This is a genomic window from Corynebacterium sp. CCM 9204 (assembly GCF_041357695.1).
In the GTDB taxonomy this organism is placed as follows: domain Bacteria; phylum Actinomycetota; class Actinomycetes; order Mycobacteriales; family Mycobacteriaceae; genus Corynebacterium.
This window is the reverse complement of record NZ_JAUERX010000003.1, coordinates 57,672-115,342: the sequence shown is the minus strand read 5'-3', so window position 1 is coordinate 115,342 and position 57,671 is coordinate 57,672. Positions and strand designations below refer to the sequence as shown.

Annotated in this window: 52 protein-coding genes (1 of these 52 only partly in view); 19 read left to right on the top strand and 33 right to left on the bottom strand. The window is 62.9% G+C overall.

Going from position 1 to position 57,671, the window contains the following annotated elements; genetic code table 11:
• The 8 genes from QWU43_RS06965 to QWU43_RS06930 form a co-directional block, all read right to left on the bottom strand.
• On the bottom strand, positions 1-250 hold the 5' portion of the coding sequence (locus tag QWU43_RS06965; protein WP_370917630.1) for a heavy metal translocating P-type ATPase. Its footprint begins 2,342 nt before the window's first position; 250 of the gene's 2,592 nt are visible here — the first part of the coding sequence; it begins with the start codon at positions 248-250; its stop codon lies beyond the left edge, outside the window.
• Between the two features lie 190 nt (positions 251-440).
• Complete coding sequence (locus QWU43_RS06960; protein ID WP_370914610.1) at positions 441-998, bottom strand: hypothetical protein; 558 nt, start codon at positions 996-998, stop codon at positions 441-443.
• Between the two features lie 131 nt (positions 999-1,129).
• Positions 1,130-2,155 carry a porphobilinogen synthase gene (hemB, locus tag QWU43_RS06955; protein WP_370914611.1) on the bottom strand — a complete coding sequence of 342 codons (1,026 nt, stop codon included), beginning with the start codon at positions 2,153-2,155 and terminating at the stop codon, positions 1,130-1,132.
• 97 nt (positions 2,156-2,252) lie between these two features.
• On the bottom strand, positions 2,253-3,938 hold the full coding sequence (locus QWU43_RS06950) for a uroporphyrinogen-III synthase (RefSeq protein WP_370914612.1): 1,686 nt from the start codon (positions 3,936-3,938) through the stop codon (positions 2,253-2,255).
• 212 nt (positions 3,939-4,150) lie between these two features.
• On the bottom strand, positions 4,151-4,564 hold the full coding sequence (locus tag QWU43_RS06945; protein WP_370917466.1) for a hypothetical protein: 414 nt from the start codon (positions 4,562-4,564) through the stop codon (positions 4,151-4,153).
• A gap of 2 nt (positions 4,565-4,566) precedes the next feature.
• Positions 4,567-5,478 carry a hydroxymethylbilane synthase gene (gene hemC / locus QWU43_RS06940; protein ID WP_370917465.1) on the bottom strand — a complete coding sequence of 304 codons (912 nt, stop codon included), beginning with the start codon at positions 5,476-5,478 and terminating at the stop codon, positions 4,567-4,569.
• 132 nt (positions 5,479-5,610) lie between these two features.
• Positions 5,611-6,990: a glutamyl-tRNA reductase gene (locus tag QWU43_RS06935; protein WP_370917464.1), complete on the bottom strand. Its 1,380-nt coding sequence runs from the start codon at positions 6,988-6,990 to the stop codon at positions 5,611-5,613.
• Between the two features lie 136 nt (positions 6,991-7,126).
• Entirely contained in the window at positions 7,127-7,366 is a 240-nt protein-coding gene (locus QWU43_RS06930) for a glutaredoxin family protein (protein ID WP_370914616.1), read from the bottom strand.
• A gap of 124 nt (positions 7,367-7,490) precedes the next feature.
• Between QWU43_RS06930 and QWU43_RS06925 the strand changes: the two genes are divergently transcribed.
• Positions 7,491-8,537 carry an HAD-IB family hydrolase gene (locus QWU43_RS06925; RefSeq protein WP_370914617.1) on the top strand — a complete coding sequence of 349 codons (1,047 nt, stop codon included), beginning with the start codon at positions 7,491-7,493 and terminating at the stop codon, positions 8,535-8,537.
• Between the two features lie 10 nt (positions 8,538-8,547).
• On the opposite strand, the gene QWU43_RS06920 is transcribed toward QWU43_RS06925, so the two are convergent.
• From QWU43_RS06920 to QWU43_RS06880, 9 genes are all read right to left on the bottom strand, one after another.
• Positions 8,548-9,339, bottom strand: coding sequence for an ABC transporter ATP-binding protein (locus tag QWU43_RS06920; protein WP_370914618.1), 792 nt, complete (start codon positions 9,337-9,339; stop codon positions 8,548-8,550).
• On the bottom strand, positions 9,339-10,403 hold the full coding sequence (locus QWU43_RS06915; RefSeq protein ID WP_370914619.1) for a FecCD family ABC transporter permease: 1,065 nt from the start codon (positions 10,401-10,403) through the stop codon (positions 9,339-9,341). Before QWU43_RS06915 ends, QWU43_RS06920 begins: the two co-directional genes overlap by 1 nt.
• Complete coding sequence (locus tag QWU43_RS06910; RefSeq protein ID WP_370914620.1) at positions 10,400-11,368, bottom strand: FecCD family ABC transporter permease; 969 nt, start codon at positions 11,366-11,368, stop codon at positions 10,400-10,402. Before QWU43_RS06910 ends, QWU43_RS06915 begins: the two co-directional genes overlap by 4 nt.
• Positions 11,369-11,490: 122 nt before the next feature.
• Positions 11,491-12,546 carry a Fe2+-enterobactin ABC transporter substrate-binding protein gene (gene fepB, locus QWU43_RS06905; RefSeq protein ID WP_370917463.1) on the bottom strand — a complete coding sequence of 352 codons (1,056 nt, stop codon included), beginning with the start codon at positions 12,544-12,546 and terminating at the stop codon, positions 11,491-11,493.
• 207 nt (positions 12,547-12,753) lie between these two features.
• Entirely contained in the window at positions 12,754-12,855 is a 102-nt protein-coding gene (locus tag QWU43_RS06900) for a 30S ribosomal protein bS22 (RefSeq protein ID WP_003855542.1), read from the bottom strand.
• Positions 12,856-13,194: 339 nt separating this feature from the next.
• Positions 13,195-13,386, bottom strand: a complete 192-nt coding sequence (locus QWU43_RS06895) for a helix-turn-helix domain-containing protein (protein ID WP_198735018.1) — start codon at positions 13,384-13,386, stop codon at positions 13,195-13,197.
• Positions 13,387-13,630: 244 nt separating this feature from the next.
• Complete coding sequence (gene proC / locus QWU43_RS06890) at positions 13,631-14,479, bottom strand: pyrroline-5-carboxylate reductase (protein ID WP_370917462.1); 849 nt, start codon at positions 14,477-14,479, stop codon at positions 13,631-13,633.
• 73 nt (positions 14,480-14,552) lie between these two features.
• Entirely contained in the window at positions 14,553-15,572 is a 1,020-nt protein-coding gene (locus QWU43_RS06885; protein ID WP_370917461.1) for a hypothetical protein, read from the bottom strand.
• The gene (locus QWU43_RS06880) at positions 15,569-16,516 is read right to left on the bottom strand and encodes a hypothetical protein (RefSeq protein ID WP_370914624.1); all 948 of its coding nucleotides are present in this window, start codon (positions 16,514-16,516) and stop codon (positions 15,569-15,571) included. The genes QWU43_RS06885 and QWU43_RS06880 overlap by 4 nt, the downstream gene beginning before the upstream one ends.
• Before the next feature lie 33 nt (positions 16,517-16,549).
• Between QWU43_RS06880 and QWU43_RS06875 the strand changes: the two genes are divergently transcribed.
• The gene (locus tag QWU43_RS06875) at positions 16,550-17,542 is read left to right on the top strand and encodes a hypothetical protein (protein WP_370917460.1); all 993 of its coding nucleotides are present in this window, start codon (positions 16,550-16,552) and stop codon (positions 17,540-17,542) included.
• On the opposite strand, the gene QWU43_RS06870 is transcribed toward QWU43_RS06875, so the two are convergent.
• From QWU43_RS06870 to mshA, 4 genes are all read right to left on the bottom strand, one after another.
• Positions 17,524-18,210, bottom strand: a complete 687-nt coding sequence (locus QWU43_RS06870) for a winged helix-turn-helix domain-containing protein (protein ID WP_370914626.1) — start codon at positions 18,208-18,210, stop codon at positions 17,524-17,526. The two genes, QWU43_RS06875 and QWU43_RS06870, sit on opposite strands and share 19 nt — an antisense overlap.
• The gene (locus tag QWU43_RS06865; RefSeq protein ID WP_370914907.1) at positions 18,207-19,448 is read right to left on the bottom strand and encodes a sensor histidine kinase; all 1,242 of its coding nucleotides are present in this window, start codon (positions 19,446-19,448) and stop codon (positions 18,207-18,209) included. The genes QWU43_RS06870 and QWU43_RS06865 overlap by 4 nt, the downstream gene beginning before the upstream one ends.
• Positions 19,449-19,497: 49 nt before the next feature.
• Positions 19,498-20,244: a phosphoglyceromutase gene (locus tag QWU43_RS06860; protein WP_370914627.1), complete on the bottom strand. Its 747-nt coding sequence runs from the start codon at positions 20,242-20,244 to the stop codon at positions 19,498-19,500.
• Between the two features lie 85 nt (positions 20,245-20,329).
• Positions 20,330-21,607 (bottom strand): D-inositol-3-phosphate glycosyltransferase, encoded by a 1,278-nt coding sequence (gene mshA / locus QWU43_RS06855; RefSeq protein WP_370914628.1) that lies wholly within the window; start codon positions 21,605-21,607, stop codon positions 20,330-20,332.
• A 240-nt stretch (positions 21,608-21,847) separates the two neighbouring features.
• Between mshA and QWU43_RS06850 the strand changes: the two genes are divergently transcribed.
• Positions 21,848-23,599: a long-chain-fatty-acid--CoA ligase gene (locus tag QWU43_RS06850; protein WP_370914629.1), complete on the top strand. Its 1,752-nt coding sequence runs from the start codon at positions 21,848-21,850 to the stop codon at positions 23,597-23,599.
• A 94-nt stretch (positions 23,600-23,693) separates the two neighbouring features.
• Here the strand turns inward: QWU43_RS06850 and QWU43_RS06845 are convergent, their stop codons facing one another.
• Positions 23,694-24,854: a UDP-N-acetylmuramate dehydrogenase gene (locus QWU43_RS06845; protein ID WP_370914630.1), complete on the bottom strand. Its 1,161-nt coding sequence runs from the start codon at positions 24,852-24,854 to the stop codon at positions 23,694-23,696.
• Between the two features lie 23 nt (positions 24,855-24,877).
• Between QWU43_RS06845 and QWU43_RS06840 the strand changes: the two genes are divergently transcribed.
• The 3 genes from QWU43_RS06840 to QWU43_RS06830 all read left to right on the top strand — a co-directional run bounded on the left by QWU43_RS06840 (position 24,878) and on the right by QWU43_RS06830 (position 27,187).
• Positions 24,878-25,381, top strand: a complete 504-nt coding sequence (locus QWU43_RS06840) for a DUF2505 domain-containing protein (protein ID WP_370914631.1) — start codon at positions 24,878-24,880, stop codon at positions 25,379-25,381.
• A gap of 15 nt (positions 25,382-25,396) precedes the next feature.
• Positions 25,397-26,230, top strand: a complete 834-nt coding sequence (locus QWU43_RS06835) for a class I SAM-dependent methyltransferase (RefSeq protein ID WP_370914632.1) — start codon at positions 25,397-25,399, stop codon at positions 26,228-26,230.
• A gap of 147 nt (positions 26,231-26,377) precedes the next feature.
• Positions 26,378-27,187 carry a DUF2993 domain-containing protein gene (locus QWU43_RS06830; RefSeq protein ID WP_370914633.1) on the top strand — a complete coding sequence of 270 codons (810 nt, stop codon included), beginning with the start codon at positions 26,378-26,380 and terminating at the stop codon, positions 27,185-27,187.
• Between the two features lie 11 nt (positions 27,188-27,198).
• Here the strand turns inward: QWU43_RS06830 and deoC are convergent, their stop codons facing one another.
• The gene (gene deoC, locus QWU43_RS06825; RefSeq protein WP_370914634.1) at positions 27,199-27,888 is read right to left on the bottom strand and encodes a deoxyribose-phosphate aldolase; all 690 of its coding nucleotides are present in this window, start codon (positions 27,886-27,888) and stop codon (positions 27,199-27,201) included.
• 75 nt (positions 27,889-27,963) lie between these two features.
• Here deoC and purU point away from each other — a divergent pair, with 75 nt between their 5' ends.
• Positions 27,964-28,866 (top strand): formyltetrahydrofolate deformylase, encoded by a 903-nt coding sequence (gene purU / locus QWU43_RS06820; protein WP_370914635.1) that lies wholly within the window; start codon positions 27,964-27,966, stop codon positions 28,864-28,866.
• A 93-nt stretch (positions 28,867-28,959) separates the two neighbouring features.
• Here the strand turns inward: purU and QWU43_RS06815 are convergent, their stop codons facing one another.
• From QWU43_RS06815 to QWU43_RS06780, 8 genes are all read right to left on the bottom strand, one after another.
• Entirely contained in the window at positions 28,960-29,205 is a 246-nt protein-coding gene (locus tag QWU43_RS06815; RefSeq protein WP_370917629.1) for a DUF2516 family protein, read from the bottom strand.
• A 127-nt stretch (positions 29,206-29,332) separates the two neighbouring features.
• Complete coding sequence (locus QWU43_RS06810; protein WP_370917459.1) at positions 29,333-30,100, bottom strand: CGLAU_01105 family protein; 768 nt, start codon at positions 30,098-30,100, stop codon at positions 29,333-29,335.
• Positions 30,101-30,151: 51 nt separating this feature from the next.
• Positions 30,152-31,474 carry a DUF445 domain-containing protein gene (locus tag QWU43_RS06805; protein ID WP_370917458.1) on the bottom strand — a complete coding sequence of 441 codons (1,323 nt, stop codon included), beginning with the start codon at positions 31,472-31,474 and terminating at the stop codon, positions 30,152-30,154.
• 46 nt (positions 31,475-31,520) lie between these two features.
• Positions 31,521-31,655, bottom strand: a complete 135-nt coding sequence (locus QWU43_RS06800; protein ID WP_370914638.1) for a hypothetical protein — start codon at positions 31,653-31,655, stop codon at positions 31,521-31,523.
• A 93-nt stretch (positions 31,656-31,748) separates the two neighbouring features.
• Complete coding sequence (locus QWU43_RS06795; RefSeq protein WP_370914639.1) at positions 31,749-32,090, bottom strand: hypothetical protein; 342 nt, start codon at positions 32,088-32,090, stop codon at positions 31,749-31,751.
• A gap of 56 nt (positions 32,091-32,146) precedes the next feature.
• Entirely contained in the window at positions 32,147-32,896 is a 750-nt protein-coding gene (locus tag QWU43_RS06790; protein WP_370914640.1) for a succinate dehydrogenase/fumarate reductase iron-sulfur subunit, read from the bottom strand.
• On the bottom strand, positions 32,896-34,905 hold the full coding sequence (locus tag QWU43_RS06785; RefSeq protein WP_370914641.1) for a fumarate reductase/succinate dehydrogenase flavoprotein subunit: 2,010 nt from the start codon (positions 34,903-34,905) through the stop codon (positions 32,896-32,898). Before QWU43_RS06785 ends, QWU43_RS06790 begins: the two co-directional genes overlap by 1 nt.
• A gap of 21 nt (positions 34,906-34,926) precedes the next feature.
• Positions 34,927-35,682, bottom strand: coding sequence for a succinate dehydrogenase cytochrome b subunit (locus tag QWU43_RS06780; protein ID WP_370914642.1), 756 nt, complete (start codon positions 35,680-35,682; stop codon positions 34,927-34,929).
• A 673-nt stretch (positions 35,683-36,355) separates the two neighbouring features.
• Between QWU43_RS06780 and ramB the strand changes: the two genes are divergently transcribed.
• Positions 36,356-37,786 (top strand): acetate metabolism transcriptional regulator RamB, encoded by a 1,431-nt coding sequence (ramB, locus tag QWU43_RS06775; RefSeq protein ID WP_370917457.1) that lies wholly within the window; start codon positions 36,356-36,358, stop codon positions 37,784-37,786.
• 101 nt (positions 37,787-37,887) lie between these two features.
• Here the strand turns inward: ramB and lpdA are convergent, their stop codons facing one another.
• Positions 37,888-39,303, bottom strand: a complete 1,416-nt coding sequence (gene lpdA, locus QWU43_RS06770) for a dihydrolipoyl dehydrogenase (protein WP_370917456.1) — start codon at positions 39,301-39,303, stop codon at positions 37,888-37,890.
• A 906-nt stretch (positions 39,304-40,209) separates the two neighbouring features.
• On the opposite strand from lpdA, the gene QWU43_RS06765 reads away from it, so the two are divergent.
• From QWU43_RS06765 to QWU43_RS06720, 10 genes are all read left to right on the top strand, one after another.
• Positions 40,210-41,328: an alpha/beta hydrolase gene (locus tag QWU43_RS06765; protein ID WP_370914645.1), complete on the top strand. Its 1,119-nt coding sequence runs from the start codon at positions 40,210-40,212 to the stop codon at positions 41,326-41,328.
• Between the two features lie 105 nt (positions 41,329-41,433).
• Positions 41,434-42,735 carry an alpha/beta hydrolase gene (locus QWU43_RS06760; protein WP_370914646.1) on the top strand — a complete coding sequence of 434 codons (1,302 nt, stop codon included), beginning with the start codon at positions 41,434-41,436 and terminating at the stop codon, positions 42,733-42,735.
• 79 nt (positions 42,736-42,814) lie between these two features.
• Positions 42,815-44,932, top strand: a complete 2,118-nt coding sequence (locus QWU43_RS06755) for a prolyl oligopeptidase family protein (RefSeq protein WP_370917455.1) — start codon at positions 42,815-42,817, stop codon at positions 44,930-44,932.
• Positions 44,925-46,364, top strand: a complete 1,440-nt coding sequence (locus QWU43_RS06750) for a M1 family metallopeptidase (protein ID WP_370917454.1) — start codon at positions 44,925-44,927, stop codon at positions 46,362-46,364. The genes QWU43_RS06755 and QWU43_RS06750 overlap by 8 nt, the downstream gene beginning before the upstream one ends.
• Positions 46,364-47,587 (top strand): lipopolysaccharide biosynthesis protein, encoded by a 1,224-nt coding sequence (locus tag QWU43_RS06745; RefSeq protein WP_370917453.1) that lies wholly within the window; start codon positions 46,364-46,366, stop codon positions 47,585-47,587. The genes QWU43_RS06750 and QWU43_RS06745 overlap by 1 nt, the downstream gene beginning before the upstream one ends.
• Positions 47,588-47,591: 4 nt before the next feature.
• A complete protein-coding gene (locus QWU43_RS06740) occupies positions 47,592-48,416 on the top strand; it encodes a glycosyltransferase (protein WP_370914650.1) in 825 nt (274 codons plus the stop codon).
• A 184-nt stretch (positions 48,417-48,600) separates the two neighbouring features.
• Positions 48,601-49,266, top strand: coding sequence for a glycosyltransferase family 2 protein (locus QWU43_RS06735; RefSeq protein WP_232958759.1), 666 nt, complete (start codon positions 48,601-48,603; stop codon positions 49,264-49,266).
• Positions 49,266-49,628 (top strand): DUF2304 domain-containing protein, encoded by a 363-nt coding sequence (locus QWU43_RS06730; protein WP_370914909.1) that lies wholly within the window; start codon positions 49,266-49,268, stop codon positions 49,626-49,628. Before QWU43_RS06735 ends, QWU43_RS06730 begins: the two co-directional genes overlap by 1 nt.
• A 178-nt stretch (positions 49,629-49,806) precedes the next feature.
• Positions 49,807-50,724 (top strand): DsbA family protein, encoded by a 918-nt coding sequence (locus QWU43_RS06725; RefSeq protein WP_370917628.1) that lies wholly within the window; start codon positions 49,807-49,809, stop codon positions 50,722-50,724.
• A 2-nt stretch (positions 50,725-50,726) separates the two neighbouring features.
• Positions 50,727-51,542, top strand: a complete 816-nt coding sequence (locus tag QWU43_RS06720; protein ID WP_370917452.1) for a cytochrome c biogenesis CcdA family protein — start codon at positions 50,727-50,729, stop codon at positions 51,540-51,542.
• 26 nt (positions 51,543-51,568) lie between these two features.
• On the opposite strand, the gene QWU43_RS06715 is transcribed toward QWU43_RS06720, so the two are convergent.
• Positions 51,569-52,717 (bottom strand): MFS transporter, encoded by a 1,149-nt coding sequence (locus QWU43_RS06715; RefSeq protein WP_370917627.1) that lies wholly within the window; start codon positions 52,715-52,717, stop codon positions 51,569-51,571.
• Positions 52,718-52,992: 275 nt separating this feature from the next.
• Here QWU43_RS06715 and QWU43_RS06710 point away from each other — a divergent pair, with 275 nt between their 5' ends.
• Positions 52,993-55,407, top strand: coding sequence for a YncE family protein (locus QWU43_RS06710; protein WP_370917451.1), 2,415 nt, complete (start codon positions 52,993-52,995; stop codon positions 55,405-55,407).
• Positions 55,408-57,671 lie beyond the last annotated feature (2,264 nt).

The following is a 57,671-nucleotide window of genomic DNA, read 5'->3' as shown; positions in this document are numbered from 1 at the left end:
TCGACGTCGGATAGATCACACTCGCACGAACACCGTCGATATTGTTCAGGGCACGTTGGATCTCGGTGACGTGCACCGCAGACTTCACCCCCTCCAGCTCAAGGGCGAAAGACGTCCAACCACCACCTGAGCGGCGAGCCAGGCGCAGGTGGAGCGACTCCTCGTCAGTACGATTACCCAGACCCGCCTTGTCTGCGGCTTTCCTGGCCTCGGTGATCGCCGCCTCAACCTGGCGTTCCGCCGCTCTCAGGTCTTTCGGAGTGCTGTCGTGGGTACGTTTCTGGGAAATCGAACCACCGGTGTTCGCGGGGGCATCCTTTTTCGGGGTCACGGTATTTCCTGGTGCTGGTCGGAAGGTGAACATCCCGGTTCCCCGGGAAGCGGGTGTCCTCGATCTTCGAATCTACCCGGAACCGGGCACGGGACACGGAGTTTCCCGGTTACTTTCCTGAATCATCCGGGGACCGGCCACCCCGGTCCCCGGAATCCCGCTTCTCCCGCCACTCCAGCGCATCTCCCCGACGACTGAAGACGATGCCGAGGACACCCGCGACCGCCGTGAGGATCTGCAGACTACCGTCTACGAGGTAGAGTGCCGTCGGTACTGCGGTACCCGTCGGCGTCGCGGTGAACACCACGACGGCACGGATCACGAAGTAGACGCTGAAGAACACGAGCAGCGTCCGCAGCCACTTCCTGTCACTGTTCCTGGCGTAGGAGTAAACCGCGAAACCAAGAAACATCATCATCCCGATACCGAGCACCCCGGCCATGATGATAGCGACCGTGATCACCGCCTCGACGGGAACTCCGGCGGTCTGTCCGAAATCCACGTTGGCTTTCACCTCGGAGGGATCGATCAAACCAATCACCACGTTGAACACCTGGTGAATGATCTCGAAGAGCACCATCGCCCACCAGAGCTGAACGGCGAGTCTCACAGATTCCGGAATGGTGGTGGACGGTGTCTCCTGGGGCCGCCCGGTCTGCAGCGTCATACGGGTGTCCTGTCGTCGGGAACGTGGATCATGCGGATAAGTTCTTCATGCCCGTCCGGGCCATAACCTCCACGGTAGCGGCTGATGGAGGAGCCATCGGATCGGGGTGCGTGCCGCACCACTCCGGGATTCTATGCCTCATGCAGGCGACGGGCCGCGTCGACCGCGAAGTAGGTCAGGATCTGGTCCGCCCCCGCCCTCTTGATGGAGGTCAACGACTCCATCATCACCACGTCGGCATCGACCCAGCCGTTCGCGCCGGCAGCGGCGATCATCGCATACTCACCGGACACCTGATAGGCCGCGACCGGGACAGGAGAATTGTCCGCGACGGCACGCAGAACGTCGAGATAAGGCAGTGCAGGCTTCACCATGACGAAGTCGGCACCTTCTGCGACGTCGAGTTCTACCTCCAGGAGTGATTCCCGGAAGTTCGCGGGATCCTGCTGATAGGCTCGGCGGTCACCGTCGAGGGAAGAACCTACGGCCTCACGGAACGGGCCGAAGAAGGCGGACGCGTACTTCGCGGAGTACGCCATGATCGCCACGTCCCCGTGCCCCGCGTCATCGAGGGCTTCACGGATGGCCGCGACCTGGCCGTCCATCATCCCGGAGGGACTGACGATGTGCGCACCGGCCTCCGCCTGGGAGACGGCCATCTGCTGGTACAGCTCGACGGTGGCGTCATTGTCGACGATCATCCGCCCCGAGGGATCCTCGGTCAGAACACCGCAATGCCCATGATCGGTGAACTCGTCGAGACAGGTGTCCGCCATGACGAGAATCTCGTCGCCGAAACGTTCACGGACCGCCGCAACGCCGCGGTTCAGTACGCCGTGCGCACTCCACGCCGCGGAACCTGTGGCGTCCTTGTCACCGGGGAGCGGAACACCGAACAGGTCGATGCAGCGGATACCCGCAGCACGCGCCTGCTCCACCGCCGCGAGAAGAGAATCGGTGGTGTGCTGCACGACGCCAGGCATGGAACTGATCGGGTTGGGCTCGTCGATACCGTCCGCGATGAACATCGGCAGGATGAAATCCGCGGGCCGGAGCATGTTCTCGGAAACCAGCTCACGCATCGCCGGGGTGGTACGCAACCGGCGCGGTCGCCGAACAAGACTGCGGGAGCGCGCTGACGGGGAGAAAGCAGTCACTGGAAATAGACCTCTCGGAAGAATCGGGTGTCGGAAGAAGAACTCACTTAACGTCCTACTCCCCCGCCGACGGCCGTGCACGGCCCCGTGCGTGGAATCAGGACGTCGTCCGCCGCGCCCGACGCTTCTTGCGCGGCGGCGGGAGTTGCCCGGCTGCGCGCAGGGCAGCCACGTGCGCAGCGAGGGCATCAACGAGTTCAGCGACACCCGCGACCTCCGGCTGGACGTCGACCCTTAGCCCGAGTTCCGTCGCCGTCGCTGCAGCCATCGGACCGATACAGGCAATGATCGTCCGCTGATGCGGTTTACCTGCGATACCGACGAGATTACGCACAGTGGACGAGGAGGTGAAACAGACCGCATCGAACCCACCGGATTTGATCATCTCGCGGATCTCGGCGCTCGGAGGCGCCGCACGAACCGTGCGATACGCGACGATGTCATCAACCTCCCAGCCTAGGTCGACGAGTCCCTCAACGAGGGTTTCCGTCGCGATGTCCGCACGCGGCAGCAGCACCCGACCCACCGGGTCGAGATCAGAGTCGTAGTCGGGGAACACCTCAACCAGACCGGCCGCGTTCTGGTTGTTGACCCGCGGGGTGAGCTCCGGGGTGATCCCCAGGTCACGGATCGCAGCCGCCGTCTTGTGCCCGACCGCTGCGATTCGGATACCAGCGAAGGATCGGGCATCCAGGCCAAATTCAGTCATCTTCGACCACAGTGCCTTCACCGCATTCACCGAGGTGAGAATGATCCACTGGTAGCGCCCCTCAACGATGCCCTTGACGGCACGTTCCATCTGTGCGGGATTCCGTGGCGGCTCCACGGAGATCGTGGGTACTTCCTGCGGAATCGCCCCGTGTGTGGCGAGGCGGGTCGACATCGCGGCTGCCTGCTCCTTGGCACGCGGCACGAGAACACGCCACCCGTAGAGCGGTCGGTTCTCCCACCAGGAATACTTCGAGCGGTCATCCACGGAAGTACCGAGGGACACGACGAGCTGCCCTGGCAGTTCCGCATCCAACTTTCCCAGGGTGGATAGGGTCGTGTCGTGGGTACGCTGCAGCCGGGTTGTACCGTGCACCGTCACGGACACGGGTGTCTGCGCGGACATTCCACGTCCGAGAAGTTCGTCGGCGATCGTCGAAAGCTGCTCCCGGGTGGCCTGCAGCACGAGTGGCTGTGGAGCCGTCGCGAGCTGGCCCCAATCGACATCACCGCGGGTGATGTCCGTCTCAGTGTAGGTGGAACCCAGCGCAATTCCGGCGAAGGCCGGAACCGTGGAAGGAACGGACATCCCGGGCACAACCTGGAACTCCAGACCGGCTGCGGCAACCGCGTTAATCTCCGCCAGGACGGAATCACTGGTCAACGGGTTTCCCGCGACAAGCCGGATCACGTCGGAGCCGTCCGCAACTCCTTCCGCGAGAAGCTTCGCGATATCTTCCGGCCCGGCATCCGAGACCTCGGTGATCTCCGCTGCGGTCGGCGCGGGAGGCCGCGGCGGCTTACGGCGCGCACCGGCTTCTTTCGCTTCCGCACACTGGCGGGCGTACTCCTTCTCGGCGGCGTCGAGCTTCGCCTGCGGGACAGCCAATTCACTGGCAATGATCTCGAGAACACCACTGAGTATCCCTGAATCGGTCAACGCGATGGCTGTGTGACTGAGTACCTCACGGGCGCGGACGGTCAGCAGGTCGGGGTTTCCAGGACCAGCACCGACGAAGATGACGTTCCCCGTCGCGGGTTCCTGGGCCTCGGGGGCCGGTTGGGCCATGCTCATGTGTGTCTTTTCTTCAAGGCTTGGGTTCTCGGGCGCGGCCCGGTGGGACGCCGCACGTGACGGACAAAAATCTGGGTCCGGGTTCGGTGCCAGATGCCCCGGAGGGGCTACAGCACCCGGAGTACCCGGATCGGTCAGCCGACCGGGAGTGTTGAGCGCATACCAGGACAACGATAAAGCATCGGCGGCGGCGTTGAAAACCGGCGAGACTCTCAGGGGGAGCGCATACTACGGGGGGCACGGGCGGGAACCGAGTTCACGTCGAGTCTGGAGACCAGTTCCTCGGCATCCGCGACAACCACGACGATCCGCTGCACGGTCGGGTGATCCAGCAGAATCTCTATACCTGGTTCAGTACCGTGACAGACAGCGAAAGTCGAGGTGAATCCGGGGCTTCCCGGGGCTGCTGGCCCGGTGAGCGTTCCAGACCGGGTGACGCCGCTGATGGAGGTGCCCGACAATTGCGAACCGGCGTACCCCTCCACCGCGGCCGCAGCATTGTCCAGTGGACGTGCCGCGAGGATCGCGCGCCTGGGAACGGTGAGGTGACTGCGCCTGGCTGCGGCTTTCTCCCACCATTTCAAGTGCACGGTGAGCGCCGTATCGGTGAGTTCAAGGCGCACCATGGTCAGTGCTCCCGTTCTCCGGCGTCCGCCATGACGTCAGCGGCACCGCGGTCGAGGAGCTGTCGCGCCAGATCATCTCCGAGTTTGAGATGCTCAGCCACGTCCGCGACACCGGAGAGCACCAGCCTGGTCGACCCATCCAGGGCGAACACCCCGGCGGTGAGGGTGATACGGCCGTCCTCGATGGTGGCGTGACTGGCGACGGGAGCGGTACACCCCGCCTCCAGCTTCGAGAGGATGCGTCGTTCAGCCGCTGCACATGCCGACGCAGCCGGGTCGGAAAGCGTCTCGATGGTGGCGACCGCATCAGGGTCAGACTCCCGGCATTCCACCGCCAGTGCGCCCTGTGCAGGCGCCGGCAACAGGACATCCGGGGAAAAGACCTCGGTGGCCCGTTCACCCATTCCCGTGCGTTCCAGCCCCGCGTAGGCCAGAACCACAGCATCGAGACGCCCGTCAAAGACGTGCCCCATACGTGTGTCGATGTTTCCGCGAAGCGGCTGGATGTCCAGATCAGGGCGCAGGCCACGGAGTTGACTCACCCGCCGCGGAGCAGAGGTGCCTACGCGTGCCCCCTCGGGGAGCTCACTGAGTGTCAGACCGTCGCGAGCGATGAGTGCTTCCCGGGAATCCGCGCGAACGGGCACGATGAGCCGGAACCGGGGATCCGGAGCCGTGGGCAGATCCTTGAAGGAGTGCACCGCCAGATCACACTCTCCTGCCGCCATGGCGTCACGCAGCGCCTGGGTGAACACGCCGACCCCGATGCGTTCGACAGGAGCCTGCGAACGATCTCCCGGTGTGGAGATGATGGTCAGTTCGGCGTCAAAGCCCGCGGAGATGAGCGTATCGCGGATCGTTCCTGCCTGCGTGGTAGCCAACTGGGATCCACGGGTACCGATGCGGAAGGTCATGACTGCGGCTGCCTTTCTGCGGCGCGGGCCGGCGCCACCGGGTCGTGGGGCGTCTGCGGGGTAGAACGCCGTCGCTTCGAACTCTAGCGCCCTTCGACCGCCGGTGTAACGCCCGGGGTGTGGAGGAACCGGTCAGGCACCCGCGATGGTATCCGCGACGCTGGCGCGGATGGAAGTGATCGCGCTGATGTCCCCCACCGGCAGGTCTACCGCAGCGACCGCGACGGGACGCGCCGACTGCGGTGGGTTGAGGCCGAAGAGCTCCTGTAGCGCAGACTCGTAGGAGACGGTCCCGGAATGTGCTGCGAGTTCTTTCACTCGGACAGTCGGCTGGTGCAACAGTTTGTCCACGACGCGCCGAACGGTTCGGGCAACTTCCTCGCGGTCGGCGTCAGACATGGTAGGGGTCCGCTGCGCGAGGCGTTCCATCTCCGTCCCGACCAGATCAGAGGCATGTCGACGCAGGGCCGCGACCGCGGGGACGACATCACGAATCCGCTGCGCGGAAGAGTAGGATTCGAGTTCCTCCGACACGATCCGCATCGCCTGCGCATGACTGTCATCACCGCTGTCACGACGCGCCTCATACAACCGCCCGATGTTGACCAGACGAACACCGGGGAGCTCCGCGACCGCGTCATCAATGTCCCGGGGGAGGGAGAGGTCCACGAAAGTGAGCTCCCGCCCCACGGGCACGTCCCCCCGGGTGACCGTGAAAGTATCAGCTCCCGTGGCTGAGACGACGAGATCGACCTCAGACAAGGCTCTGGCACGCTCCCCGAAGTCTATCGCCCGGGCCGATACCCCCGCTTCGCGGGCGTGTTCGGAGAGCACATCGGCACGGCTCCGGGTTCGGTTCGCGAGGACGAGGCCGTCGACACCCAAACGCCCCAGATGGGTCGCCGCGAGTGACGCCATGACACCAGCACCGAGAACCATCGCGGTTGTTCCTTCGAGAGGTCGTTCGACACCCTCGAGCCCCATCTGCCGGATCGCCTCGGAGCAGGCGAAGGAAACCATGGACGCACCTGCGTCATCGATGTCTGTTTCGGTGTGCACACGTTTACCGGTGTGCAGCGCACACTGGGCCAGGGCGTGAAGGGTGGGGCCTGCGGTACCAAGTTCGCGGGCGTGCGAATAAGCGGTCCGCACCTGCCCGATAATCTGCTGTTCACCGACAACCATGGAGTCGAGCCCTGCCGTGACAACGAGCATGTGCTCGGCGGCGGCGTCAGCATAGCGGACGTAGAGGGAACGACGCAGAACCGCCATGTCCACCCCGGACATGGCGTGAAGCACCTCCACCACATCATTGACCCCGGTGTGGAAACTGTTGGTGACACAGTAGATCTCGACCCGGTTGCAGGTCGAGACGATCATCGCCTCCGAGAGCGACGCTCGCCGGATCAGGGCCCGTGACGCCTCCTCACGAACCGCGTCATTCATGCTGACCTTCTCGAGGACAGCCACAGGGGCCGACCGGTGCGACATGCCGACCACGAGGACGCTCATGCTGTAGACCTCACCGCTTTCACTGCTTCATCATCACTGGTGGATCAACCTGACTAAATTAGCCATCAATCAAAAGGTTGACCCCGCGGTACACCCCGCGCCATCTTCGCTCAAAAGTAACCTGCCGCCCGATTTCCTACAACAAAGCCTGCGCTAACTCGTCATCGTCCACTTCCCAGCAAGCGAACTCTTCACCGTCTATGAGCACGACAGGAACCCGGTCACCGTACTCCATCGCCAGTTCAGGGTCGGTATCGACATCCCGCAGGTAAAGCACCCCCCCTGCTGCCCCCACGACAGGCCTGATTTGTGTCGCCACACGCACACATGACCCGCATCCCTCACGGACCATCAGCTCCACAATATGCTCGCCCATTTCCGCCTCCATCCGAATCCCGGCACCGGCGCCCGATCTCGTCCCGCACCCGGCACGGTCGCCGGGTGCCCTACGATTGGAGACGTTACTGCACGCTCCACTGACGAAAAGGCACCTGACGCGCGTGAGCACTCCCATTCCAGATGACAGTATCCCGGGCAGCCCCGAGGACTTCCTCGCGAGCTGGTCCGCATCCCGAGGTAACCTCCGCAGGTTCCTGGAGGAGACCGCTTTACCCCCCATCGACGAGTCCACCCAGCGGGCCGCAGGTGAGGCCGCTGCAGCCGCAGCCATCGCGCAAATCTTTGATCTCGATCTGGAGGACTTCACCTCCGGCATCGCCTCGGTGTCCGGGGCCTTCGAAGCCGCCGGGTCCAAACACGTCAACACACCTGATCCCGCGATCCAGCAGGACATAGGTGCCGCCGCTTTTTTCGACGTCGACAACACCCTCATCCAGGGTGCTTCCATCCTCGTTTTCGCACTCGGTCTGGCCCGGAAGCGTTACTTCAGGGTCAGCGAGGTCCTACCCGTCATCTGGAAGCAGGTGAAATTCCGTGTCACCGGTTCCGAGAACGCCGAGGACGTGGCGGAAGGGCGGCAGCAGGCACTCGAGTTCATCAGGGGACGGGAGGTGTCGGAACTGGTGGAACTGTGCGAGGAGATCGTGGACACCCACATGTCCGAGAAGATCTGGCCCGGAACCCGGGAGCTCGCCGAAACCCACCTAGCGGCCGGGCACCAGGTGTGGCTGGTATCCGCCACCCCCGTGCAGTTGGCGCAGATCCTCGCCCGTCGTTACGGATTCACCGGCGCACTCGGTACCGTCGCTGAAGTGAAGGACGGAAAATTCACGGGCCGGCTCGTCGGCGACATCCTCCACGGCCCCGGTAAACGCCACGCCGTCGCGGCCTTGGCCGCCGTCGAGGGGCTGGACCTGGAGCGCTGCGCCGCATATTCGGACAGTATCAACGACGTCCCGATGCTGTCGATGGTGGGAACCGCCGTCGCCATCAACCCGGATTCAGATCTCCGCAAGGAAGCACGATCCCGGGGCTGGGAGATCCGTGACTACCGCAGTCTGCGCAAGGCGGTGCGCACATTCGGCCTTCCTGCTCTCTTCGGGGCAGGTTTTACCGTCGCCGGCTGGAAATGGGCCAAGCGCCGCTAGGAACCGACCGTCACACCAGCTCCGGAACAACCATCGGCCCACCAGTCACCGGGTCTGGAACGATACGTGCCTTGAGTCCGAACACGTCACGGAGCATCTCCGGACTCATCACCTCTCCCGGTGTCCCCCTCGCCGCGATCTTCCCTTCCCCCATCACCAACAGGTGGTCGGCGTAACGTACAGCGAGGTTCAGGTCATGCAGAACCATGACAATAGTCTTGCCCGCTTCGTCGCACAGGCTACGCACGAGAGAGAGCACATCGATACTGTGTGCGAGATCCAGGTAGGTGGTCGGCTCATCAAGCAGGAGCGTCGGGGTGTCCTGCGCCAGAGTCATCGCGATCCATACCCGCTGCCGCTGTCCACCGGAAAGCTGATCTAGGGTCCGCTCCGCGAGATCCCGGACGCCGGTGATCTCCAGTGCACGACCGACCTCCGCCTCATCCCGCGTGGACCACTGACTCCACCACGACTGGTGCGGATGCCTACCCCTCGCGACAAGCTGCGCCACCGTGAGCCCGTCGGGTGCCGTCGGAGCCTGCGGCAGCAGAGCCAGCAATCGTGCCCGTTCTCGACGTGGTACGCAGCCAAGATCCCGATCATCGAGCAAGACCGATCCACCGTATGGCAGGAGCGTCGAGAAACACGAGAGAAGTGTCGATTTACCGCAACCGTTCGGGCCGATCAAGGCGGTGATCCGCCCCGCTGGGATGTCGGTGTCGATGCCGTGCAGGATCTCCGTGTTCCCGTAGCCCGCGGTCAGCCCACGGACCCGGAGTCGGGGTTCGCTGGTGGTAGGCATCAGTGTCCTTTCCGGTTGAGGGAGATGATCATCCAGAGCAGTACCGGGGCACCGGCGAGGGCCGTCACAATCCCGACCGGGACTTCCCAGGGAAGCAATGCCCGGGCGGCGAGATCCGCGGCCGCGACCGTTACCGCTCCGGTCAACGCGGACAACAGGAGGGGCGGGGTCGGTGAGCCGGCTGCGATTCGGGCGATCTGGGGGGTCACAAAGGCGACGAAGCCGATCGGTCCCGCAGCACTGACCGCCACCGCCGCGAGCACCACCGCTGTCACCAACTGCGCCGCCTGCGCCACCGTGACATGGTGCCCTAGTGTGTGCGTCGTCGCCGGTCCCAGCGCAAGCGCCCCGAGAACGAAGGCGAGCCACCCCGCAGCGAGAACCGCGACCAGCAGAACCACCGTGGGTGCCCAAGCATGGGCGAAGTCACGGCCATTGAGTGAGCCAGTGAGCCAGAGCTGCGCGGCCGCCGCACGTTCTAGGGTGGTGCGTGCGATGATCCAGGTGTTCAGTGCGCCCAGAAACATCGACACGGCGACACCGATCAGCACGAGGCTCAACATGTTGTTCCGCTCACGACCTACCAGGAACCACACCAGAACAGCGGTACCGAGCGCCCCGATGACTGCAGTGAACGTCATTCCGATAGAACCGAGCAGCAGGCTTGTCCCGTGACCGAGGGCACCTCCGGTACCGGCAAAAGCGATGACACTCACAGCGGCGAAGCTCGCCCCGTGGGTCACTCCGAGAATGTCGGGACTGGCGAGCGGATTACGGGCCAGAGTCTGAGTGAGCGCCCCGGAAAAACCGAGACATGCGCCGACGAGCAGGGCGACAACCGCCCGCCCCAGGCGCAGATCCCAGACGATGGTGCGCTCGATCTCCGTTCCACGGCCAAGAAGGATCCGCCAGACCTCAGCAGGATCCAGAGGATAACTTCCCAGTCCGAGTCCCACGGTGAACACGGTTGTTCCGAGGACGAGGAGGAGCGCACCGATGAGAAGCGGACGTAACCGCCAGACGACGGATATCCGCCCGATGCGCACTGCTCTAATACCGGTCACAGCCCCACCACCGTCCGCCTCCGGACCAGGAGGATGAACACGGGCACTCCAACCAGCGCAAGGACGATTCCCATGGCCATCTCGTCGGGTCTGGCCATGACGCGGCCAGCCATGTCCGCCCAGAGCGTCAGTATGCCTCCCGCCATCGCCGAGCCCGGGATGATCTTCCGGTAATCAGGTCCAGCCAGGGTACGCATGATGTGTGGTGCGGCGAGACCGACGAAGGACAACGGACCCGCCGCCGCCGTCGCCGCGCCACCAAGGAGAGCCACAGTCGCGAGGCCCAGAATCCGGACCCGGGTGACCGGCAGACCGAGGCTCGCCGCCGTCGTCGTGCCCAGAGCGAGGAGGTTCAGTCCCGGCGCCTGACCGAGCGCAAGTATGAGTCCCACACAGATCACCGGAGCTGTGGCGGTGACCACGTCCATCCGGCGTCCGGCGAGTGATCCTGTCGCCCAGAGCCGCATCTGGTCCAACACCAAATCACTGGACAACACCATGAGATGCACATACGCCATGAGCAACGCACTGACAGCGACTCCCGCGAGAATGACGGTGACCGGGTTCGCGGCCGTCGGTCCACCGGAGGAAAGCAGGAAGATGAGGATCGTGACGGCCGCACATCCCGCCATCGCAGGATAAACGTAGCCGGAGGCGGTCGTCGCAACGCCTGCCCCGATCACGGTGACCACCGCAGCGGCGGCCCCTGCGTTGATGCCCAGGACACCCGGGTCCGCGAGAGGGTTCCTCGTGTGCCCCTGGATGACGGCCCCCGCTGCCCCGAGTGCTGCACCACACAATACCGCGAGGATCGTACGCGGCAGTCGGTATGTTCCGATCAGCACGGTGAGTTCATCGACGTCCCCCGGTAACACCGTTGCATCCAGGAGATAGTTCAGCGCATCCGGCACCCTGTGCAGTGCCTCGCCGATGGAGTTCACGCGTGAACCTACTGTGAGGCTCATCATCGTACTCCCTAGCAAAACGCCGATGAGCAGGAAGATCACCAGCACGAACCGCCCGCTACCGGGGTGATCCTGGTGAGCGGGCGGAACGTGGGTTGTCGTTGAGGAGTGCATACCGGAGATCAGGAGGCGAAGAGCTCCCGGATGTGCTCGACCATATCGGTGGCCGAGAAGTAGTCCAGCCGGAAGGTGTCAGCACCGAGAGCGTAGACCCGCTCATTCTGGACGGCAGCGGTATTTGCGAGCGCTGGATCCGCGAGAACCTTGGGAACGAGTTGTTCTGCAGCAGCGGCCAGCAAGACGGTCTCACCGTTCATGGCCACCGGGAGATTCTCACCGGAAACCTTCACGATGTCGCTGCGCTTTCCCTTGGACTCGTTGCCCTTGACCGAATCGGGGATCGGGGCAATCTCGAAGCCGAGGGACGCCAGAAGCCGGTTCTGCGCAGCTTCATCAGTAAATACGTTCGCGCCCTTGCCGTCCGGCAGGTAGACCATCGTATTGACGGGCTGCTCAGGCAGGGTGATGGCGTCGGCAACCTCCGAAACGAGGGCATCGAAGTCACTGAGAGCCTTGTCCGCTTCCTTCTCACGTCCGGTGATCTCGCCGAGCTGACGGGTGACGTCCTCCCAGGTTTTGTCACCGTAATCGATCACCACGGTGGGCACCACCGGGGAAAGCTGCTCCACGAGATCGACCGCTGAGTCACGGCCTGTGGCGGCCACGAGGATCAGGTCGGGCTTCTCCGCGAGAATCGCTTCGAGATCGGGTTCCTTGGTGTACAGCGGCTTCACACCACGCTCATCCGCGACATCAGCCCACTGCTTGAAGAACCCCTGACTATCGGAGAAGGGGGTGTCCGGCTGACCAGCTCCGGAGGCGACGACGGGTGCGTCGATCGCCAGGAGACTTCCGGTCAGGGTGACGGAGGTGGAGACAATGCGCTCGGGTTCGGCAGGGATCACGACCTCCCCGTTCACGGCATTGACGGTGCGGGGCCACGCTTCTTCCGTGGCACCCTGAGACATCGAGGTATCCGAAGTGGAATCCTCGGTTTTCCCGGATTCATCCACCGATGAATTGCAGGCGGCGAGCCCCAGAGCGAGTACCACTGTCGTGGCCCCGACTTGGAGGATCCGCCGAAGGCGATGGGGGCGGCGCAGGTGCGTCATTGTCATGTGTCCGGACTCCAGTCCACTCGGTTTCCCTCTCCGAGGAGGGCTTTGACATACGACCGCAACCTTACCCTCCTCTGGCTCATTGCGTTAGGCTGGGCAACCCTTTGAACACCTCCATGCAGTCGGAAGACCTCCGGAATAAAGACACAAAAAACAGGCCCCGACCCCCGATATCACGGGGATGGAGCCTGTCATCCTGGCCTGAGCCTACTTGCCGAGTTTCCTACGCTGAACGCGGGTGCGGCGGAGCATCTTGCGGTGCTTCTTCTTCGACATGCGCTTACGGCGCTTCTTGATCACAGAACCCATGGGGTTTCCTCGCTTTTGCTCGTAGATGTATGTACATACCCTGCCCACTGTCTTCGGCGTGCGGTCACGGGGACCGAGTGCACTTTCAGCCCACCGGACACCACCGAAACAATTGGAACGACCGTATCGACCGGGGACTCCGGCGATACCACCGCCATCATCGTCAGATCGTGATCGACCAGCTTCATAACGGCGGTCGCCGAAAACGTTCGCAGGCACGAATACCCCCATCATACCGGCGCCGCCGGTCAGCACAAAAAAATCCGGCCGCAGCAGCCCGGATAACCGAGACCACTGCGGCCGGAACACCCTCAGGATGAGAGCGGTGACAGCAACCCCTCAACCCACGTTGTAGTAGGAGGAATCGAGATAGTCGTTGACTGCCTTTTCATGGACGCGGAACGAACGCCCAACCCGGACCGCCGGCAGTTCACCGGAGTGGACCAGGCGATAAACCGTCATCTTGGAAACGCGCATGATCTCCGCGACCTCGGCAACGGTCAAAAAGGTTCCGTTTTCTTCATGTGCCATATTCTTTCAACCCTTCAGCCCGTGGCGCGCTGCGGGCTTCCCCTCCCGCAGATCGGTCACGCACGTGCCTCGATAAGCCTACCGTGAAACATGTGACTGTTGCGACATGAGTGGTCGGGGGCCCCATCCGTGTCCCACCTCGCACAGGGATAGACGCCGTCACTAACAGCAAGATCCCTCGGTATCGGTGCCAATAATTCTCACCGGTCCCCTCCAACCGGAGTCTCCACACAGCCCCGGAAAATCAGTCCTCGTCATCCACCCCGCCGGACTTACCAGCGCTCATCCGGCCAATTTCCGCAGATCGCTGGGCACATACCTGCGTCGCCCGGTAGAAGGCCGCACGAATACCGCTTTCCTCCAACGCCCGTACCGCGGCGATCGTCGTTCCACCGGGCGAACAGACGTTGGCACGCAGTTCCGACGGCCCGAGATCTCCCTCAAGCATCATGTGCGCTGCACCAGTCAACGTCGAAATCGCCAATTTGGACGCCAGCTCTCTGGAGAGTCCGAGGTTCACTCCACCGTCGATCATCGCTTCAGCGACGAGGAACAGGTAGGCGGGAGACGAGCCGGACATTGCCGTGACGGCATCCATCTGACATTCCTCGACCATGACGACGTCGCCGACAGTATCAAGCAGATCACAGACATGATTCAGTTGGTCTTCACCGACGAAACGGCCCCCTGCCACAGCACACATGCCTCGACCTACCAGCATCGGAGTATTCGGCATGACACGCACGACCGGGGTACCCGCGGACACGACATCCTCCAGGGATTTGAGTGACACCCCAGCAGCCAGTGAGATCACCGTGGTGTCCTCCGGATTGTTGTCGATCGCATCCGAAAGGTCAGAGAGCACTCCCACAGCATCCTTCGGCTTCACGCAGAGGAAAACAATGTCGACACCGTCAATGGCCTGTCGGTTGTCCGTAAAATCAATGACCCCGTAGGCATCACCGAGTTCCTTGCCGCGCTCCGGTCGCCGGTTCGACACATGCACGTCCTTGGCAGAAATTCCACCATTGACGAGGCCTGAGATCAGGGCCTCCCCGATCTTTCCTCCACCGATTACAGCAATCTTCGTCATGGCCTACACCATGCCATGAACACCCCGAGTTCGCAGAAGTCCCCGTTTTATCCGAACTACTCCTGAAACGAACTCATGCCGTGAGCAGCGGACCGAAGGTCACCGCCAGCCCCGCCAGCCCCGCGAGGAACATCGACAGTCCGTCCCTTTCTGTACGCAGGGCATGTACGACACCGATGATGCCGCCAGTGACCGCAACAGCGAGAACAGCCGTGATCGCGGTGTTGAAATGACTCCACAGTTTCTCGAATCCGAAGAAGAGAGCAACACCCACGACGAGACCGAGCAGAATCATCCCGATGACAACCGGAATCGATATCTTTTCGGACTCCCCGGCGCCGAGATCGTCATCGGCATCAGTGGACGGATCATCCTCGACGGCGCCCTCCGTGGCGGAGGTCTCTCCGGAACCTGGGATGACCTCCATCTCGGTCGTTGCCGTGGCCTCATCCACAGCGGGGGTACGGGCGCCCTCCACCGCCTCCGGTCCGGGAACCGGAATCACGGTGCCCGTGGACACCTCCGCAGCCGGTGCAGCGACACGCTCCTGCTGCACCTGGCGGGGAGTGACAGCAGGGAACTCTCCGGTTGTCAGACGAATCGGATCGTCGTCGGTGACGATCGAGAGAACGACGGTCTCCTCCGTACTGGGAACGGTGTTCTCGGTGACTACTGGGGCATCCCCCCGCTCAGGGACATTCGTGGGAGAGGTTTCCGCGGTCACCCGGGTATCGTCCGCATCCCCGATGGCTTCCCCGGAACCGGTGCTCTCACGGTCATCGACAACATCCACACCGTCGTCGTCGGCGGCGGTCTGGGCCGCCATTGCCGCAGAGGTTTCACCCGCCTCCCCGCTTCCCGGGCCAGTCTCCGCACCATGTTCCGTGGTGTCATCCAGCGGCACGCTCGAATGACGGCTCTCTGCAGGTTTGGATTCGACGGCGCGAATGGACCCCGTCAGTTCAGCGACGGAAACCCCACCCTCATCCAGGCTGCGACGGCGACGGCGGCGGGGGACAGAGCCCTCCCCCTGCCCTTCCTCGGCTGCGGCGCGCGCCATCAGCTCCGCCACGGTGAGTTTCTTCTCGCTCATGTGCGCGTCCTTTCATAGTCCATTCCCTGTTCCGTCCGGCGCAGGATCACTCCTTCACGGAGCGCCCAAGGGCAGATCTCCAGTTGCTCCAAGCCAAGCGCACGCATGGCCGCTTCCGCAACCAACGCCCCCGCCACGATCTGGTGGGAGCGGTCGGAACTGACGCCTTCCAGCTCCGCACGATCCGCAGCCGTCATCCGAGAGATGAAGGCGATGAGCTGGCGAAGACCCGGGGCCGTCAGCGTACGCTTCACCCGCGGACCCGCCGAGGACGGGGCGGCCCCAGTGAGCCGTGCAAGCGTCCGGAACGTCTTGGAGGTACCCACTGCGAGTTCCGCCGGTCCGCAACGCTTCATGATCTTCGCCGGTTCCACCAGCTCCGCGTCGATGTAGTCACGTAGAACGTTGATCTTCTTTCTACTCGGCGGATCAGTGTCGAACCATTGGTGGGTCAGCCGACCAGCCCCCAGATCAAGAGAGAACGCGGCATCCGGCGTTTCATCTGTCCCCGTGGACAGTTCCAGGGACCCACCCCCGATGTCGAGGTTGATGATCCGACCTGTCGACCAGCCGTACCAGCGGCGCACCGCGAGGAACGTCAGCTTCGCTTCATCCTCACCGGAGAGAACCTCCAGCCGGACTCCGGTCTCACGCTCGACGGTGTCGATCACATCCTGGCCGTTGGTGGCGGATCGGATCGCAGAAGTGGCAAAGGGAAGAATGTCCTCACAGTTGAGCTGCTTGGTCAGCTCTGAGGCCTCAGCAACCCCCTTCACCAGGCGTTTCACACCTTTCTCGTTGATCGCACCCGCGTCATCGAGATACTCGACGAGCCGCATGGTGGTCTTCCAGTCGCTCATTGCGGTGGGCCGTCCGCCCGCACGGGCATCGACCACCACAAGATGGACCGTGTTGCTTCCCACGTCCAATACACCTAATCGCACATTCCCAGGGTAGACGGTCTAGCGTAGGCAGGTGTGAATTGCCCGCAGACCGAACCCGTGTCGCGACCGGTGCAGTTGGGTTTTCCGGCCAGCTCACCGGCGGCAGCATCGATCCGTTCAGGCGCGGAACTACCACCGGACCATCCTCGAGAATGGTTCGAGTTCTCCGATCCCGGCGATCCCGAGCACGTCTTCTCAATCGACCTGACCTGGCTCGAGTCCTACTATCGGTGCCAGTTCGGCACCGGAGCATGCAAGGGCATAGACGCCACACAGTCCGATGTCGGATGTTGCGTGCACGGTGCCTTTCTCTGCGACGAGGAGGACCGGGAACAACTTGTCGACGCGGTATCCCGGATGCCCGCACACTTCTGGCAGCTCCGCCCCGCCAGCGCCGACGGATGGCTCGCGGAACGCGCGGCAGATCGGGAACCTGACACCCTCGAACCCTGGTTGGAATGGGATGAACTCGACGGAGAGGACGGCGAACCGGAGCCCGCTTTGAAGACGGTGGTCGTCAAAGGGGCCTGCATCTTCGCGAACCGCGCAGGCTGGGCCACCGGCGCGGGATGTGCCCTACACCAGTGGGCCACCGCCACTGGGGAAGATCTCACCGTCGTGAAACCCGAAGTGTGCTGGCAGCTTCCCCTACGACGCCTCGAGGACTGGGAAGACCGCGGCGACGGAACTGAGATCCTACGCACCACAATCACCGAGTACACGCGCCGCGGCTGGGGCGAGGGCGGCGAGGATTTCGACTGGTACTGCACCACGTCACCGGCCTGCCACACGTCCACGCAGCCTGTGTGGTTGAGCCACCGGCAGGAACTGGTCGCGCTAATGGGAGCAGACGCCTATGCGGTTCTCGCTGAGCACTGTGCGCAACGCCGGGCGGCCGCGGACTATCTCCATGATTCCGGCTTCGGAGCGGGCGCTTTACCAGGCATCCCACACCCGGCGACGGCGGCCGCTCACCAGGCCCCGGAACCGGGTGGGGGTGGTGCAGATCAGTCCTCGAACTTGTAACCGAGTCCCCGAACGGTGACCAGGTATCTCGGACGGGAGGGTTCTTCCTCGATCTTCGCACGCAACCGCTTCACATGGACGTCCAGAGTTTTAGTGTCACCCACGTAGTCCGCTCCCCAGACCCGATCGATGAGCTGACTGCGGGTGAGCACTCGTCCGGTGTTCCGCAGGAGATACTCGAGGAGATCGAACTCCTTGAGTGGCATCGCCACCTCTTCTCCGGCAACTGAGACGGTGTGCCGTTCCACATCCATCCGCACGCGACCGGCGGACAGAACCTGGGGGTCTCCAGCTTCATCCTCCACGTCACCGCCACGACGTAGAACCGCGCGGATACGGGCGATCAGTTCCCGGGACGAGTACGGTTTGGTCACGTAATCATCAGCGCCGAGTTCGAGGCCGACAACCTTATCTATCTCGGAATCGCGGGCGGTAACCATGATGACCGGAACGGACGAGGTGGCACGCAGTTGTCGACAGACGTCCGTACCGGACATCCCCGGCAGCATCAGGTCGAGCAACACGATATCGATGTCATTACGTCCGAACTCGATCAGAGCGGTCGGCCCATCAGGGGCGATGATCACTTCAAAGCCCTCCTTCTTCAGAAGGAAGGCCAATGGGTCGGCCAACGACTCCTCGTCCTCCACGAGCAGGATGCGGGTCATGTTGCACGGTCCTTTCTGCGGGCGCGTAGTGGCGCCGGTTTCTTCGTCAGTTCTATGGATTCAGCTAGGTCCACACCATCAGGAGGGTCGTCCTCCCCGGCACGGTGCACGGGAAGAATGAGTGTGAAGGTTGACCCGGTCCCCGGCCTGGACCACAGCGTGATGGATCCACCGTGGTTCGCTGCGACGTGTTTGACGATAGCGAGTCCCAGTCCGGTACCGCCGGTGGATCGCGACCTGGCTTTATCGACGCGGAAGAACCGTTCGAACACGCGTTTCTGATCTTCCGGAGCGATCCCGATCCCCCGATCCGTCACGCGGATGTACACCTCGGATCCATCGTCGGAGACCTTCTGAGACACCGAGACGGTGGTTTCGGAGGGAGAGTAGTTGATGGCGTTGCCGATCAAGTTGGATACCGCGGTGATGAGCAGGCTCGCGTCCCCGTCCACCTCAACACCGGTATCCGCTCCCCGGACCAGGGAGATACCCGCGTTTTCTGCGGACAGTTCGTTACGCGAGAGCGCCTCCGCGATGACGGAGTCCACGGAGACCGGTTCCATGCCTGGGAGTTTCTCGGCACCCTGGAGCTTCGACAGGGAGATCAGTTCATTGATCATGTCGGCGAGCCGGTGTGCCTCCTTGGTCAGTCTTCCCCCGAAATAGCTGACCGACTCCGGATCGTCCGCAGATTCGATGAGCGCCTCGGCGAGCAGCGCCATACCCCCCACCGGTGTCTTGAGCTCGTGGGAGACATTGGCCACGAAGTCCCGCCGAGCCGATTCCATCCGCAGATTCTCCGACTCGTCAGTGCCGTACACGATGACGAACCTGGAATCCACGCGAGTGAGCGGTTTGACGACAGCCTGAACCGCCATCACCCGGCTACCCGCGCGACGGGCCGGCCCCGCGAGGTCGATGACCCGCGACTCCCGGTCTTCGAAGACCTTGAGAGCACACTCCCAGACCTTCTCGTTCAGGGAGCGCTCGTGGACGATACCCATCTCATGCGCCCTGGAATTGGAGAGGACCACGTCCCCCCCACGCCCGACAACGGTTACCGCTGTCGGGGCACCCTGCACGGCGAGGTGCAGTACCTGGGAGACCGTGGTCACCTGATGCTCCGCCAATGTCGCGGCAGAGCGTTTCGTTCGGAGGCGCCGACGGAGGAATTCAACGGCCGGTACCGCCCACAGTGTGAGGATCACACCGCCGACGAACCCCGCCCACACAGACAGAGACACCTGCCGTCAACCTCCGGGTCGTCAGCTTCTGAACCTGATCCGGTTACTTACCACCCTGGGCGGCGACAGCCGCGGCACCGGCTGCTGCTGCCTCGGGATCAAGGTAGGTGCCGCCCGGGTTGAGGACAGCCCCGTTCTCGTCGAGTTCATAGACCAGTGGAATTCCGGTAGGAATGTTCAGACCCGCGATATCCTCATCGGAGATTCCATCGAGGTGCTTGACCAGGGCACGCAGCGAGTTGCCGTGCGCAGCGAGCAGTACGGTCTCACCGGCCAGCGCCCGGGGCAGGATCTCCTCGGTGAAGTACGGCACGAAACGGGCGACGACGTCCTTGAGGCACTCCGTGTCCGGCACCTTGTCCAGATCAGCGTAACGGGGATCGTGTGCCTGGGAGAACTCGGAATCGGCTTCCAGCGCAGGCGGCGGTGTGTCGTAGGAACGACGCCAGGCCATGAACTGTTCCTCGCCGTACTTGTCCTTCGTCTCGGCCTTGTTCAGGCCCTGCAGCGCACCGTAGTGACGCTCGTTGAGACGCCAGTCACGGACGACGGGGATCCAGTGTCGGTCTGCGGCGTCCAGAGCGAGATTCGCCGTGTTGATCGCTCGGCGCTGCAGAGAGGTGTAGACCACGTCCGGCAGGATGTCGTTCTCGCGCATCAGTTCACCACCGCGGCGGGCTTCGTCGCGACCCTGATCAGTCAGGTCGACGTCCACCCACCCGGTGAACTGGTTCGAGGCGTTCCACTGGCTCTGGCCGTGGCGGAGCAGAATTAGCTTTCCGGTACTCATGACCACCATTGTTCCACGCCCCGCCACATCGTGCCGGAACCGGCGGAAAAGCCCAGGCAGGATTCACCGGATGTTCACACTGACGTCACCGCGGATGACGGTCGGCCGCCGCCCGGCGCGAATAACAGCGTTCCGGTGTGTATCCGATGACTTCGCGGTACAGATCCGCGAGGTGTGCAGCCGTCCTCGGCCAACTGAATTCCGCGGCGTGGACAACCGCGGATTCCCCCATGGCGATCCGCAGCTCATCGTCATCGAGCACCCGGGCCAGTGCATCCGCCCAGTCCGCCGCCTCATGCGAGTCGACCAGTACTCCGGTCTTCCCCTCCGCCACCGCGATCGGGAGTCCACCGACCCGGGATGCCACGACCGGGGTTCCCGCGGCCTGTGCCTCGATCGCGACCAGTCCGAAGGACTCGTTGTAGCTCGGCACGGCGACGACATCCGCAGCCCGGTAAACGGTGACCAGCTCCTCCGGGGGACGGGGATCCAGGAAGCGGATGCGTCTTTCGACCCCCAGTTCCTCCGCCAGATCCCGGTACTGTTCCGGAGTCGCGGATCGACCGGATGGTCCACCGCAGATGATGACACGGAGATTGCGCTGCGGATCTCTCTCGGCTAGTTCCGCAACCGCCCGGATCAGCACCTGCGGTCCCTTGAACTCTTGAAGTCTGCCGACGAACGCCACGACCTTCGCGTGCAGTGGGATTCCGAGTTCCCGGCGGCATCGTTCGGTGGCGCGCTCGGTACCCGGAGTGAACAATTCTGTGTCGGCCCCCGGGGGGATGACGGTTATTGAATCGGGTTCCGCGTCATAGTGGCGTTCGAGGTTCAGGGCTTCCTCCCGCGTGTTGACGACGAGCTGATCGGCGTTGTCCACGATCTGTTGTTCACAGATCCGGCGGGCTTCCGATTCCGGAGAGTCCGCTGCGCTGAGGTGTTCGTTCTTCACCGCAGCCAGCGTGTGTGCCGTATGCACCAGTGGAACCTGCCAGATGTCCCGGAGCAACCACCCGACCTGGCCGGACATCCAGTAGTGGGAGTGGATCACGTCATAGGCCAATGCCCCGCACCGGGCGAACAACAGGATTCCCCCGGCGAAGGCTGTGAGCTGGGTGGGCAGCGCCTCCTTGTCCAGTCCCTCGTAAGGGCCGGCGACAATGTTAACCACCCTGAGATTCGGTTCAACCTCGACCACTTCCCCCTGGCTGGGGCGAGTCGCACGGGTGAACACGTCCACCGAGATTCCCATCCGCGCCAGTTGGCGGGCCGTGGAGGCAATATAAACGTTCATCCCCCCGGCGTCACCACTACCCGGCTGCTGCAGTGGTGATGTATGCATGGAGATCATCGCGACGCGCATGCGAGCCATCCTAATTCGACGATGCATGAGGTTCCCACGCGGTCGGAAGGTGAGTGATCACTCACCTTCCGACGCTATACTCGGGAAGTACTGACGTTCTCCGAACCGGATGAGAAAAACACCGGTAACGACCGTTGCGCGATTCATCGCGCCTGTTCACCGGCCACCATCCACGACATCGACACCGCTGCGGGCGTTACGTACGCCCATCTGTGAGCAATCCTCCTACGAAGGGACACCATGTCGGCACTTGAATCAAAAGCCTGGCTCGACCATTACGCGGACTGGACGCCGCACAGTCTCGAGTACGGCGATGCAACGCTGATCGACCACTACAACAACAACCTGGCGGTCAACGGTGATAAGAACGCCACCCGTTTCTTCGGCCGTACGCAGTCCTACAGTGAGCTCGACCGGCAGGTCCGCCGGGCGGCCGCTGGCCTCCGCGCCTTCGGTGTCCGGCGCGGTGACCGGGTCGCACTCCTGATGCCGAACTGTCCACAGCACATTGTCGCGTTTTATGCGGTCTTGAAACTCGGTGCCACCGTCGTCGAACACAATCCCCTCTACACCGCCCACGAACTGGAACACCCGTTCAACGACCACGGTGCCCGGGTCGCCATCTGCTGGGACAAGTCTGCGGGAACCCTGGAGAAGCTCCGCGGCCGCACACACCTGGAGACGATCATCAGCGTCAACATGACCGAGGCCATGCCCCGTGGCCAGCAGCTCCTCCTTAAGCTGCCTCTGCCGATGATCCACAAGATGCGGGACCGCTTGACTGCACAGGCACCGAACACGGTCCCGTGGGAGGCTCTCATCGGGCAGGCGATCGGCGGCGACGGCCGCACCCTGGAAGACCCGGAGATCACGAAGGACGACATCGCTCTGATCCTCTACACCTCCGGCACCACCGGTGCCCCCAAGGGCGCGCAACTGAGTCACGCGAACCTCGTCGCCAACATCATCCAGGGCAAACACTGGGTCCCCGGACTCGGTGAAAAGGATGAGGTGCTCCTCGCAGCATTGCCGATGTTCCACGCCTACGGCCTGACCATGAACGTCACGCTCGGAGTTTTCATCGGTGGCGAGATCATTTTGCTGCCCGCCCCGGACCTGAAGCTCATCATGAAGGCGATGCAGAAGAACACCCCCACCTGGCTGCCCGGCGTCCCGGCACTCTACGAGCGCATCGTGGAAGCGGCCGAGTCCGCTGGGGTGGACATCTCCGGCGTACGCAACAGCTTCTGCGGCGCTTCCACTCTGCCAGCCCGGACGGTCGAACGGTGGGAGCGCTACACCGGTGGACTCCTCGTGGAGGGCTACGGCCTCACCGAGACCTCACCGATCATCGTCGGAAACCCGATGACACCCGAACGCCGCCCCGGCTACGTCGGGGTGCCCTTCCCCGACACCGAAGTGCGGATCGCCGACCCGGATAACCTCGACGTCACGGTTCCGGACGGCCAGGAAGGCGAGGTTCTCGTCCGCGGACCCCAGGTTTTCCAGGGCTACCTCAATCAACCGGAAGCCACTGAGAAGTCCTTCCACGACGGCTGGTACCGCACCGGGGACGTCGGGGTCATGGAGCCCGACGGGTTCATCCGCCTGGTGGCACGCATCAAGGAGGTCATCATCACGGGTGGTTTCAACGTCTATCCCGGTGAGGTGGAGGAGGCGCTGATGGCGCACCCCGACGTCGCAGACGCCACCGTGGTGGGAATGCCCCGCTCAGACGGTTCGGAGTCGGTCGTGGCGGCGATCACCCTCGCAGAAGGCGCTGCCCTCGACCCCGAGGGATTGAAGGAGCACTGCCGTGAGCTGTTGACCAGGTACAAGGTTCCCCGGCGGTTCTACCACTTCGATGAGATGCCGCGGGACCAGATCGGCAAGATCCGCCGCCGGGAGGTCCGGGACCAGCTCGTCGAACGGTACGGCAGCACGGAAGAGAAGAAGGCGCTAAAGGAATCCAAGGAAAACCGGGGGGCGTAGCCTTTTCCCCCGACAGGAACGGCCCACCCGAATGGAAAATACCTCGAGCGGGCCGTTCCTGTATCTCCTGCCGTTCTCAGGGAAACGGAGACACTCATCCGTCGATGTCGACACCGACCCAAACCGGCTCCGGGTGCAGGGTGACGCCGAACGCCTCCCGAACCCCGGCTCGCACTTCACGGGCGAGTGCCACGAGATCTGCGGTCGTGGCCCCTCCCCGGTTCGTCAACGCGAGGGTGTGGCGGGTGGACAACCTGGCTTGCGCGTCCGGGCCTGGATATCCTTTGACGAACCCGGCGCGCTCGATGAGCCATGCCGCCGAAAGCTTCGACAGCCCTTCACCTGCGGGATAACAGGGCATCGCATCCGCGACGGCGGCACCGTGCAGGGCGGCCACGGCGACCCGCACGTCCGTGACGTCACTGTCGGCGATGACGGGATTGGTGAAGAACGACCCGGCGGACCAGGTGTCGTGGTCCGCCGGGTCGTGGACCATCCCTTTTCCGCGCCGCAGTTCGAGGACGGCATCCCGCACCAGGGCCGCCGGTCGACGTACACCGTCGGTGGCCCCGACATCGGCGGCGGTCACGCCCAATCGCCGGGCGAGTTCACCGAACCGGAGTGGTGCGCTCAATCCATCGGTGCGGAGGTTAAGCTCGATTGCGAGGAGGACACCCCTGTCCGTGTGTTTCAGGTTCGAGGTGCGGTAGCCGAGTTCGAGCGCTGCGGCTGGCACCCAGTCGACGGTACCTGTACTCCGGTCGAGCAGGAGTACCCGGGTGAGTACATCGGCGATCTCCGCTCCGTAGGCCCCGACATTCTGTACCGGCGTGGCACCGGCGCTCCCGGGGATGCCGGAGAGGCACTCGATCCCGCCTAGTCCCGCGTCGATGGAGGCGGCGACGACGTCGTCCCACACGGCTCCCGCTTCCGCACGCAGAACCCCCCGTTCTACGTCGATGTGAACATCCTTGCAGTCCACAACGACAGCAACCAACGGCAGATCACCATCTGCGACGACGAGGTTCGAGCCTCCTCCCACCACCAACACCGGAAGGTCGAGGGCGTCAGCGCGCATGACTGCAACGCTGAGCGCGGCCGTCGTCGCGCAGCGGACGGCTCCGACCGGGCGCCCTCCGAGGTGGAGGGTCGTGACGTCGGAGAACCGGAAATCGTGATCGAACCGGATGCTGTCAATATTCTGGAGAGCAACATGGAGTTCGTTGAATCTGTGGGCCAGCGATGAAGGAGACACCCCCTTAACGGTAGTCTTAACCCATGACCACGCGTAAAGAGAACACTGCAACCGTCAATTTTCCGCCGGCAGCGGTCCACGCTGCACTGACCAACCGCGAGTACTGGGAGTACAACGTCGCCAACCTCTCCTCTGAGGCCGGTGAGGTGCATTCCTTCGAGGAGGTCGACGGAGGCGTCGAGATCGTGCTCTACGAGGTCATGCCAACCGACCTCCTGCCCGAGGCGGTTCGCGCGATGATCAGCCAGGCGCTGAAGATCAAGCGCACCGTGAAGATCGGTCCGCTGAACGGAACCGAGGCCGAGGGCCGTTACGTGGCGGATGTCAAGGGCGCCCCCGTGGACTTCGCCGGCGACCTGAAGCTGACCGGTGATGACGCCACCGCCACGATGCACTACAACCACGAGATCAACGTCACGGTTCCGTTCATGGGTCCCGCCATCGAACCGAAGGTCGCGGACGCCGTCGCCGAGCTAACGGTCACCGAGGCCGAGCTGACGGAGAAGTGGATCTCCGAGAACAACTGACTCACAGCACCCTTCATGGCCGATCACGCGCATAATCTAGCAGCGGATTTCTCCGCCAGCCGTGGTCGGCCCATCGGTGTGTCCACCCGTGGCACCACTAACCGGAACCGGCTCCGTAGATGCGACCGGTGGATGGTGCATGAACCGCGTATCCGGCAAATCGTGCGGCGGGCAGAGTCCCCGTTGGCCCTCGACGTCGGATATGGTGCCTCTGACACCACGACGGTTGAGTGGGCACAGTGGCTGCGTACGCTCCGTCCGGACATCACCGTCACCGGGTTGGAGATCACCCCGGAGCGGGTCCTTCCCCCCAGGGACGGGGTCACTTTCGAGCTCGGCGGATTCGAACTCGCCGGGCACACTCCACACCTTGTCCGTGCCTTCAATGTACTTCGCCAATACGACGTCGAGCAGGTGCATCCAGCATGGGAAACCGTGATTTCACGGCTCGCACCGGGCGGTCTCTTCGTCGAGGGGACCTGTGATGAGCTGGGACGCCGGGGCAGTTGGGTGCTTCTCGACGCCCACGGCCCGGTCTCGCTCACCCTCGCCTGGGACCCCTTCGATGTGGAACGCCCCTCCGACGTCGCAGCCCGGCTCCCGAAGATCCTCATCCACCGGAATTTCCCGGGTGAGGCAATCCACGATCTTCTGACCGCAGCCGATCGTGCCTGGGAGTACGCGGCCGGTTGGGCCCCGCACGGGCCACGCGTCCGGTGGCGGGAGGCCCGCCGTATCCTTGCCGGATCGGGAATCCCCCTCACCCCCATCCGACGTCCGGTCAGGGATTGCCTCCTCACCGTGCCCTGGTCCGTCATTGCTCCTGAAGAAAATGTGGCGACCTTCTAGCAGTAGGAAAACCATGGCCCCTGATCCGGTGGCTTAACCGAGCTAACTGTACAGTCGCAGCAGGTTTCTCGACGGCATTCCTCCACGTCCGAGTAACATCACCAGCGGATGTGGCACCGGAGGACAAGATCAGGAACACTGGGAAAAATGAGTAGACCTGTGAGCAAAAAACGTGGTTCCATCTGGTGGAAGATTCTGCTGGGAATCGTTGTCTCCCTGTTGATCATTCTCCTGATCGCCGAAATCGCCCTGAGAATGGTGATATCGAAGGAGCTCAAGGATGATTTCGATGAGCAGGCCACCCTGAACGGAGTGGTCACCAGCCGCGAACCAGACATCGGGTTCGGTCCGACCCCGCTCCTGCTCTCTATCGCCACCGGGACGATTCCCACCGTTAACGTCTCCACACCGGCCACACTCCAGATCACCCGCAATGGGAGTAACGGTGGGCCGGATATCAAGGGAACGCCCGCAGCGGATATCCACATCACCGATCTCGCACTACGAGATCCCGATGGCCCCGTTGCCGGTCACATCACCATCGAAACCAAGATCCCCGACGATCTCATGCTCGCCCAGGTGCAGGCTGCGATGGCCGAGCAGACGAGCATCGCCGGAGACGGACTCGCGGGAGCACTCCTGCAGAACCTCGTTCAGGTCACCGACATCCGGACGGATCCGGAGACGGACACCCTCGATGTCGAGTTCACGGATGGCGCGGCGAGGCTCATCATCAGGCCAAGTGCCGTGGACGGCCAGCTCCAGATGGAAGCGACGGAAACCCGACTGTTCGGTTTCACGCTCCCCGATGAGGTGACAGGAGCCATCAGCAAGGCGCTGAAGTCCAGTGCTCCAGAACTCGGCGAGGGTATGCGGATTGATACTGTCTCCGTACGGCGAAACGGCATGCACCTCAAACTCAGTGGTGAGAACGTCAATCTCGACGAGGTTGGTTGACAGCCGCCTACTCAGCCCTCGGAGTCACCAGCGGCGGCGTCGAGAAGCGCAGATGCCGCCGCGCCGACGGATAGTCGGGTGGCACCCGCCGCCACGAGTTTCCGGACTTGTCCAATCGTCGTGATTCCTCCGGCAGCTTCAATACCGAGACCGTGCCCGACCTCCTCCGCAATGATCCCGATAATCTCCGGTGTGGCACCGGGGCAGTCCACCCAACCGGTCGAGGTTCGGATGTAGTTCGCCCCCGCAGTGCGTGCCGCCCGGGCCGCAGTACGGATCTCCGCCTCCCCGACGAGTCCCGTCTCGATGATCACCTTGAGGGTCACCGGTGCAGGGACGGCTTCACGGACAGCCACGATTTCCCCGATCATCCGGTTGGTGTCCCCCGTCCGAACCGCAGCGAGGTCGATCACGACGTCCACCTCATCGGCCCCCGATTCGACGGCCAGGCGAGCCTCCGCGGCCTTGATCAACTGATGGTGTCCACCCGAAGGAAAACCACAGACTGAGACGACCCTCAGACCGAACCCGTCCGCAGCGCTCGTCGCGTGCAGCATCGACGGCGTCACACAGACCTGCCCGACGCCTAGCTCCAGTGCTTTCGACACATGCGCACGGACTTCCGCGGTGGTCGCCCACGGGGTATCGAGAGTGTAGTCGATCATGCGGGCTAGACGGTCACGGGTGAGGGAATCATTCATGGTTCACGAGCCTAGCCTGTTCGAGGACGGACCGGCCGATCTACAGTGGTTGACCACCGGGGTAGAATTCGTGAAATGAGCAACGCCCACAACTCCCACACCGTACCCGTCGCCGAACGCCAACTGGTTCTTACTCTCGGCTGCCCCGACACCACGGGAATCGTCGCCCGTCTCTCCACCTTCGTGGCCCAGCACGGCGGATGGATTACTGAAGCGGACTATTTCACGGATCCTGACTCCGGGTGGTTCTTCACCCGACAGGCACTCCGGGCAGAATCGCTCGACACCCCGGTCGACGTGTTCCGGGAGGAGTTCGACAAGGTGGCCGCTGAGTTCGGTGCTGCGGCCCGCTGGCGGATCTGGGATACGGCCCGTACCAAGCGGGCTGTCATTCTGGTTAGTAAAGAGGGACATTGCCTCCATGATCTCCTGGGACGCGTCGAGCAGAACGATTACCCGATGGAGGTTGCGGCCGTCATCGGTAATCACGAGGATCTGCGCGGTATTGCGGAGAACCACGGTGTCCCCTTCCACCATGTTCCGTTTCCCAAGGATGCGGTCGGTAAGCGCGCGGCATTTGACCGGGTTGCGGAGCTGGTCAACGAACACGAACCGGACGCCGTCGTCCTTGCTCGATTCATGCAGATCCTCCCCCCGGACCTCTGTGAAATGTGGGAGGGCCGGGCCATCAATATCCACCACAGCTTCCTGCCGTCGTTCATGGGCGCCCGCCCCTACCACCAGGCATACAAGCGGGGCGTGAAGCTGATCGGCGCCACCTGCCACTACGCCACCTCCGCGCTGGATGACGGCCCCATCATCGAGCAGGACGTCATTCGGATCACCCACAAGGACACCCCAGCAGACATGCAGCGTCTCGGTCGGGATGCCGAGAAGATCGTTCTCGCCCGTGGACTCCGCTTCCACCTTGAGGACCGGGTCCAGGTCTACGGCAACCGCACGGTCGTCTTCGACTGATCCGACGTTGTCCGCCGGGATGGTCTACGGCGGATATGGAGATGCCCCGGATGGTCCCACACGGAACCAACCCGGGGCATCGTCACATCTGCTTCACCAGGTGGTCTCCCCGTCCACGATATCCTTCAGTTCGGGGCGTACATCAAACCAGTAGATTCCGATGATGACCATGCCTGCCCAGTACATGAACGGGATGACCAGGAACAGCGCAATCCCGGAACCGACGAGTAATCCCACCCAGACCCACTTCTGCTGCCTGTCTGCAGCGGTATAAGCGTCCTCGCGTGTCGCCGCACACAATGCCGCCCCGATGATGCCGAGTAGACCGACGACCGCCATCAGAAGGCGGCTGATGTCCTCGATAGCTTTAAGCGCAGTGAAGATGTAGATGTCCATGTCGGACCGGGGTCCTTTCCGGGATCGGGTTGAACGGGGTGGGACCTAACCCGGTGGCACCCCGTGGGACTTACTTTCCGGGTTCGGTTTCGTCACCTTCGTGGACGACTTCTCCGTCGATGATATCGGCGGCCTCCTGTTTCTCCGAACCGGAGTCCTGGACCCGTGTGCGGAGATCATCGAGCCGTTCGCCTCCGGTGTTCTTCAGATCGCGAACCACTTCCCCCGCCCGTGCAACGAGGTCGTCGACGGCACTGCGAAGTTCGTCGACTGTGGAGGCGTTCTCTGCAGCATCCGTGTCGCGACTGCCCCTGCTGCTGCGCTCACGGAGTGCCTCGACCGCTTCATCGAAGGTACGGCGGGTGGACTCCACTGCCTCCTGAAATGCGGTGCGTGCCTGCTCGGCCGCCTCGGTGTCCCGGGCCTGTCCGGCTGCATTGCGGACGGAGTCGGACAGATCCCGCAGTGTGTTCTCAGCGGTTGCCGCGAACCCGGCGACCGCTGATTTCGCTTCCTCTGTGGAACGGGCTGAGCCGAGATTCTCAGCGGCTTTCTTGGCTTCGTCCGCGGTTTCCTCAACACGTTCTCCGACCGCTTCACTGGCCGAATCCGCATCCTCGCGCTTATCCACGTGGCGCAGATCGGCGCGGAGTTTGTCCCCCAGTTCACCCACTAAGGGCCCCAGGGAAGCTCCGGCGCTGACCCAGGCGTTGAACGGCTCGCGGAGCTTCTCCAGTGCCTCAGCCAGCACACCGCTGTCGCGTCCACCCGCGGATGCCGACTTGTCAGATGCGGTTGTGTCCTCGTGTCCCTTGTCGTTCGGGGTTGTGGGGGCCATGTGAAACTCCTTCTGTGATGGGCTATCAGATCGGTGCCTGCAGGTCACCCGTCAAGCGCCGAAAAGCAGGTGGGATACGGCGTAGATACCGAGTCCGGCCAACGCGCCGACGATGGTGCCGTTAAGTCGAATGTACTGGAGATCCTTCCCGACCATCAGCTCGATCTTCTCCCCGGCTTCATCCGCGTCCCAGCGCTCGACCGTCTCGCTGATGATAGAGGTGATTTCTTCCGCATAGTTGTCTGCGAGGAAAGCAGCCGCCCCGGTGACACGTCGGTCGAGTGATTCGCGGAGCGCCGCATCGTCAAGGAGGTTGTTTCCCCAGGTGATCGCAAGCTCTCTGGTCTTAGACCGCAAGAGGGAGTCGCGATCGGCGGACGCACTGAGCAAGGACCTCGATGCACTACGCCAGATGGTTGCCGCCGCCCCCTGTACCGGAGTGGACCCCATGATGTCCCGTTTTATCTTCTCCACACGCCCGATCATCTCCGGATCATTCTGGAGGTCGGTGGAGAGCTGTCGAATGAAACGCCGCACGGCCTGCCGCGCCTCGTGTTCCGGGTCAGCGGCGACGGCAGCGGTCCACTCGACCAATTCCCGGTGCACTTTGTCCCCGATCACGTCATTCAGTATCTGGGGGGCCCAACTGGGTCGCCGTTCGTCCAGCATCCGGGTGATGAAGGGACCGGCGTCCTCGGCCTTGATGTGTAGCCAGTGCACGAGTTCATCGACGATGGGTTCGGTCTTCCCTTCCTCGATGAGCTGGCCGATGAGTTTGCCTGCGGGAGGTCCCCACTCCGGTTCTGCAAGTTTTTCGATTAACGTCGAATTGATTACCGCTTCAGCGTCTGCGGGATCCAGCGCGGTGATGATCTTTCCGGTGAGTCGCCCGATCTCCCTGGACACGGTCTCGGCGTTGTCTGGCTCCGACAACCAACGTCCGAGCCTGTTGGGGATCCCGGCCGCGCGTACCTTGGCGGTGATGAGCTCCGCGTTGAGAAAGTTTTCCCCAACGAAACCACCGAGAGACTCACCGATCTGGTCCTTCTTGTTGCGGACGATGGCGGTGTGGGGGATGGGCAATCCGAGGGGCCGACGGAATAATGCGGTAACTGCGAACCAGTCAGCAAGACCGCCGATCATCCCCGCTTCGCTCGCAGCCCGGACGAAACCCACCCAGGGGTCGACTCCACCGGGCCGGGTCTCCAACCATCTGCAGAACAGGAAGATCGCAGCGGCGATGATGAGGAGACCGGTGGCAAAAGCCTTGTAGCGCCGCAACTGTCGACGCCGTTCAGCCTCTACCTCGGGAGAAGGCCCTGGGACGGCCAGGGGTTCTGCATCCCTGTGCGTGGTGAATTCATGTGTGCCCATCGCACCATTATGACGGTTACCCTCCGATTTACGGGTATCGCCGCAGTCAGAACTGGCTCTGCGCGACAGCGCTCCGCCACGGAGGTTCAGCATCCCACAGTTCAATGGCACGTGGAATGAGACTGAGTGCGACAAGAACGGTGAACACGGTGATCAGAATCCAGAGAATCTTGCGTTGCATTCCGATGATTCTACCGATCCCAACAACGAAAAGACCCCACAGCTTCCCGAATTGGGCCTGCTGAGGGGTCAGTGCATGTGCCGCTTCTAGGGTTCAGTGCCGACCGGTGCGTGCGGCGTACTCGCGGTAGTAGCGGCGCCCGTGATGGATGAGCCAGAAGCCACCCACGAGGAACGCTGCCGCGATGATGGAACCGATGATGGCTACGGTTCCCCAATGCGGCTGGCTTCCTACGGACCATGAGCCGAGGCCGTAGACCAGGCCACCGAACCCAGCGAGGGACGCCAGAATCAACCCCATCCCGGCCCACGTGGACAAGCGAAGAAGTGAGGAGTGCTGTGCGTCGAGGCTGGAGGGATGGTAACCCTCGACGTAGTGTGGCTCACCCTCGAACAGTGGGAACGACTGCTCGGATTTCACCGGATTAGCGGACATAGCGGTTGCTGCCTTTCGTCATCGTACCGTCGGCCCGGATTCATCGAACGATGACCCTAGGCATCCTTTGCGGTGAAGGCCGCGCGGGCCCTCTCTTTGTTGATGGCCGCGACTGCGGTGAGCGGAATCCCGGCCGGACACACGTCCGCGCATTCACCGAACAGTGAGCACGGCCCGAAGTTGGTCTCAAGCTCATCAACCATATTACGCGCCCGACGACCCCGTTCATTCTTACCCAGGGGCATGAGCGAAAGGTGAACCAGCTTCGCTCCGGTAAATAGGTGTGCAGCCCCGTTGGGGCAGGCTGCAACACAGGCTCCGCAACCGATGCAGGCCGCATGGTCGAGCGCGAGCTCAGCGGTCTGATGGTTCATGTGCAGCGTGTCGGCATCCGGGGCGGTACCGGCATTCACCGATACGTAACCACCCTGCTGCATGACCCGGTCGAGTGCGGAGCGGTCGACAATCATGTCCTTGATCACCGGGTACGCGGCAGAACGCAGGGGTTCCAGCTTGATGGTGTCACCGTCGGAGAAGTTGAACAGCCGCTGCTGACAGGATGGCTTGTTCTGTTCGGGCCCATGTGGACGACCGTTAACCGTCAGACCGCAGGTACCACAGATACCCTCACGACAGTCAGAGGCGAAGGCAAAGGGTTCCTTGCCCGACTCAATCAGTGTTTCGTTGACGTGGTCCAGAAGCTCCAGGATGGACATCTGCTCCACGGCATCGGGAACATCGATGGACTCGTAGTGACCCTCGGTCGTGGGTCCGGCCTGGCGCCAGATCTCGAGATGCAGTTTCATTACTTGTAATTCCTTGTCTGCAGAGGGATCGCTTCGAAGTACAGCGGCTCAGCGTGGCGGATGAACTTATTCTCGCCATTCGGTTCCCAGGCGGAGACGAAGCACCAGTTCAGGTCGTCACGCTCGGCTTCGCCCTCATCGGAAAGGTGGTCATCGCGGAAGTGCGCACCGCAGGACTCGTCACGGTCCAGGGCGTCGACGCACATGAGCTCGCCGAGATCGATGTAGTCGGCGACTCGGTTGGCGTACTCGAGAACCTGATTCATCTCGTCAGCATTACCGGTGATGTTGAGGTCATTCCAGAACTCCTTGCGCAACGCACGGATCTTCTCGATCCCGTCCGCGAGGTCTTTGATGTTCCTGGCCACACCACAGGAGAAGTAGAGGATGTCCCCGAGCTTCCGGTGGAAGAACTCAGGACCGTGGGTGCCCTTGATATTCATGAGCTTGTCCAGCCGCGCCTGTGCACGTTCGACAGCTTCGACGGCGACCGCGTCATCTTCCGCCATACGTTCGGACCCCAGCAGCGGGCCAAGGTAGTTCGGAACGGAGAACGGGAGCGTGAACCATCCGTCAACGGACGCAGAGAGCAGCGAGTTCGCTCCCAGGCGGTTGGCACCGTGGTAGGTCCAGCCTGCTTCGCCACCGGCGAACAGGCCTTCGATGGAGGTCATCATGTTGAAGTCGGTCCACAGCCCCCCCATGGTGAAGTGACAGGTGGGAGCAATCCGCATCGGAGTGACGTAGGGGTCCTCGCCGATGGTCTCCTCGTACATCTGGAAGAGGTTGGAGTAACGCTCGCGGATCGTGTCCTTGCCGAGGCGCTCGATCGAGTCCCGGAAGTCCAGGTACGCGGAGTTGTGCATCGGACCACAACCGAGACCGGCGTTGATCTGCTGTGAGATCGCGCGGGAAGCGACGTCACGGGGAACTAGGTTACCGAATGCCGGGTAGCGCCGCTCAAGGAAGTAATCGCGCTCATCCTCGGGGATCGAGTTCGGGTCGCGGTCGTCCTTCGGTTCCTTCGGAGACCAGATGCGCCCGTCGTTGCGGAGAGACTCCGACATGAGAATCGTCTTGGACTGCCATTCCGAGTTGACCGGCAGGCCGGTCGGGTGGAACTGGATGAAGGACGGGCTGGCCATGTAGGCACCGTGGTCGTATGCACGCATGATGGCGGAGGCGTTCGAGTTCTTCGCCAACGTCGACATGTAGTAGACGTTTCCGTAGCCACCGGTGCAGAGAATCACCGCATGACCAGTATGTGCTGTGATTTCCCCGGTGATGAGGTTACGCATGACCGCGCCGTGACAGCGCTTGGTCCCGTCCGCCTCTTCTTTGACGATGAGGTCGACCATCTCATTGTGCGTGAAGATCTCCACCGAACCGAGGTGGATCTGGCGCTGCAGCGCAGCCGCGGCGGAAAGCTGGAGCTGCTGGCCGGTCTGTCCACGGGTGTAATAGGTGCGTGAAACCTGCACACCGCCGAATGACCGGGTAGCGAGGGTGCCACCGTACTCACGGGCGAAGGGGGCACCGATCGCGTTCATGTGGTCGATGACACGCACGGATTCGTAGGCGAGGCGCCAGCAGTCCGTCTCACGGCAACGGTAGTCGCCACCCTTGACGGTGTCCTTGACGTGGCGGTAAGCGCCGTCGTTGTCGACCTTCTTGCCCCGGGCGGAGTTGACGCCACCCTGGGCGGCAATCGAGTGGGCACGCCGAGGAGCATCATGGTAGGTGAAGGCCTTGACGTCATAGCCAAGCTCACCGAGAGCTGCCGCCGCACCGCCGCCGGAGAGGCCGGTGCCGATGACGATGATGCGGAATTTACGACGGTTCAGCGGTGAGACCAGGTTGTAGTGGTCCTTCTGCCATTCCCAGGCGTCCTTCATCGGGACCCCCTTGGGGGCGTGGTCTTCGAGGATCCGCCCCGGGGTTACGCCCTCGACGCAGGAGAGCGGCTGGACGAAGTCGGGCTTGGTGGCGGTTTCAGAGTGAGTGCTCATAGTGTGATTACCTTCCGTGGCCTAGTGGATCCAGCCGAGGGCGATGGCCAGCGGGATGGAGATGTTGCCCACCATGACGGCAGCAGGTACCAGGTAGGAGACGAACAAGAGGACGGCACGGGTGCGGTGCCCGGTGATCCCCAGGTCACTGACTGCGGTGAACAGTCCGTGGGAGAGGTGCACGAAAAGCACGACCATCGCAGCGATGTAGAAGATCGCCACAGGCCAGCGGCTGAAACTCGCGACCATGTTCGCGTAGACCGCCCCGTGCTCGAAAACCTCTGAGGCGGCGGGCTGGACGCCAAGGGTCAGGTCGAGGATGTGGAAGACGATGAACAGCAGGAGCACCAGACCGGAAACGATCATGGTGCGGGTGGCGAAAGAACTCAGGCCACCCATCAGATTGGTTCGGCGGAACTTACCGCGTGACTGATGTGCGCGTCCGGTCAACGCGAATGCACCGTAGACGTGCAGAATCAGAGCGGTGAGCAGAACGATACGGAAGATCCAGAGCACGCCTTCACGGGGAACGAGCGGTTCACCGACGGTTCGGAGAAACTCCCCGTAGACGTCGATCGCCGGCTCACCGTCATGGGCGGGCAGGAAGATCTTCAGGTTTCCGATCATGTGGATGAGAACAAAGCCGCCAAAGATGAGTCCGGTCACGGCCATCGTCAGCTTCAGCGCCCAGCTCGGAACCTTCGGCCGCTCACGCAGCGGTTTCTCAGTAATTTTGCCGTGACGGATTGCGTCACGGTCCATATCTTTAATAGTCATGGCACCTCCAGTGTTGACCTAACCTTACGGCGCGTTAATCCCGCCAAACCAGCCGTTAATGAACCCGGTGATGTAGCTCACACGCCTCAACCCTGCCGCTTTAATGAACTTTAGGGTAGCGTTACCTCTTTTTGACATTCCCTCATGACCAATCCAGCGTCCCCACCAGCCGAAACAGTGGCATATTTAGAGAAATATCTCAGGATGTGATCTCTGACACGTGATAAGGGTTTGTCGTGTCACGCCTACCCCATTCGGGATCAATCTTTAGTTGAATCTACCCCCGCACCACTCGCAGTACCGCAATTAAGCCCCCCAATCACCCCCCGCGGGACCACGCAACCTCACCAGAACAACCATCTAGCCACACCTGCAGAGCCAAGCCACCCAAGATGCCACCGATGGCAGACACCCAGGGGCAGTCAAGTAACCGGCGACAATCGCCCACACCGCCAGCAGTGGACAGAAGCAATGCAGGCCACGCCCTCATCCCCCCGACAGAGATCACCACCCCTCGCACCAGCGGCGGACAACTCCCCCCGTTTCACAGACATCCGCAAAGCTCCGCCGCCCGAGATTTTCCATCTCCCCCAGTTCGAGGGGTATTGCAGATATGTGCATTCCACGAGCAAACACCTGCAAAGGGAATACGCCCTCACTTAGACTACGGTCCATGAGTAAGACGTATGTGGGCTCCCGATTGCGGCAACTTCGACGCGAACGCGACCTCAGCCAAGCTTCCCTGGCTGCAACGCTGGGCCTTTCGGCGTCTTACGTCAACCAGATCGAACACGATGTGCGCCCGCTCACAGTCCCGGTCCTTCTCCGGATCACGGAGGCATTCGGTGTGGACGCCACATTCTTCTCCCGAGACGACGATTCGCGTCTTCTCGCGGAAGTACAAGATGTGGTCCTCGACCGGGAGATCTGCCCGGATCCAGTGGAACTCCAGGAACTCTCCGAGTTGGTGTACAACCATCCCTCACTCGCGAGAGCGATGGTGGACATGCACCGCCGCTACCGAAACGTCAGGGACAAACTCTCCCTGGCCACCGACGCACGCCACTTCCCGCCGCAACCGGAAATCGGTCTCCGCGCCGTCGACAACCCACTCGGAATGCCACACGAAGAGGTCCGGGACTTCTTCTACTCACGCCAGAACTATCTCGATGAACTGGATACCTCGGCAGAGATTCTCTCCGTCAAGGTCAATCCGGATCCCACCGATCCGAGCGAGACGGAGGCATCGATCACCCGGAGGCTCTCCCGGCACGGAATCTCAGTACGGAAGGGGACAGGGCAGAAGGGTACCCTGCACCGGTTCGACCCTGAGAAGGGCGTGATATTCCTCTCCCCTCGATTGACCAGCGGCCAACGTTCCTTCCGGATGGCGGCCGAGCTGGCGCACCTCGAGGCACCCGACCTCGTCTCCGAAGCAGTCGACGGTGGACACTTCACCTCGGAAGAATCCAGAATCCTCGCCATCCGGGGCGTCGGGAGCTACTACGCGGCCGCACTGCTCATGCCGTACCAACGTTTCCACGCAGAAGCCGAACACTCCAGATACGATATCGAGTATCTCAGCCAATTATTCAGTACCGGGTACGAGACCATCTGCCACCGACTGTCCACGCTCCAGAGACCGCAGATGAGGGGGATCCCCTTCACCTTTGTCCGCGTGGACCGTGCGGGCAACATGAGCAAACGGCAGTCTGCGACGGGTTTCCACTTCACGCATTCCGGCGGGACCTGCCCCCTCTGGAACGTCTACGAGACCTTCACCAATCCGGGCACGATCATGCGTCAGCTCGCACAGATGCCCGATGGCAGGACCTACCTGTGGATCGCGCGTACCGTGCACCACCACCGCAGTCGCTTCGCAGAACCGGGGAAACTCTTCGCTATCGGGCTCGGATGCGAAGCCCGCCACGCGGAACGGACGGTCTACGCGGAAGGACTCGACTTGAGGAATCTCAACGCCGCCACTCCGATCGGCGCAGGATGCCGTGTGTGCTCCAGAACCGACTGTGCACAGCGCGCATTCCCACCTGTGCACCGACCACTGAAAATCGACGCACACACCTCGACCGTCGCCCCCTACTGATCCCGTCCCGGATACGTGGGGAACGACACGGGCACGGATTCGAATCACGGCAAAGACAAGGGCCGTACCGGTTTACCGGTACGGCCCTGGAACAGTGTCGATCAGAGGTTGATCATGTGTCCGGAGATGCCCTCGACAGCTTCCTTCATCGCTTCGGAGAGCGTCGGGTGGGTATGCACGTTTCGCCCGACCTCTTCAGCGGTGAGATCGAAGCGCTGAGCCAGGGTCAACTCGGGCAGCAGCTCGGACACGTTGGATCCGACCATGTGCGCACCGATCAGTTCACCGAACTCGGCGTCGGCGACGACCTTGACGAAACCGGCCGGTTCGCCTAGCCCCTGCGCCTTACCATTCGCGGAGAACGGGAACGTGGCGGTCTTGATCTCCCAACCGCGCTCATCAGCCAGCTCACGGGCTCGTTCCTCGGTGTATCCAAAGGAAGCCACCTGCGGGTTACAGAACGTGGCACGCGGCATCATCATGTAATCGCCCAGCTCCATCGTCTCGGCACCCGCGATCGTCTCGGCAGCGACAACCCCCTGCGCCTCTGCGACATGTGCGAGTTGAAGCTTCGCGGTGACATCACCGATGGCATAAATGTGCTTGACGTTGGTGCGCATGCGCTCGTCAATATCGATGGCGCCACGCTCAGTGAGCTTCACGCCCGCCTTGTCCAGACCGAATCCCCCAACCCGGGGAGCGAAGCCGATGGAGACCATAACCCGGTCGACGGTGAGGGTGTCGGATTTCTTGCCGTCCTTCGACTCGACGTCAACCTCGACGCTGTCGCCGTTGTCTCGGACCGCGGTGGTCTTGTGTCCCGTCAGGATCTTCACACCGAGCTTCTTGTACTCCTTGGTGATCGCCTTGGAAACATCCGCGTCCTCGTTGGGCAGTACCCGGTCCATGAACTCAACTATGGTGACGTCAACACCATAGTTGGAGAGCACGTAGGCGAACTCCATACCGATGGCACCCGCCCCGACGATGACCATGGATTCAGGCAAATCCTTGTCGAGGATCTGCTCCTCGTAGGAGACGATGTTGCCGCCGATTTCGATCCCGGGCAACGAACGCACGACTGAGCCGGTGGCGATGATGCAGTTGTCGAAGGTGACCTTCTTTCCCGCATCGTCACCGTCCGTAACCTCAATGGTGTGATCATCAACGAAAGAGCCCAGTCCGTTGATCTCATCTATCTTGTTTTTCTTCATCAGATAGTGGACACCCTTGACGATGCCTGCGGACACCTTCCGCGACCGGTCATGCGCCACGCCGAAATCAAAGGAGACGTCACCGGAAATGCCGAAGAGCTTCGCCTCATGATTAAAGGTGTGGGCCACCTCCGCATTCTTCAGCAATGCCTTCGACGGAATGCAGCCCACGTTCAGGCACACTCCACCCCAGTACTGCTTCTCGATGACGGCAACCTTCTTGCCGAGCTGGGAAGCACGGATGGCGGACACGTAGCCACCGGGACCCGCGCCGAGTACAACAACGTCATAATGTTCAGTCACACGCACAAGGATACGTGTCCGTGCAAGGAATGTCGTGCAAATGCCCCACCAATTCGCGGGCAGCACCCGACAGTCACCCTACGGCGGAACCCGGCCCCACCCCACAGACACCGGAAGTACCGCCCACCCGCACGGAGCCCAAGCTGAAACGAGGGGTCCACCGTACACCTGGGTGCGTGGTGGACCCCTCGTTCTGTCCCCCGGAAATCAACGCTCACGCGAAGCCCGGGAACACTGGGTACTGATCTCAGAAACGCCCTACTCCGTGAGAGAGTGCACTGGTCACGGAGGAACCCGCATGAGCGATGACCCCGAGGAAATTGTTGATCATGAGAATGATGGGTTCGAGTGCCTGCATCAGATTATTCTGCCTTTTCAGTCGAAGGGTGTCGGCTCCGGGCATGGAACCGGGGAAGTACCGGAGTACCACTGTCCGGTGTATACGGACGAGGTGTCTACGACGTTACGCCCGACGGGGCATCGACCCGCCCAGCTATGCGCGATGGACACGGGACATCCGCCACAAAGGCGGAACAGCCCGGGCGCCATTGCCCCTTGTGTCACATTAACAACACCAGTAACTTGAAGACACACGCTGAGACGCGGCTCCGCTGTCGTACGATGCGGGTGCCGAGCGTTTCCGGAACACCCCGTCACGCCACCACGTTTCCGCCCCTGCACTGGATTCCCCCACAAAATCCGGGTGGGGCACCGCTCGGACACGGAGTGCTAACGTTTGGGTGACGATCCACGACATACCCGTCAGATCCGGTCAACCGACACCATCCCGAAGTTCGCCCAGGGATGACGGAGACGACGCAGCCGACTGCCCCGCATCCCGGAGCGGGACGCAGCGGCCGGGAAGACATTCCCCGATACAGCGCACGACTACAACAAGGAACATTCATGAGGAATCTCCGACGCATCGCGGCCCCGGTCGCAGCTCTAGCCCTGTCCGCCGCAGCCGTGACGGGTATGACGCTTACCGCCCCCGTTGCACTGGCCTCCGATCTCACCCCGGCACAGGTAGCGGGAGACACCCCCCGCGCCACCGTCACCGAGGGGCCCCGCGATGTCGAGGCTGGAACCGCCTATGATGGCAACACCTCGCTGATCTGGCGTGACAAGATCAGCGAATACGATAACAGTCGGGTCGTCGAGATGTGGGCTCACTCTCCCTCGATGAACCGGGACATTCCGCTCGTCGTTATCAAGGCCGATCCGACTGCAGGTCCCCGCCCGGTCATCTACCTTCTCAACGGCGGCGACGGCGGCGAGGGTCGAGCGAACTGGATCATGCAGACCGATGTGATCGACTACTACCTGACGAAAAACGTCAACGTCGTCATCCCGATGCAGGGCAAGTTCTCCTACTACACCGACTGGGTCGAGGACGTCCCCGCGCTCGGCGGCAAGCAGACCTGGGAGACGTTCCTGACGAAGGAACTTCCCGGACCCCTCGAAACGAAATTGGGGGCAACCAACAGGCGCGCGATCGCCGGTATGTCGATGTCGGCCACCTCCTCGCTCCTCCTGGCCCAGCACAATCCCGGTTTCTACGACGCCGTCGGTTCTTTCTCCGGCTGCGCCGAAACCTCCCGTGGACTCGCCCCCGAGTACATCCGGCTCACTCTCAACCGGGGCGGGGCCACGCCGGAACAGATGTGGGGCCCACTCGGTACCCCGAACTGGCACTACAACGACGCCCTCATCAACGCCGACAAGCTCCGCGGCACCGAGGTCTACGTCTCCAACGCCTCCGGTTACGCCGGTACCGAGGATCTCTGGACCTCCCCGTGGACGGGTGGCGAGCCGCTCAACGTCTTCATCCATGTCGTCAACGGGGGCATCATTGAGGGTGCCACCAACATGTGCACTCACGACCTGAAGGTGAAGATGGATTCTCAGGGAGTTCCCGGAAACTTCAACTTCCGTCCGACCGGAACCCACTCGTGGGGTTACTGGCAGCAGGATCTCCGTGACTCCTGGCCCGTCTTTGCCCGAGCCTTCGGCCTCGACGAATAGAAACCCATCCGGCCATCAGTTCCCCGATGGCCGGACGTTTCATTTTCCGGTGTCCTCCACCGGACCCGCACATTTCTTCCATCCCGACGACCGATTGGCTCCACCGTGAACCTTCACCACCGCATCTCTTCCCCCGTCACAGCCACCGCTCTCGCTGTGTCCCTTCTGGTCACCCCTGCATCCGTGGTTCTCACCGCACCCGTCGCAGCGGCCGCTGAACTAACTCCCGAGGATGTCAACGACGGACTCCCTCCCGCCCAGATCACCCAGGGGCCCCTCGACATCGGCGAACCCGGTACCGCCTACGACGGAAACAAAGCCCTCGCCTGGCGCGAGCTGGTCCAGGCGTACAACAGGGAATACAAGGGCCGCGTCGCGGAATGGTGGGCGTACTCTCCGTCGATGGACCGTCAGGTTCCGTTCGTCATCGTCAAAGCCGATGAGTCCGCCGGGCCGCGTCCGATCATCTACCTCCTCAACGGTGGAGACGGAGGCGAAGGGCGCGCGAACTGGGTCATGCAGTCCGATGCCCTCAAGTTCTATCTGGACAAGAACGTCAACGTGGCCATCCCAATGCAGGGCAAGTTCTCGTACTACACCGACTGGGTGGAGGACGTTGAGAGCCTGGGTGGAAAGCAGACCTGGGAGACATTCCTGACCAAGGAACTTCCGGGCCCCCTGGAAACCGCACTGAACACCTCCGGCAAGCGCGCAATCGTCGGGATGTCGATGACGGCGACGTCCTCGCTGCTGCTCGCGGAGCACAATCAGGGCTTCTATGACGCAGTCGGGTCGTTCTCCGGCTGCGCCGAAACCTCGAACGGGTTCGGGCCGACATTCATTGATGTGACGCTCGGTAGGGGCGGTGCCACCAAGGAACAGATGTGGGGCCCGCTCGGTTCCAAACTGTGGACGTACAACGATGCTCTCATCAATGCAGCGGCGCTCAAGGGCACCGCGATCTACGTGTCCAATGCCTCCGGTCTCGCCGGACAGAGTGACCTGTGGAGTGCCGGGCGTGGTTCCTCCACAGTCGCAACCCTGGTGATCGAAGGCGGCCTGATCGAGGCTGCCACGAACAAGTGCACCCACGACCTCAAAGCCAAGCTCGATGCCGAGGGTATTCCGGCGGACTTCAACTTCCGCCCAACCGGCACCCACTCCTGGCCGTACTGGCAGCAGGATCTCCGTGGTTCCTGGGTGACGTTCTCCAAGGCCTTCGGCCTGGACAACGAGATCACCGATGCCGATAGGCGTGCCGCGAATGCGGAAGTCATGACACCCGCAGATGTCGAGAAGGCCGTTGACCCCGGCACCATCGACGTCAACAAGATCATCGAGGAGCTCCGCAACCCCGCTCCCCTCGAGATCACCGATCTACCCGGTGCCAGCCCTGCCGCAGGCTAGGCCCCGACGTTCCACGAAGCCCGTCGTTCCCTTCCGGACGGCGGGTTTCCTGCTCCCGTCGGCCGGTACGATGACGAGCATGACCCAGACCACCGACCCGGCAGACTTCGGCGCCCCGGCCTCCCTTCACCCGGAGCTGGAACCGATCCATTCCCCCACAGCTCTCGCCTGGGCTGCGGAGCACACCGACGACACCGTGGCGCTTCTCGACGCTCCGGATGCCACGGTGGATCGCGCCGCACTGGAGTCCCGCATCCGTGGGGTCCTGGATACTAACGACCGGATCGCGTTTCCGAGTCGGCGTGGCGGGCACGTGTACAACTTCTGGCGGGACGCGGAGCACACCCGTGGCCTGTGGCGACGGACGCGACTGGAGGACTATCGTGCTGGGTCTCCGGTGTGGGAGATCCTCCTGGACCTCGACTCCCTGGCCGATGCCGAGGATGAGAACTGGGTGTGGCGGGGTGCCCACGTCCGTTCCCCTGATCACGACCGGGCTCTGGTGCGACTGTCCCGAGGCGGGGCGGATGCGGTGGTTATCCGCGAGTTCGACCTCAACACAATGGATTTCGTCACGGATCATCCGTTCACCGTTCCGGAAGCGAAAACGACGGTGAGCTGGATCGACCGGGACACCATCTTCCTCGGAACCAACACGGGCGCGGGTTCTCTCACCGAGTCCGGTTATCCCTCCCGGGTGCTGCGGTGGCGGCGTGGTGTCCCGCTCTCCGAAGCAGAACTGTATTTCGCTGGACCGGAGTCGGACATCACCACGACAGGGTGGGCGGACACGACACCGGGACATGAACGCCTGTTCGTGCGCCGCACACTCGATTTCTACCGGCAGCGGACCTTCGTGGAAACGGATGCCGGGCTCCAGATCATCGAGGTACCAGAGGACTGTGCGGTGTCGGTGCACCGGGGGAAACTCTTCGTGTGCCCCCGCACGGGGTTCGGCGGTGTTCCGGACGGTGGCCTGGGGGTCACGGACCTGGATGCCTACCTCGGTGGGGATCACACGCTGGATTGTGTGTTCACCCCGTCACCGTCGAGTGCCCTGGAAGGGTTATCGGTGACCCGTAACCACCTCATCCTGACGGTGAGTGACACGGTGGCGACGATTCTGTTCTCCGCGCCGCTGGGCGATCCGGCATCTGGGCTCACGAAGCTGGAGGTACCTGACCTGGCGACGGTCAGCGTGGTGGACACCGCGCCGCTGGATGACGATCAGGTCTGGCTGGCGGCCCGGTCCTTCACGGAGCCTGTAAAACTGCTGTGTGGTGATCTCTCGGATGGCCCCGGATCGTTGGAGTTGCACACGGTATATCGCGCACCGGAGGCGTTCGACGCCGACGGTCTCAGTACCCGGCAGCACCATGCCCGGTCCGCCGACGGCACGCTGATCCCCTACTTCATCACGGGACGTTTCGCCGACGGCGCGGACGGGAGCGACATTCAACCACGCCCGTGCCTGGTCTACGCCTATGGCGGTTTCGAGGTGTCTCTCCTACCCGATTATCTCGGTTCGACGGGGGTCGGCTGGTTGGAGCGGGACCGGTTGTTCGTGCAGGCGAATCTGCGCGGTGGCGGGGAGTTCGGCCCCGCCTGGCACAGTGGCGCGACGGGCATCAACCGGCTGCGGGTCCACGAGGATCACGAGGCCGTGCTGATGGATCTGGTCGAGCGCGGCTACACCACCCCGGAGCAGCTAGCCGTGTGGGGCGGTTCCAACGGTGGTCTGGTGACGGCGGTGGCCCTGACCCGGTATCCGGAACGCTTCGGGGCAGCAGTGGTGCAGGTACCACTCACGGACATGCTCCGCTATCACCGCATGTCGGCCGGCGCGAGTTGGACCGCCGAGTACGGGGACCCGGATGATCCGGAGTTCCGCGAGGTGCTGAAGCAGTATTCCCCACTGCACAATGTCACGCCACGGGCACAGCGGCCCTACCCACCGGCGTTGGTCACAACGTCGACACGCGATGACCGCGTGCACCCCGCCCATGCGCGACTGTTCGCAGCGGCACTCACGGATGCGGGGCAGCCCGTGGACTACTACGAGAACACCGAGGGCGGGCACGGCGGTGCGGCAGACAGTGCCCAGCGGGCCCGATTGTCGTCGGTGATCTTCGCCTGGCTGGATCGTCAGGTCGGACACGTGTCTCCCGGCGCGGTATCATCCGCTCACGATGACTAGCCAACGCCTGCGCAATTCCCCGATCCCGGGGACCCGCGATTCCTACACCGGGGTCGACTTCAATCTGGGGTTCCACATCCGGCATTACCGTCTTGACCTGGACTATCGGGTCGAATCGAACCGTCTCGCGGGTTCCGCGACGCTGGAGATGGTGAACTATCTGCCGCTGAAACAACTGACCCTCGATCTGGGGCCGTCACTGAAGGTGGCCAAGATCACCACGAGTGGATCGGGCGCGGTGCGCGTCAAGGTGGCCCGCTGGCGGCACGCTCGTGGCAAGCTGCTGCTGACCTTCGACTCGGAGATCCCGGTGGACAGTGAATTCACACTGTCGATCACGTATTCCGGTTCGCCACGCCCGGTGCGCAGCCCCTGGGGGACGCTCGGCTGGGAGGAGCTGGAGAACGGTTCCCTGGTGGCGTCGCAGCCGTGTGGCGCGCCAAGCTGGTTCCCCTGTGATGACACCCCGGACGAGAAGGCCCGCTACGACATCATCGTCTCAGCGGACAATCCCTACGTGGTGGTGTGCAACGGGGAGCTCGTGGAGCGGCGCCGGGCGGGGTCACGGACGTCGTGGCACTACCGGACGGAGCACGTGATGGCGACCTACCTGGCGACCGTCCAGGTCGGTCAGTACACGGAGTTCGATGCCGCCGACTTCGATCCTCGCTTGTCGACGCCCGCCCCTTCCGCAGCTCCTGCGCCCGTTCCGGTGTCCGTGTTCCTTCCCGCAGGGACCGCTCCGGCGGCGCGGGTCGAGTTCGCGGATCAGGTCGAGATGATGCGCCTGTACATCCGATTATTCGGCCCGTACCCGTTCGCCAGTTACCGGGTCGTGGTGACCGAGGATGACCTCGAGATTCCACTGGAGGCCCAGGGCCTGAGCATCTTCGGTTCAAATCATGTCGACGGCCGGAAGGAACAGGAGCGACTCATCGCGCATGAGTTGTCGCACCAGTGGTTCGGTAATTCCCTGGGTCTGGCGCAGTGGAACGACATCTGGCTGAACGAGGGCTTCGCGTGCTACGCGGAGTGGCTGTGGTTCGAGCATTCGACCGGGGTGCCCGCTGCGGAGCCGGCCCGTCGGCATTACCGGGTGTTGACCCGGCTGCCGAAGGATCTTTTGCTCGCTGACCCGGGTCCGACGCTGATGTTCGATGACCGGGTGTACAAGCGTGGGGCGCTAGTCGTGCACGCCCTGCGGTGTCTGATCGACGATGACGCCGTCTTCTTCGCCGCGATCCGCCGGTACACGGCGGCGAACCGGCATTCTGTGGTGGAACCGATCGATCTACGGACGGTGATGTCGGCCGCCTGCACGGAGGTCGGGGTGCCCGTCGACACGCTGACTGGGTTGTGGAATTCGTGGTTACATAACGTGGCACTGCCACCATTCCCGGAGCCGCGGTCCCGGACCCGGAGCGCGGGCTGATGCGCGCGCTGAGCCTGGCGACGGTGTTCGCCGCGGCCAGTGGCTTCATCATCCTGACCGTCGCATCCTGGGCACTGGGAGTGCAGCGTTTCGGTCAGTTTATGGCGTTCTGGAGCCTGTTCTTCGCGCTCGCCGGGGTCGTTGACGGTCTGATGCAGGAAACGACCCGGGCGGTCGCCGGTGCCCGGACCGACGAGGGAGTACCGTCACGGGGTGCCCGCCCGTTCCGGGTTGCCGGGATGGTGGGAATCATCGTTGCACTCGTCCTCGTCACTGCAGGCCCGTTGTGGGCACCCCGGCTTCTGGTCGAGGATCACGGACTGGCGGTGGTGCTGCTGGCCGTCGGCCTGGTCAGCTACACCTATCAGGCAGTGTTATCGGGTGTGTTGTCCGGATGTGGCCTGTGGGCGCAGTACGCCTGGCTGATGGCGGTGGATTCGGGGGTTCGGCTCGTCCTCGTGCTGGTCGCCTGGCCACTGGGCTGGGGCCTGCCGGTATTCCTCGTGGTCACCGTGCTCGGGGCAGCGACGTGGCTGGTCATTCTGGGGATGTCTGCCGATGCGCGGGCTGCAGTGCGTTCAGACGCAGACGTGCGTACCGGGCGGTTCGTCCGTAATGCTGTCTCGGCAATGCTCGCCACTGGGGCAACGGCGCTGCTCATCGTGGGGTTTCCGACCTTCGTCAAGGCCGTCGCCGGGGATTCCGTGGACGCGGGCCTGGACACCACGGTCGATGGAATCATGCTCGCGGTGATGCTCACCCGAGCCCCCATCCTCGTACCGTTGCAACGGTTCCAGTCAGCCCTGATCGTGCATTTCGTGGAGAACTCCGCTGATCTGCTCGGTGCGCTGCGTAAGCCGTTGAGTGCGGTGTTCGGTGTCGGGGTGCTCGGTGCAGTGGCTGCCTGGCTGCTCGGCCCGTGGATCATGGGGGTGTTCTTCAGCGCCGGGTTCGTCGTGCCGGGTCCGGTCCTCGCCGCGCTCACGTTCGGCGCTGCCTGCACGGGGGTGCTCATGATCACCGGGACCGCGACGCTCGCGGTCAACCGGCACAACCGATATGTGGCGGGATGGGTGACCGGAAGCATGGTCGCCTTCGGTGTCTTCCTGGCCCCGTTCCCCCTGGCGATGAATGTCTGTCTCGCACTGGTCATCGGTCCTGTCGCCGGTGCCCTGGTGCACGTCACGGGCCTGCGTCAGGGTGCCGCGCCACTGGTACGCTGACCACATGCCGACGCTCACCGCCCTCGTCACCGTCTACCACGGAAACAACCCGGACCATCTGAGGCAGGCCCTCGATTCGGTGGCGGGACAGACCCGCCCGGCGGAGGAGATCCTCATCGTCCGGGACGGTCCCGTCCCGGACGACGTCGCAACGGTGGTGGCGGATTTCCTCGCGGAGAATCCGTCCGCCCGGCAACTTGAGTTGCCGGTGAACCGGGGGCTGGGTCCGGCGTCCCAGTCCGCGCTGGATGAGATCGACACGGACTACTTCGCTCGCCTCGATGCGGACGACATCGCGGAACCTGAGCGGTTCGCCGTACAACTCACTTACCTCGCGGAGCACCCGGAGATCGATGTACTGGGTACCGCGATGTCCGAGTTCACCGATGATGATCCGGACACGATCACCGGGGTACGCACCCTGCCGGAGGATCACGACGCAATCGCCCGGTACGCACGCATCAACACACCTGTCAACCATCCGAGTGTGATGCTGCGGACCAGTGCCGTCCGCCGGGCGGGGGGTTACCGGGACGTCCACTTCATGGAGGACTACGACCTGTGGGCGCGGATGCTCACCGGAGGGGCGCGTTTCCACAACCTTCCTGAGCCATTGACCAGGTTTCGGACGGGTGATGAGATGTTCGCCCGACGCACAGGACGGGGAATGTTCACCGCCGAGCGCCAGATGCAGCGCAACCTCGTCGATTATGGCCTGGTGGGGCGTGGGCGAGCGGTACTCAATCTCGGGGTGCGGACCCTCTACCGCGCATTACCGCCACGACTGCTGAAATCGGTGTACCGGACGCTCTTCCACAGAGGAGACTGAGCGGACGCCGCGAGCGGGGGCATTCCCCCTGCATCTCTTCTCCCCCGTGCACCGGCGCTCACCTGTACCTCTCCCACCGTCGGCTAGCATGTTCACCATCATGGAATCTCCCGACACAGTTTCACCGGATACCGCAGGCGTCGGCGGTGCCACGACCCCGGATTACCGGGACACCTGGCTCGTCATGCCCTGCTACAACGAAGCAACCGTCATCGGGGATGTCATCCGCGCCGCCCGCGAGACGTTCCCCAACATCGTCGCGATCAACGACGGCTCCGCCGATGATTCCGACATCGCCATCCACGCCGCCGGTGCACACCTGATCAATCATCCGGTGAATCTCGGCCAGGGTGCAGCGATCCAGACGGGTGTCGAATATGCCCGAGCTCAGCCCGGCTCCCGCTACTTCGTCACCTTCGACGCCGACGGGCAGCACCAGGTGAAGGATGTCGTGGCCATGCTCCAACGGCTGCGCACCGAGCCGTTGGACATCGTCGTCGGTACTCGCTTCGGCAGGCCACGCAGCGAGGGGGATCAGGTTCCGCTGCTCAAACGCGTCGTCCTGCGAACGGTGGTGATGCTGTCCCCCCGGGCGAAGCGGATGGGACTCACCGACGCCCACAACGGATTGCGCGTATTCAACCGTCGGGTTGCCGAGGAATTGAACATCCGGATGAACGGAATGAGCCACGCCAGCGAGTTCGTCACCCAGATCGATGAACGCGGTTGGCGTGTCGCCGAACAGCCCGTGGACATCCTCTACACCGAATATTCGATGAGTAAGGGCCAGTCGCTGATCAACGGTGTCAACATCCTGGCCGACGGACTGCTCGCCAGGAGGCTCCCGTGATCACCGGACAACTGCTCATCCAGATCCTGCTCCTCGTCTGCACGACCGCACTCGTCGTGTACTTCTTGTCCAACCGGCGAAAGGCCCGTGCCAAGGCTGGGGTGAAGATCGGGTTCATCCTGTTCATTTTCGCAGCGATCTGGGCGGTCCTCCGCCCGGATGATCTGACGGTGGTGGCGAACTGGGTCGGTGTGGACCGGGGCACGGATCTGCTGCTCTATGCGCTGACCGTGGCTTTCATGTTCACCACCTTGAGCGCGTGGGTGCGGTTCCGTGAACAGGACCTGCGCTACGCACGTCTCGCGCGGGCCATCGCCCTGCGCAATGCCGTCCGCCCGGAGGACGAGTATCCGTCCGTGTAGCGGATCAGACCGATTGGTTTTCTCCACCGATCGTGGACAATGAGACACTGACCGATTCATCACACCAAGCCCCTCAGAGAAGGAGCCCCTCGTGTCCGACGAGAATGCGGAGACCACCGCAACAGAAAACACCTCCGTCCCCGCATCCGCCGAAACCACAACGAATCAAATCCCCCCGATGCTGTGGGCCTTCACCGCACTTCTCGTCATCATCGCGGGTCTGGTCGGCTACGTCATCGGAGACCGCACAGCAGATCATCCCACCACATCCGCCACAATCGGCACGACCGCAGCCCCGGAGAACAACACCGGGGCCACAACAGGTTCCTCGCCGTCCTACGATGACGTCGTCAATGCGGTCAAAGCTGGTGCAGACGGGACGCGCGGTAGCGGACCGAAGAAGCTGTCCGACGGCAGCTACGATGCCCTGTTCTGGGGTCCGCGGGGTCCGCTGCAGGCCCAATCGGACATCCTCAACATCCACCGCCGCAACGTCCACGATCCCTTCGCCATCGGCGCGATCGACGCCCCCGTCGTCATCTCCGAGTTCTCCGACTTCGAGTGCCCGTTCTGCTCACTGTTCGCCAATAACACGGAACCGACGATCCTGAGCAAATACGTCGACACCGGTCTGGTGCGCATGGAATGGAATGATCTTCCGATCAACGGCCCCAACGCCGAAGCCGCGGCGCGGGCCGGACGGGCCGCCGCAGAGCAGGGCAAGTTCATCGAATTCAAGCACGCTCTCTACACCTCCTCGAAGGACACGTCCGGCCACCCAAACTACGGGATCGAAGATTTCATCCGCTTCGCCAAAGAAGCCGGGGTACCGGACATGGAGAAGTTCCGTGCGGACGCGACCAGCGACAAATACGACGAAGCAATCGCCAACGCCCGTGCCTACGCCAGCGGTATCGGTGTGAGCGGAACCCCCGGTTTCGTGATCGGAGAGACCTTCATCGGTGGCGCACAACCCCTTGAGGTGTTCGAGGAGGTCATCAATACAGAGCTCCAACGCGTGGCCGACGGGGAGAACGCGGTTCCTGATGCCGACACCCGTTCCTCGGCTGAATTGACAGCACAGGAGGCCCGTTAACAGTGCTGTCGATCGGCATAGTCGGGGCGTTCCTCGGCGGGGCACTCTCCATCCTGAGCCCCTGCTCGGCGCTCCTTCTCCCCGCATTCTTCGCCTACGCGTTCAACTCGAAACGCCAGCTCGTGGCACGGACCGCCGTGTTCTTCGCAGGACTCGCCGCAGTACTCGTCCCGGTCGGCGCGGGAATCGGTGGATTCAGTTCCCTGTTCACCCAGCACCGGGACACCGTCATCGCCGTGGCTGGTTGGGTGATGATCGCCTTCGGTTTCTGGTCCCTCCTGGGCCTGGGATTCCGCATCCCGGGCCTCTCCACCATGAACAACCGGATCCGCGGTACCGGGTGGCTGCCCGTGTTCGCGCTCGGGGCGGTCTACGGTTTCGCGGGATTCTGCGCAGGACCTCTCCTCGGTGCGGTTCTCGCCACCTCCGCGCTCGGCGGGTCCGCCGTCTACGGCGCGCTCGTCATGGCCTGCTACGCCCTCGGCATGACCGTCCCACTGTTTCTTCTGGCTCTCCTGTGGGACCGCTTCGACCTCGGCCGGGCCTCTTGGCTCCGGGGCCGGGAGATACACATCGGCCCGATCCATACGAACACACTCAGCATCGCCGCCGGCTTTCTGTTCATCGGTATAGGTGCCCTCTTCCTCACCAGCCACGGAACCTCCGCTCTACCGACCCTGCTGGACACCGAAACCCAGTTCCGGCTACAGAACCGGGTTGCGCAGTTCGCGGCCGGTATCGACAACGTCGTCGCCCTGATCGTCGTCCTCAGCATCATCGCCGTGGGAATCGGTGTGAAGCTCCTGCGGCGCCGCTAGGCTAGCGCCACCGGGGGATACCACCATCAGAACCGGCGCCCCGTCACGCTCACCACGGCCAGCACGATCATGGCCACCACCGCCCCGAAACCGAGCATCAGCGGGTAGCTGAACCAGTCACTGAGTCTGGTCAGCAGAGCCGGGAACGCCATCCCGGTGTAGGTGAAGCAGTAGAAGATACCGGTCAGGGCACCGAGCTCGTTCGGGGCTGCCATCCGCTGCACCTCCGACAGGCCCGTGTAAACGCACAGCCCGTAGGAGAGACCGAGGAATACGCACGCCACGAGCATCACCGGCACAGACGGATTGAGCACCACCGCGACAGCACCAACGAATCCCGCGATGGTCGCCACCATCGCAACGACCGGGCCGCGGGGCCCTCCGGTTCCGGCAATCGCAGGTGCCGCCTGCTGGATGGCGAAACCGACTCCCAGGGTCAACAGTGTGATCGCACCGGAGAACGCCAACGGGTGTGCGACGTGGTCCTGCATGCGTGCCGACAGCGTCGCGTAGGCGGTGAACCCGGAGCCGAACACCCAGGGCGCGATGGGTAGAACCACCGCGTAGAACCGGGGGTTCCGCAACGATGGGACCCGCAAGCTATCCAGTACCGACCGGCGCTTCGCGTGGATCGCCGGTTGCCGGGTCTCCGGGATCGTCAGGAGCAGGGGGACCAGAACCAGGGACAGCACCACATGCACACCGAAGGAGAGCTGGCCGGGCCAGGGCAGCCACTGCGCGAGAACACCGGCGACCGCCGGGCCGACGGCGAACCCGGCGGTCAATGCCATCGACGCCCGTTTCGCGCCCGACGAGGGCCGGGCCCCCGGGTCAAACAGCGGCGCGGAGAGTTCCTTCACCCACGAGCCGCCACCCGTCATCGCCATGCCGACTGCGAGCCCGGACAGGAACCGTCCGATGGTCATCCACCCCGCCGTGTGCTCCGCGAGGGCGATAATCACCGAAGCAAGCACCGCGAGGATCGGGGCCGGCAGCATGATCGGGCGTCGCCCGTACCGGTCGGTCAACGGGCCGGTGACCAGCAGCCCCACCGCGACGCCGATGGCGTAGGCGACGAGCATGAGATCGACGAACACCGGGGAGAATTCCCCAGCCTGGCGGTACAGCACGAGCAGTGGCGTGAACTCGTTCCCACCCCAAGCCACCGTGAACATGCTGAGCACCACGGGGAGCCAGGCCCGGCGTTCCCCGGCGACGCGTCTGAACGCGTGCCCCGGTCGGACGTATCCGGGCACGTGCGATTCGGGTCTCTCCTCCACCATGCGGGAGATGTTAGACCTTCGTCCGGCTTTCAGGGGCACGGGGCGCTCGGGCGGGGTCGGCCACGCCGCTCCAGGTACCCCCTGGCCACGACCCATACTTTTAGGTTAGCCTCCACTTATCTTCAATTCAGGGTCGTCACAGCGCAGTTGGGAAAGAGGAGCACACCATGGGTAGACCACAGCTTCGGGCCGGGCGGCGGGCTCTCACCGGGATCGTCACCGTCTCCCTCATCACCGGGGGAATCGGCGTCATCGGTAACGCCACCGCCATGCCTGCCCCGGCACCGGAGTCAACCAGCACCGCGGGCACCGCATCCATCGTCGTCACCGATGCGTTCACGTGGTCCTCCGGTGGCACGGTCCTCCGCACGGAGGTCACAGGTTTTCCGGCTGGGGCGGTGCTCTCCGCGCAGGTCGACGGCACAGCCCAGAAGTGGGACATCGGGGGCGGAAACCTGGTGGACACCGTCACCGCGGAGAACGGCACGTTCAAAGGAACCGTTTACACCTTGAGCACCAGTCGCCTCACCGCGGGACAGGAGCACACCCTGCTCATCAGCGACGGGGACAACAGCGTGACCACGGCTTACCGGTCCCACCCGCGGATCACCGTGCACGACCCCGATTCTGGTTCCGAGACCGCGCCCCGCCCCGGGGCTGCGGTGGCCGTCGAGGTGTTCAACCTCCCGGAAGGCGCCGTCATCGATCACGTCGGCATCGAGGGGCACTCCGCCAACCTCCTGCTCGCACCGGTGACCGTCCCGGAGAACCGACGCGCCCGAACCACGGCGGTGTCCCTTCCCGCGGACCCGGCGATCATAGGTGAGCCGATCACCGTCGGATACACCGTTGACGGTGGGCCTCCGCTGCGTACGAACGGCCCGGTCGTGGCCCCCCTTAACGACACCTACGGCGGAGAGGGGTTCGACGTCACCGTCGGAGAACTCCCCCGCGGTCTCTACCAGTCGGTATATTCCGCACGCCAGGGAGCGCTGTTCGTCACCCGGACTCACTTCGATCGGGAGACCCGCAGTCCCTCCGCGATCATGAAGGTCGATCCGGCGACGATGGAGGTCCTCGACGAAGTTGAGCCCGCTGAACCCGCCGAGGGCGACTACAAGGCGTACAAGGCGTTCGGGATCGGTATCGATGACACCAATGACCTTCTCTGGGTGACGAACACGATGGGCGGCACCGTCGCGGTCTACGACGCCAACGACCTGAGTCTCATCCACCAGTTCCCGGTGGTCGACGGTGGCCACCCACGCAGCGTGGTCGTGGACTCCGCGACCCACCGCGTGTACGTCACCAGTCCGTACAGCCGGGATGATAGTTGGATCACCGTCTACGACGGTTCCGATCCCACCGCTCCCACGAAGATTGGCACGATTCCGCTCCCCGAGGGCTTCACCCGGCCCATGGACGCGGCCTACGACCAGTCCACGCACACCCTCTACACCGTGAGCCTCGACAAACCGGCGGCACTCCGGATCAACGTCGAGGATCCCTCCGATGCGAAGGTGTACCAACTCGACTCGCAGGTGATGCGTCGTGGCTCCGGCGTGGCGCTCGACATCGGACGAGGACACCTCGCGGTGGCGAATCAGGACACCGGAAACGTCCTCATCATCGACCTGGAGTCAGGAGATGTACTGGCAGACATCGCGACCGGCGACAAAGCCGTGGCCGCGGTCTACGAGCCTGTCACCGATCTGTTCTACGTGAGTAACCGTGACGGCGGCACAGTTACCGCGATCGATGCGGACACCCTCATTCCGGTGGCCAACCTCGATGCCGGCGCGAAGCCGAACCACATCTCCTTCGATGGGGACGGCACCATCTACGTCACCAATAAACGCAGTTGGGGAAATGGAGACGTTGGGACCGACCAGTTGCACAGCTACCGGGCGAACCGGCTCGCACAGGTCCGGCTGGCGGGGCTGCGGCAGGCTTTCCACGACATCCGGGACGACCGCGATGCGGCCCGGAATGCACTGGCTGAGACTCACCGGGAACTCGCGACGGTACGTGACCAGCTGGCTGCAGCCGAGAATACGGCCGCGCTGGAGAAAACTCGCGCGGAAGCAGCTGAGGAGGCACTCGCCGAGGCGGCAGCCGAGCATGCGGCCGACACTGCCGAACTCGAACAGCGACTCACCGTCGCGCGGGAGGCACTGGCCGCAGCCGAGGAAAAGGTGACCTCACTCACCGCAACACTGGCCGCAATCGAATCCCGGCTGGCCGCAGCAGAGCAGGCGCACGCCGCCCTCGAGGCCGCACTCACCACGGCCGAGCGGGCGCGCACTGAAGCGGAGAAAACAGCTACAGACGCCACCGCACGGGCAGAGCGGGCCGAAGCAGCACGGATCGAAGCAGAAGCCGCCGCGGAACTCGCGGAGCAGGCCCGTATCAAGGCTGAATCCGCACGTGACGCCGCGCTCGCGGACCGGGATTCCGCACGCGCCGACGGATCAAGCACCGGGGCGTTTACCGGGATCATGGCCGTACTCGCTGTATTAGCCGCGCTCGGGGGACTGCTGCATCAGCTGTTCCTCGGACTCTTCCAGATCCCGAGTAGGTGAGTCCGTAGGCACTGTCCTCAGAAGCGGTGAAAAGTCATCCGATGGATAACAGGTCGCTTTGGCAACTATCACCATGGGGCAATTGGGGGCTGCCGTACGGGTAGGTGACAGGGTGTAGCCACACCACCAGTACAACGGCCGTACTCATGACCGTCCCGAACCCGATAAGCGACAAACAGCCCAGACAGGCCTGACGACACCGACGGCGGTAGGCCCGCTCAATCCAGGCCACCACCCGCGAACCGCAACTACCCGCAGGTGACCCAAGTACACCGGTCGAGGGGCATTGTTCTACAGGAACGCACACAACGATTCCACAACGGCATTGCTCCCGCTCGACCCGACCCGGCCCATGCCATCGCGGGCGAGACCCCCCCCCAGAAACTCCCGGCTGCAAAAAAGTGACTACCTCTACCGCTGTAAACGACGTAGCAGGCGACGTCACCACAGATAACGACATCGTTCCCGAACAGCCAGCCGTGATTTGATCCTCGAGCCGATCGAGCACCCCACGACCCGACCCGGATAGACGTCCCTTGAGCACACAGAGCCAGAACTTGCCCGCAGCGGTCTTGTGCCCGGTGATGTCTGGTCAACCACAGCTCATTCAGCGTGCCCACAGCGAACACGCACCCGGGGTCCGGACTATGCTCGCCGCCTACAGCACAGAGAGCATCGTGCACTGGTGGACCAGGCCTGCAAGCCTGGTTCTCCGCCTAGGCGTCCCGAACACGCTGAACAAACCATCTCTGGCCGCAATCGGCCACGCGGCCTGGTCCGGCATTGCTTCACCGTTGCCGCGAGCCTGGTCTGCGAGGAGCCGATGCCCGAGCCCAGGGGTCGCCTTGGTGGGCGGCGAACAACACACTCGTGCACTACGCCCCCACCACCTCACTCGGGGTTACGAAGCCCACCAGCCACCGGTAGTAGGGCTAGCCGGAGAGTTTGAGCACCGAGACCTCCACCGCCACAGGTAACCCTGCAGCAGCCAACTCACTCACTAGCCGGGAATCTATTCCCGGCGGGTTCGCCTGGGGCAGATGCTCCACCGCCAGATGCTCAACCTCGTTGCCCTACTCGAGCAGCCGGATCTGCTTGCGGGCTTCGCGCAGCCCGGCCGCGTCAGCCCTACCCCGTCCGGGCTTCGCGCCCTCGTTGATGTCGGCACGACCTATCTACTTCTGCAGTGTCATCGGATGAACACCGAGACCTCTCGCGATCCGCTTGATCGTCACTCCAGGCTCGCGGCTCCTCGCAACGCCATACCGTCACCACAGAAACTCGCACGGGTAGGGCTTAGGCACAGCAACCTCCTCCCGGGCCCACCCCACGGGCAAACCAGACCAGATGCCAACCACCCCCGCAGCCGTCCCAAGAAGTGCTTCAGCACGATAGGTTGATCCCGCATCAGGCGTGTAAAAGCAATCAGAAAAACCAAGCCAGCTGGTTTTACCTCATCCTGATCGACCGACTGGCGCAGCTCTCGTACGTGTGACAACGAAAAACGATGGGCCATCCAATACTTTATGCCCGTTGAATTCAAGAAGACTTTATCAAATACTATGGAAATTCCATCTGAGTAGGCCTGCGGGTCGTCCTCTCGAGAATCGGTTCATGCTCCAGAATCAGATTCCGACTGTCGGTCTCTTTTTCATTGGCAACCACCACTCTCAGGGCGCCAAGACGAGAATTCGGCTGAGCGAAGAAGGGACCGAAACGCCTGAATAATTTTTGATTGCAAGAGACTTCGCTGCTTTAGCAGACTCAACCGTTCACACGATCGTTGTTTTCCGACACACAACGCTTCGACGGTTTTGATACCTTTAACCACATTTTCAAAACTGATACGCAAGACGCCCACACTGTTTTATATCTCCACGGTCAGAGACTCCACTCTCGTAGAGAGCGAAATAAAGCGCGACACAGACTAAAATGAGAATCCCCACCGCCATGGCCTGCAAAAATATACCAATGAGGGTCATCATAGCTATGCCGCGGATAAATAGTGTGACCCTTCCCTCAATATCTCGGGTTCGCGAGGGGAATGCAGATTACGCATTTCCCGGCACCGCCGTTGCGCGTGACATGACGCTACCTGGTGACGTCTTAGTGATGTCATTCAAAAATGCGGAAGCTACTTTCTGTACCATACGAGAACGAAAATCGAAAATAGTCTGATCTAGGATTATGGTAACCACGTACTATTTAGCGACATCAACGATCACCAAGAGAACAGAGTTAAAAATAGGCAGAACCCGGTAAGT

What these genes read in the sequence shown, in the direction of transcription:
- QWU43_RS06960 (WP_370914610.1), bottom strand. Translation starts at nt 998, where the DNA reads ATGACGCTGCAGACCGGGCGGCCCCAGGAGACACCGTCCACCACCATT.
- QWU43_RS06950 (WP_370914612.1), bottom strand. Translation starts at nt 3,938, where the DNA reads ATGAGCATGGCCCAACCGGCCCCCGAGGCCCAGGAACCCGCGACGGGG.
- QWU43_RS06945 (WP_370917466.1), bottom strand. Translation starts at nt 4,564, where the DNA reads ATGGTGCGCCTTGAACTCACCGATACGGCGCTCACCGTGCACTTGAAA.
- hemC (WP_370917465.1), bottom strand. Translation starts at nt 5,478, where the DNA reads ATGACCTTCCGCATCGGTACCCGTGGATCCCAGTTGGCTACCACGCAG.
- QWU43_RS06935 (WP_370917464.1), bottom strand. Translation starts at nt 6,990, where the DNA reads ATGAGCGTCCTCGTGGTCGGCATGTCGCACCGGTCGGCCCCTGTGGCT.
- QWU43_RS06930 (WP_370914616.1), bottom strand. Translation starts at nt 7,366, where the DNA reads ATGGGCGAGCATATTGTGGAGCTGATGGTCCGTGAGGGATGCGGGTCA.
- QWU43_RS06920 (WP_370914618.1), bottom strand. Translation starts at nt 9,339, where the DNA reads ATGCCTACCACCAGCGAACCCCGACTCCGGGTCCGTGGGCTGACCGCG.
- QWU43_RS06910 (WP_370914620.1), bottom strand. Translation starts at nt 11,368, where the DNA reads ATGAGCCTCACAGTAGGTTCACGCGTGAACTCCATCGGCGAGGCACTG.
- fepB (WP_370917463.1), bottom strand. Translation starts at nt 12,546, where the DNA reads ATGACAATGACGCACCTGCGCCGCCCCCATCGCCTTCGGCGGATCCTC.
- QWU43_RS06900 (WP_003855542.1), bottom strand. Translation starts at nt 12,855, where the DNA reads ATGGGTTCTGTGATCAAGAAGCGCCGTAAGCGCATGTCGAAGAAGAAG.
- QWU43_RS06895 (WP_198735018.1), bottom strand. Translation starts at nt 13,386, where the DNA reads ATGGCACATGAAGAAAACGGAACCTTTTTGACCGTTGCCGAGGTCGCG.
- proC (WP_370917462.1), bottom strand. Translation starts at nt 14,479, where the DNA reads ATGACGAAGATTGCTGTAATCGGTGGAGGAAAGATCGGGGAGGCCCTG.
- QWU43_RS06885 (WP_370917461.1), bottom strand. Translation starts at nt 15,572, where the DNA reads ATGAGCGAGAAGAAACTCACCGTGGCGGAGCTGATGGCGCGCGCCGCA.
- QWU43_RS06870 (WP_370914626.1), bottom strand. Translation starts at nt 18,210, where the DNA reads ATGACCCGCATCCTGCTCGTGGAGGACGAGGAGTCGTTGGCCGACCCA.
- QWU43_RS06860 (WP_370914627.1), bottom strand. Translation starts at nt 20,244, where the DNA reads ATGAGTACCGGAAAGCTAATTCTGCTCCGCCACGGCCAGAGCCAGTGG.
- mshA (WP_370914628.1), bottom strand. Translation starts at nt 21,607, where the DNA reads ATGCGCGTCGCGATGATCTCCATGCATACATCACCACTGCAGCAGCCG.
- QWU43_RS06850 (WP_370914629.1), top strand. Translation starts at nt 21,848, where the DNA reads ATGTCGGCACTTGAATCAAAAGCCTGGCTCGACCATTACGCGGACTGG.
- QWU43_RS06840 (WP_370914631.1), top strand. Translation starts at nt 24,878, where the DNA reads ATGACCACGCGTAAAGAGAACACTGCAACCGTCAATTTTCCGCCGGCA.
- QWU43_RS06835 (WP_370914632.1), top strand. Translation starts at nt 25,397, where the DNA reads ATGGCCGATCACGCGCATAATCTAGCAGCGGATTTCTCCGCCAGCCGT.
- QWU43_RS06830 (WP_370914633.1), top strand. Translation starts at nt 26,378, where the DNA reads ATGAGTAGACCTGTGAGCAAAAAACGTGGTTCCATCTGGTGGAAGATT.
- deoC (WP_370914634.1), bottom strand. Translation starts at nt 27,888, where the DNA reads ATGAATGATTCCCTCACCCGTGACCGTCTAGCCCGCATGATCGACTAC.
- purU (WP_370914635.1), top strand. Translation starts at nt 27,964, where the DNA reads ATGAGCAACGCCCACAACTCCCACACCGTACCCGTCGCCGAACGCCAA.
- QWU43_RS06815 (WP_370917629.1), bottom strand. Translation starts at nt 29,205, where the DNA reads ATGGCGGTCGTCGGTCTACTCGGCATCATCGGGGCGGCATTGTGTGCG.
- QWU43_RS06810 (WP_370917459.1), bottom strand. Translation starts at nt 30,100, where the DNA reads ATGGCCCCCACAACCCCGAACGACAAGGGACACGAGGACACAACCGCA.
- QWU43_RS06805 (WP_370917458.1), bottom strand. Translation starts at nt 31,474, where the DNA reads ATGGGCACACATGAATTCACCACGCACAGGGATGCAGAACCCCTGGCC.
- QWU43_RS06800 (WP_370914638.1), bottom strand. Translation starts at nt 31,655, where the DNA reads ATGCAACGCAAGATTCTCTGGATTCTGATCACCGTGTTCACCGTTCTT.
- QWU43_RS06795 (WP_370914639.1), bottom strand. Translation starts at nt 32,090, where the DNA reads ATGTCCGCTAATCCGGTGAAATCCGAGCAGTCGTTCCCACTGTTCGAG.
- QWU43_RS06790 (WP_370914640.1), bottom strand. Translation starts at nt 32,896, where the DNA reads ATGAAACTGCATCTCGAGATCTGGCGCCAGGCCGGACCCACGACCGAG.
- QWU43_RS06785 (WP_370914641.1), bottom strand. Translation starts at nt 34,905, where the DNA reads ATGAGCACTCACTCTGAAACCGCCACCAAGCCCGACTTCGTCCAGCCG.
- QWU43_RS06780 (WP_370914642.1), bottom strand. Translation starts at nt 35,682, where the DNA reads ATGACTATTAAAGATATGGACCGTGACGCAATCCGTCACGGCAAAATT.
- ramB (WP_370917457.1), top strand. Translation starts at nt 36,356, where the DNA reads ATGAGTAAGACGTATGTGGGCTCCCGATTGCGGCAACTTCGACGCGAA.
- QWU43_RS06765 (WP_370914645.1), top strand. Translation starts at nt 40,210, where the DNA reads ATGAGGAATCTCCGACGCATCGCGGCCCCGGTCGCAGCTCTAGCCCTG.
- QWU43_RS06755 (WP_370917455.1), top strand. Translation starts at nt 42,815, where the DNA reads ATGACCCAGACCACCGACCCGGCAGACTTCGGCGCCCCGGCCTCCCTT.
- QWU43_RS06750 (WP_370917454.1), top strand. Translation starts at nt 44,925, where the DNA reads ATGACTAGCCAACGCCTGCGCAATTCCCCGATCCCGGGGACCCGCGAT.
- QWU43_RS06745 (WP_370917453.1), top strand. Translation starts at nt 46,364, where the DNA reads ATGCGCGCGCTGAGCCTGGCGACGGTGTTCGCCGCGGCCAGTGGCTTC.
- QWU43_RS06740 (WP_370914650.1), top strand. Translation starts at nt 47,592, where the DNA reads ATGCCGACGCTCACCGCCCTCGTCACCGTCTACCACGGAAACAACCCG.
- QWU43_RS06735 (WP_232958759.1), top strand. Translation starts at nt 48,601, where the DNA reads ATGCCCTGCTACAACGAAGCAACCGTCATCGGGGATGTCATCCGCGCC.
- QWU43_RS06725 (WP_370917628.1), top strand. Translation starts at nt 49,807, where the DNA reads ATGCTGTGGGCCTTCACCGCACTTCTCGTCATCATCGCGGGTCTGGTC.
- QWU43_RS06715 (WP_370917627.1), bottom strand. Translation starts at nt 52,717, where the DNA reads ATGTTCACGGTGGCTTGGGGTGGGAACGAGTTCACGCCACTGCTCGTG.
- QWU43_RS06710 (WP_370917451.1), top strand. Translation starts at nt 52,993, where the DNA reads ATGGGTAGACCACAGCTTCGGGCCGGGCGGCGGGCTCTCACCGGGATC.